The 57,671-nt window shown below is 57.2% G+C and carries 44 protein-coding genes and 9 pseudogenes; 26 read left to right on the forward strand and 27 right to left on the reverse strand.

Going from position 1 to position 57,671, the window contains the following annotated elements:
- Window positions 1-177: 177 nt before the first annotated feature.
- From IVA78_RS34485 to IVA78_RS00040, 8 genes and pseudogenes are all read right to left on the reverse strand, one after another.
- Window positions 178-312 (reverse strand): annotated as a pseudogene (locus IVA78_RS34485) (transcriptional regulator); the annotation flags it as partial.
- An 836-nt stretch (window positions 313-1,148) separates the two neighbouring features.
- Complete coding sequence (locus IVA78_RS00010) at window positions 1,149-1,889, reverse strand: hypothetical protein (protein ID WP_247463534.1); 741 nt, start codon at window positions 1,887-1,889, stop codon at window positions 1,149-1,151.
- A complete protein-coding gene (alr, locus tag IVA78_RS00015; RefSeq protein ID WP_247463537.1) occupies window positions 1,876-3,027 on the reverse strand; it encodes an alanine racemase in 1,152 nt (383 codons plus the stop codon). The genes IVA78_RS00010 and alr overlap by 14 nt, the downstream gene beginning before the upstream one ends.
- An 11-nt stretch (window positions 3,028-3,038) precedes the next feature.
- Window positions 3,039-4,127 (reverse strand): FAD-dependent oxidoreductase, encoded by a 1,089-nt coding sequence (locus IVA78_RS00020; protein ID WP_247463540.1) that lies wholly within the window; start codon window positions 4,125-4,127, stop codon window positions 3,039-3,041.
- A complete protein-coding gene (locus IVA78_RS00025; RefSeq protein ID WP_247463542.1) occupies window positions 4,124-4,465 on the reverse strand; it encodes a cupin domain-containing protein in 342 nt (113 codons plus the stop codon). Before IVA78_RS00025 ends, IVA78_RS00020 begins: the two co-directional genes overlap by 4 nt.
- An 8-nt stretch (window positions 4,466-4,473) precedes the next feature.
- A complete protein-coding gene (locus IVA78_RS00030) occupies window positions 4,474-5,832 on the reverse strand; it encodes a SidA/IucD/PvdA family monooxygenase (RefSeq protein WP_247463544.1) in 1,359 nt (452 codons plus the stop codon).
- 24 nt (window positions 5,833-5,856) lie between these two features.
- Window positions 5,857-7,074 (reverse strand): MFS transporter, encoded by a 1,218-nt coding sequence (locus tag IVA78_RS00035; RefSeq protein ID WP_247463547.1) that lies wholly within the window; start codon window positions 7,072-7,074, stop codon window positions 5,857-5,859.
- Window position 7,075: 1 nt separating this feature from the next.
- The gene (locus IVA78_RS00040; RefSeq protein WP_247463550.1) at window positions 7,076-8,731 is read right to left on the reverse strand and encodes a class I tRNA ligase family protein; all 1,656 of its coding nucleotides are present in this window, start codon (window positions 8,729-8,731) and stop codon (window positions 7,076-7,078) included.
- Between the two features lie 670 nt (window positions 8,732-9,401).
- Here IVA78_RS00040 and IVA78_RS00045 point away from each other — a divergent pair.
- Window positions 9,402-10,350: pseudogene (locus tag IVA78_RS00045) on the forward strand (IS630 family transposase).
- A 1,340-nt stretch (window positions 10,351-11,690) separates the two neighbouring features.
- On the opposite strand, the pseudogene IVA78_RS00050 reads toward IVA78_RS00045, so the two are convergent.
- Window positions 11,691-12,573 (reverse strand): annotated as a pseudogene (locus IVA78_RS00050) (IS3 family transposase); the annotation flags it as partial.
- A gap of 52 nt (window positions 12,574-12,625) precedes the next feature.
- Between IVA78_RS00050 and IVA78_RS00055 the strand changes: the two are divergent.
- Window positions 12,626-12,793 (forward strand): hypothetical protein, encoded by a 168-nt coding sequence (locus IVA78_RS00055; protein WP_247463553.1) that lies wholly within the window; start codon window positions 12,626-12,628, stop codon window positions 12,791-12,793.
- Window positions 12,794-12,862: 69 nt separating this feature from the next.
- Here the strand turns inward: IVA78_RS00055 and IVA78_RS00060 are convergent, their stop codons facing one another.
- Window positions 12,863-13,144, reverse strand: a complete 282-nt coding sequence (locus IVA78_RS00060) for a helix-turn-helix transcriptional regulator (RefSeq protein ID WP_247463556.1) — start codon at window positions 13,142-13,144, stop codon at window positions 12,863-12,865.
- A gap of 435 nt (window positions 13,145-13,579) precedes the next feature.
- On the opposite strand from IVA78_RS00060, the gene IVA78_RS00065 reads away from it, so the two are divergent.
- Together IVA78_RS00065 and IVA78_RS00070 are read left to right on the forward strand one after the other, a co-directional pair.
- The gene (locus tag IVA78_RS00065) at window positions 13,580-13,858 is read left to right on the forward strand and encodes a DUF2285 domain-containing protein (RefSeq protein WP_247463559.1); all 279 of its coding nucleotides are present in this window, start codon (window positions 13,580-13,582) and stop codon (window positions 13,856-13,858) included.
- A 414-nt stretch (window positions 13,859-14,272) separates the two neighbouring features.
- Window positions 14,273-14,812, forward strand: coding sequence for a DUF2285 domain-containing protein (locus IVA78_RS00070; protein WP_247463561.1), 540 nt, complete (start codon window positions 14,273-14,275; stop codon window positions 14,810-14,812).
- A 215-nt stretch (window positions 14,813-15,027) separates the two neighbouring features.
- On the opposite strand, the gene IVA78_RS00075 is transcribed toward IVA78_RS00070, so the two are convergent.
- From IVA78_RS00075 to IVA78_RS00085, 4 genes and pseudogenes are all read right to left on the reverse strand, one after another.
- Complete coding sequence (locus IVA78_RS00075; RefSeq protein WP_247293801.1) at window positions 15,028-15,936, reverse strand: LysR family transcriptional regulator; 909 nt, start codon at window positions 15,934-15,936, stop codon at window positions 15,028-15,030.
- Window positions 15,937-16,298: 362 nt separating this feature from the next.
- Entirely contained in the window at window positions 16,299-16,628 is a 330-nt protein-coding gene (locus tag IVA78_RS34230) for an isocitrate lyase/phosphoenolpyruvate mutase family protein (protein WP_253075272.1), read from the reverse strand.
- Entirely contained in the window at window positions 16,522-17,172 is a 651-nt protein-coding gene (locus IVA78_RS34235; RefSeq protein ID WP_253075273.1) for an isocitrate lyase/phosphoenolpyruvate mutase family protein, read from the reverse strand. Before IVA78_RS34235 ends, IVA78_RS34230 begins: the two co-directional genes overlap by 107 nt.
- 11 nt (window positions 17,173-17,183) lie before the next feature.
- Window positions 17,184-18,320, reverse strand: a pseudogene (locus tag IVA78_RS00085) (pyridoxal phosphate-dependent aminotransferase).
- A gap of 443 nt (window positions 18,321-18,763) precedes the next feature.
- Between IVA78_RS00085 and IVA78_RS00090 the strand changes: the two are divergent.
- The 5 genes from IVA78_RS00090 (at window position 18,764) to IVA78_RS00110 (ending at window position 24,205) form a co-directional block, all read left to right on the forward strand.
- A complete protein-coding gene (locus IVA78_RS00090) occupies window positions 18,764-20,344 on the forward strand; it encodes an ABC transporter substrate-binding protein (protein ID WP_247463563.1) in 1,581 nt (526 codons plus the stop codon).
- 71 nt (window positions 20,345-20,415) lie between these two features.
- On the forward strand, window positions 20,416-21,402 hold the full coding sequence (locus IVA78_RS00095; RefSeq protein WP_247463635.1) for an ABC transporter ATP-binding protein: 987 nt from the start codon (window positions 20,416-20,418) through the stop codon (window positions 21,400-21,402).
- On the forward strand, window positions 21,399-22,397 hold the full coding sequence (locus tag IVA78_RS00100) for an oligopeptide/dipeptide ABC transporter ATP-binding protein (protein WP_247463566.1): 999 nt from the start codon (window positions 21,399-21,401) through the stop codon (window positions 22,395-22,397). Before IVA78_RS00095 ends, IVA78_RS00100 begins: the two co-directional genes overlap by 4 nt.
- Window positions 22,397-23,329: an ABC transporter permease gene (locus tag IVA78_RS00105; RefSeq protein ID WP_247463568.1), complete on the forward strand. Its 933-nt coding sequence runs from the start codon at window positions 22,397-22,399 to the stop codon at window positions 23,327-23,329. The genes IVA78_RS00100 and IVA78_RS00105 overlap by 1 nt, the downstream gene beginning before the upstream one ends.
- 39 nt (window positions 23,330-23,368) lie before the next feature.
- Window positions 23,369-24,205 (forward strand): ABC transporter permease, encoded by an 837-nt coding sequence (locus IVA78_RS00110; RefSeq protein WP_247463638.1) that lies wholly within the window; start codon window positions 23,369-23,371, stop codon window positions 24,203-24,205.
- 896 nt (window positions 24,206-25,101) lie between these two features.
- Here IVA78_RS00110 and IVA78_RS00115 read toward each other — a convergent pair.
- From IVA78_RS00115 to IVA78_RS00130, 4 genes and pseudogenes are all read right to left on the reverse strand, one after another.
- Window positions 25,102-25,356 (reverse strand): hypothetical protein, encoded by a 255-nt coding sequence (locus IVA78_RS00115; protein WP_247463571.1) that lies wholly within the window; start codon window positions 25,354-25,356, stop codon window positions 25,102-25,104.
- 235 nt (window positions 25,357-25,591) lie between these two features.
- Window positions 25,592-25,908, reverse strand: a pseudogene (locus IVA78_RS00120) (DUF1778 domain-containing protein).
- Window positions 25,909-25,986: 78 nt separating this feature from the next.
- Complete coding sequence (locus IVA78_RS00125; protein ID WP_247463574.1) at window positions 25,987-26,397, reverse strand: type II toxin-antitoxin system PemK/MazF family toxin; 411 nt, start codon at window positions 26,395-26,397, stop codon at window positions 25,987-25,989.
- The gene (locus tag IVA78_RS00130) at window positions 26,348-26,593 is read right to left on the reverse strand and encodes an AbrB/MazE/SpoVT family DNA-binding domain-containing protein (protein WP_247281279.1); all 246 of its coding nucleotides are present in this window, start codon (window positions 26,591-26,593) and stop codon (window positions 26,348-26,350) included. The genes IVA78_RS00125 and IVA78_RS00130 overlap by 50 nt, the downstream gene beginning before the upstream one ends.
- A gap of 614 nt (window positions 26,594-27,207) precedes the next feature.
- Between IVA78_RS00130 and IVA78_RS34490 the strand changes: the two genes are divergently transcribed.
- From IVA78_RS34490 to IVA78_RS00165, 8 genes are all read left to right on the forward strand, one after another.
- Window positions 27,208-27,405: a helix-turn-helix transcriptional regulator gene (locus IVA78_RS34490; protein WP_346015596.1), complete on the forward strand. Its 198-nt coding sequence runs from the start codon at window positions 27,208-27,210 to the stop codon at window positions 27,403-27,405.
- Window positions 27,406-27,888: 483 nt separating this feature from the next.
- On the forward strand, window positions 27,889-28,104 hold the full coding sequence (locus tag IVA78_RS00135) for a type II toxin-antitoxin system HicA family toxin (RefSeq protein ID WP_247281281.1): 216 nt from the start codon (window positions 27,889-27,891) through the stop codon (window positions 28,102-28,104).
- Between the two features lie 374 nt (window positions 28,105-28,478).
- Window positions 28,479-28,706, forward strand: coding sequence for a hypothetical protein (locus tag IVA78_RS00140; protein WP_247463577.1), 228 nt, complete (start codon window positions 28,479-28,481; stop codon window positions 28,704-28,706).
- Between the two features lie 1,240 nt (window positions 28,707-29,946).
- Window positions 29,947-31,356: an MATE family efflux transporter gene (locus tag IVA78_RS00145; RefSeq protein ID WP_247463580.1), complete on the forward strand. Its 1,410-nt coding sequence runs from the start codon at window positions 29,947-29,949 to the stop codon at window positions 31,354-31,356.
- Between the two features lie 901 nt (window positions 31,357-32,257).
- Complete coding sequence (locus IVA78_RS00150) at window positions 32,258-33,760, forward strand: alkaline phosphatase family protein (protein WP_247463583.1); 1,503 nt, start codon at window positions 32,258-32,260, stop codon at window positions 33,758-33,760.
- Between the two features lie 528 nt (window positions 33,761-34,288).
- Entirely contained in the window at window positions 34,289-35,317 is a 1,029-nt protein-coding gene (locus IVA78_RS00155) for an endonuclease/exonuclease/phosphatase family protein (protein ID WP_247296178.1), read from the forward strand.
- A 150-nt stretch (window positions 35,318-35,467) separates the two neighbouring features.
- Window positions 35,468-35,761 carry a hypothetical protein gene (locus tag IVA78_RS00160; protein ID WP_247463586.1) on the forward strand — a complete coding sequence of 98 codons (294 nt, stop codon included), beginning with the start codon at window positions 35,468-35,470 and terminating at the stop codon, window positions 35,759-35,761.
- 972 nt (window positions 35,762-36,733) lie between these two features.
- Complete coding sequence (locus IVA78_RS00165) at window positions 36,734-38,449, forward strand: outer membrane beta-barrel protein (protein ID WP_247463589.1); 1,716 nt, start codon at window positions 36,734-36,736, stop codon at window positions 38,447-38,449.
- Between the two features lie 177 nt (window positions 38,450-38,626).
- Here IVA78_RS00165 and IVA78_RS00170 read toward each other — a convergent pair.
- The 6 genes and pseudogenes from IVA78_RS00170 to IVA78_RS00195 form a co-directional block, all read right to left on the reverse strand.
- A pseudogene (locus IVA78_RS00170) lies at window positions 38,627-38,909 on the reverse strand (IS21 family transposase); the annotation flags it as partial.
- 143 nt (window positions 38,910-39,052) lie between these two features.
- On the reverse strand, window positions 39,053-40,144 hold the full coding sequence (locus IVA78_RS00175; RefSeq protein ID WP_247281289.1) for a histidinol-phosphate transaminase: 1,092 nt from the start codon (window positions 40,142-40,144) through the stop codon (window positions 39,053-39,055).
- 250 nt (window positions 40,145-40,394) lie between these two features.
- Complete coding sequence (locus IVA78_RS00180; protein ID WP_247463592.1) at window positions 40,395-41,000, reverse strand: CDP-alcohol phosphatidyltransferase family protein; 606 nt, start codon at window positions 40,998-41,000, stop codon at window positions 40,395-40,397.
- A gap of 7 nt (window positions 41,001-41,007) precedes the next feature.
- Window positions 41,008-41,808, reverse strand: a complete 801-nt coding sequence (locus IVA78_RS00185) for a phosphocholine cytidylyltransferase family protein (protein ID WP_247463594.1) — start codon at window positions 41,806-41,808, stop codon at window positions 41,008-41,010.
- A gap of 366 nt (window positions 41,809-42,174) precedes the next feature.
- Window positions 42,175-43,047: a phosphoenolpyruvate mutase gene (gene aepX / locus IVA78_RS00190; RefSeq protein WP_247296248.1), complete on the reverse strand. Its 873-nt coding sequence runs from the start codon at window positions 43,045-43,047 to the stop codon at window positions 42,175-42,177.
- Between the two features lie 695 nt (window positions 43,048-43,742).
- Window positions 43,743-44,184: pseudogene (locus IVA78_RS00195) on the reverse strand (transposase); the annotation flags it as partial.
- 870 nt (window positions 44,185-45,054) lie between these two features.
- Between IVA78_RS00195 and IVA78_RS00200 the strand changes: the two are divergent.
- The 3 genes from IVA78_RS00200 to IVA78_RS00210 all read left to right on the forward strand — a co-directional run bounded on the left by IVA78_RS00200 (window position 45,055) and on the right by IVA78_RS00210 (window position 47,294).
- Window positions 45,055-45,918: a hypothetical protein gene (locus IVA78_RS00200; protein ID WP_247463597.1), complete on the forward strand. Its 864-nt coding sequence runs from the start codon at window positions 45,055-45,057 to the stop codon at window positions 45,916-45,918.
- A gap of 471 nt (window positions 45,919-46,389) precedes the next feature.
- Window positions 46,390-46,539: a hypothetical protein gene (locus IVA78_RS00205; RefSeq protein ID WP_247463599.1), complete on the forward strand. Its 150-nt coding sequence runs from the start codon at window positions 46,390-46,392 to the stop codon at window positions 46,537-46,539.
- 11 nt (window positions 46,540-46,550) lie between these two features.
- Window positions 46,551-47,294 (forward strand): LuxR family transcriptional regulator, encoded by a 744-nt coding sequence (locus tag IVA78_RS00210; protein ID WP_247463602.1) that lies wholly within the window; start codon window positions 46,551-46,553, stop codon window positions 47,292-47,294.
- 2,498 nt (window positions 47,295-49,792) lie between these two features.
- Here IVA78_RS00210 and IVA78_RS00215 read toward each other — a convergent pair.
- The 3 genes from IVA78_RS00215 to IVA78_RS00225 are packed head-to-tail and all read right to left on the reverse strand — an operon-like array spanning window position 49,793 to window position 53,011.
- The gene (locus IVA78_RS00215; RefSeq protein WP_247296194.1) at window positions 49,793-50,719 is read right to left on the reverse strand and encodes an NAD(P)-dependent oxidoreductase; all 927 of its coding nucleotides are present in this window, start codon (window positions 50,717-50,719) and stop codon (window positions 49,793-49,795) included.
- Between the two features lie 11 nt (window positions 50,720-50,730).
- Window positions 50,731-51,414, reverse strand: a complete 684-nt coding sequence (locus IVA78_RS00220; protein ID WP_247463607.1) for an HAD hydrolase-like protein — start codon at window positions 51,412-51,414, stop codon at window positions 50,731-50,733.
- A 4-nt stretch (window positions 51,415-51,418) separates the two neighbouring features.
- A complete protein-coding gene (locus IVA78_RS00225; protein ID WP_247463609.1) occupies window positions 51,419-53,011 on the reverse strand; it encodes a class II glutamine amidotransferase in 1,593 nt (530 codons plus the stop codon).
- 1,579 nt (window positions 53,012-54,590) lie between these two features.
- On the opposite strand from IVA78_RS00225, the gene IVA78_RS00230 reads away from it, so the two are divergent.
- The 6 genes and pseudogenes from IVA78_RS00230 to IVA78_RS00250 all read left to right on the forward strand — a co-directional run bounded on the left by IVA78_RS00230 (window position 54,591) and on the right by IVA78_RS00250 (window position 57,255).
- Window positions 54,591-54,740: a hypothetical protein gene (locus tag IVA78_RS00230; RefSeq protein ID WP_247460303.1), complete on the forward strand. Its 150-nt coding sequence runs from the start codon at window positions 54,591-54,593 to the stop codon at window positions 54,738-54,740.
- A 26-nt stretch (window positions 54,741-54,766) separates the two neighbouring features.
- Window positions 54,767-54,829, forward strand: a pseudogene (locus IVA78_RS00235) (arylamine N-acetyltransferase); the annotation flags it as partial.
- A gap of 110 nt (window positions 54,830-54,939) precedes the next feature.
- Window positions 54,940-55,125: a tripartite tricarboxylate transporter permease gene (locus IVA78_RS34240; protein ID WP_253075111.1), complete on the forward strand. Its 186-nt coding sequence runs from the start codon at window positions 54,940-54,942 to the stop codon at window positions 55,123-55,125.
- Window positions 55,126-55,138: 13 nt separating this feature from the next.
- Window positions 55,139-55,446: pseudogene (locus tag IVA78_RS34245) on the forward strand (tripartite tricarboxylate transporter permease).
- Window positions 55,443-56,318 carry an acyl-CoA dehydrogenase family protein gene (locus tag IVA78_RS00245; protein ID WP_247463612.1) on the forward strand — a complete coding sequence of 292 codons (876 nt, stop codon included), beginning with the start codon at window positions 55,443-55,445 and terminating at the stop codon, window positions 56,316-56,318. Before IVA78_RS34245 ends, IVA78_RS00245 begins: the two are co-directional and overlap by 4 nt.
- Before the next feature lie 235 nt (window positions 56,319-56,553).
- Window positions 56,554-57,255, forward strand: a complete 702-nt coding sequence (locus IVA78_RS00250) for a YggS family pyridoxal phosphate-dependent enzyme (protein ID WP_247463615.1) — start codon at window positions 56,554-56,556, stop codon at window positions 57,253-57,255.
- Window positions 57,256-57,671 lie beyond the last annotated feature (416 nt).

Raw genomic sequence — 57,671 nt, forward strand, 5'->3', positions numbered from 1 at the left:
CGGTGCGCGCCTCCTGGTTGCCCCCGATCGCGATCGCTGGAAATAGCGATCACGATCGGCTGGAAATGGTGATCACGATGCTCTGGAATGGGTGATCACAATGGCCTGGAATCGGTGATCACGATCGGCTGGAACACGCAAATTCAGGCGAGCACCACAATGAGTAGGCCGAGGCAGGTTCTCCGATTGCTGCTCGATACCACCCATATAAGAGCGGTTGATCTTGGCATCGTATGCCAACAGCTCTAGCGGAATACCGCGGTTGACGCGGATCCGACGCACATTCCAGGCGACTAGCGCACGAGCTTTCACGCGCTAAAGCAGCCATTCTGAGGGCCATCAAACCACTCGATATAGACGTGATTGTGGTGAGGTCGTCCAGAATGTGGATAAGGGGTTTCGCGCTTAAATGGGCGGCACTGCCCATATGTGGCGGATGTCGTGCCAATGAATCGGTGCCGATGGCTTATGACGAGCTGCATCCGATGACGTGCTCGACCTCTTGGTTCGTAAGCCGACGGCGCCGACTGCAAGGAAGTTGCAGAATATGTCAGCTATATTCGCAATCGAGAAAAAGAGTCTCCCATCGGGCTGGACCGCACAGTCAAAACATCGATTAGGCACAAACGCGTGTTGACCCGTCAAAACCGCACGCAATCCCTCGCTCTAGAAGGAAGCGAAGCTGCCGCACGCCGGACGGCAGTTCTGCTGATCGAGCGTAACGCACTGCGATCAGATGCAGTTTGGAGATGGTCGGAGCGGACGATTTGAAAGGAATGACGGGAGTAGCCGCTGCCAGTCGTTGGCTTGGAGAGGATTATTCCTGCAGGCGAAGAGGCTCTGAATAGGTTACCCTCGCTCAGATCGATGCGCCTCAATCCGGTCGATTTTCAGCCTGTGTCGCCCGATCCGAGATCGCAGATTTTGCGGCTAACGCGACCCAGCTCATGCCATACGACGAGCCACATGCCGTCGCCTATTTCTGCCTTGCGAGCGTGTCTTTCAGAAGCCTTCAGAGCATGACCGTCAGTGGTGTTACGTCATGCCACACCTCGTTTGATTATCGTGTCAAATCCGTACTCAGAAGCCGAATGTCGAGTGTGTTGAGGCCGGCCGGACGTACTTTTGCGCAAGCAGCGCCTCTCATCCTATATATCCTTCAGAGCTTTTGAAAAATGGAGGAAGTTGCAGACGTCATGATGCTCTACATTGCTCAGGCGGAAGCCATAAGCGGATATGCGATTTCTGAGAAAGATCGGATCGAAAGCGAACGCCTGGAAACCGTTGGAGCAGTCCAAGCGGACATAGTCATCGGTACGCGCCACACTCAGAACCTCGATGCCACAAAGACCATAGTACTTCAGACGTGCTACGGTTGCCCTCTCGCTGGTTGAAAACAGCGACAAGACGAGATCAAAAGGCGACTGGCAGACCAGTGCAAGAAATTCCAGTGGGGCATCCATCGTACCAAGAAAATTGAATGGCAGTATACAAAGTATCCTTCCCTCGTATCGCTTCATGATCTCATTGATCAGCCGCTTCCTTCTGAAGAATTTGTTTGCATCGCACCGGATAACTGCTCCGTCCCCATGTTCTGACCGTCGTGCGCGAGGTGGGTTTATGTCGATGCCAAGGTAATCAGTGACATCGCTTTTGACGCCGATGAGGCGGTAGGAACTACAACCTACCTCGATGATCAAATGGTATGGGGTCGAGCGCAGGAGATCGAGAAGAAAGAATGTTTCCAAGTCATGGAACTGGCGTACTTCAGGCGTGAAGTACTTCGGACGCATGAGGCGCATGCCTTCATCGGCCAAGTAAATTGCTCGATTGAGTTGCTGGCTTGAGGTGCGGAGGAGGTCATTGGTCGTCTTGTCAACACTGAACATAACGCCTCCGGCACCGGCGCCCGATCCCGGTGGTCAGTTCATCGCTCAGCATATTTGCCGCTGAAGCCAAGTCCTCCACAGTTTGCTCGGGGCAGATCAGATCCACCAAGGTACCCGGCGCAGTCCAACTGTCGGGCAGCTCCGTCACGTCAATAGTCATAAGATTCATCGACACGAAGCCGACGATTGGCACACGAGTACCACATATGAAGACATGCCCCCGATTGCCCAGAATACGCGGAAATCCATCTCCATAACCGATAGAAGCCGTAGCGACACGCATCCGTCTCCTCACTTTGTAGGATTGGTAGTATCCAATCGCGTCTCCAAGCCTCAATTCACGGCATTGAATGATCTGCGTTCGCAGACTGACGACTTGCGACGGCTTGAAGCAGGGGTGATCGGACGTGGAAAAGCCGAAAATCCCTCCACCGGGCCTTACCAGGTCAAAATGAAATTGACGTCCGGCGAATAGTCCCGCCGAGTTCGATAGTGAAAGCATAGCTTTCGGAAACAAATGGGTCAGTTTGCGGAAACGATATAGTTGTTGAAGGCTGACTTCGCTTTTCCACTCTGCGCAAGCAAGCTGACTCATGAATAGTGCTGTGGTCAATTCCGACAGTCCCTGTTCATTCTCGGCGAGTGTCTGCAACTCTTCCATGGAAAAACCCAGCCGAGACAGGCCAGTATCAACATGGATACCCGCCGGCAACGCTCGATTGCGACGTCGGCAATGCCGCAGCCATGCATCCAACTGTTGCCTGCTGTTCAGGATTGGCAACAAATCATGCTGCTCGGCAGCCGGCTCCATACCTGGCATCGCGCCGTGAAGCACGTAGATCTTGGCAGATGATGGTAGCACAGAGCGTATGGCAATGCCTTCCTCGACATCGGCTACGAAGAAATGCGAGCAGCCAAGGTGAGCAAGGAACGGCGCTATGCGTCCCGCGCCGAGACCGTAGGCGTCTGCCTTGACAACTGCGCCGCAACTGCTGCGGGGCGCAAGCGCCTGAAGTTTCCGATAATTGGATCGAATGGCGCTCAGATCAACAGTCATGGTCGATCTGGAGGTCTCGCCATAACCGATGTCTGCAAGATCATGACGGAGGTTTGCTTCGATATTGATCGTATCAGGCATAAGCCTTCACATCATGTCGTGGTGACGACACCGCGATACGGGGAATATAGCGATCGGATTGCCTCTTCCGCACATCCTGGCCCAAAACGAAACCCATTGCCTGCACCACCGCCAATAATTTGCAGACCAGCGACAGTATTGGCTGGGCGGGAGAACGGGACGCCATCGTCGGAGTAGCAATCGCAGAACACACGTGCTGATGCCATCGCGGGCACGTCGCACGAAAACCACTTGGCCAAGATCGCGGTTGCGCGCGTAAGATCATCCGAGCTGACATGCATCTCATCGGTGTCCGCCCTCACATCCCATTCCTGCGAGGTAAAGCTGAACAGCCAGTATCCTTCCTCGATCATGGGAATGAGGAAAGCGTAATCATCGAACAAGCCGATCATTGGACATTTGGGGGTAGGGCGTGCCGCGAGATGAAGCGCGACGACCTTCTTGACGCGCAATCGCGGTGTGTCTGTGAGATGCGCAACCAACGGTGAATCTGGTAGCCATGGACCAATTGCCAGGACGGCCCGTCTCGCCAAATGTTCTCTATTATCCAAGGTTTGAAGAAGAATATTGCTTGATCCCTGCCGTATCCTTTCAATAGATGTCCGTTCGTACAGAGAGACCCCGGCCGCCTTGAGCCTTTGGGCCAGATCCTGAACAATGCGATCTACTGGACTGTAAGAACCCCGATCCAGTTCCACGGCCGTATCGCTGGGAACAAAGAAATGCGGCAGAGAGGAAAGCCTCTGCTTCAGTGCGGAAGAGGTTGATGGGGTCGTGCCGCCCACGCTACTCAGACGCGCGAGCTCTTTGGGGTTACGTGTCAGCCAAAACACATCACAGTCGCGACCGACGGGCCAAAGCCCATGGGGATAGATCCCTTGCCAGAATTTCGAACTATGATTGATGAGCTGTCTTTCCCTCTCGTTACGACAGATGTTGATTTGGATGCCGGGCGCAAACCGACTGGCGCCTGCCCCAACGATATCTCGTTCGAAGATGACGAGTCTGTCCCGCGGGCGATTGCTCGCTGCGATGAAGGCAGCGCTGAGGCCCATGACGCCGGCGCCAATGATCGCGAGGTCGTAAATCTCCTTCGTCATCGAGTTGCCATCCAGGAGATAGACAGGGCGCTTAGAATCTCGTTGGCCAGATTTTCCAAATGATGGGTTCGATCTGGTCGCAGAAACACAAGGTCGCCTGCCTTGATTGGCAACGCGCCATCGTCAGTTATGACCTGGCCGTAGCCGCTCGTGATGCGCCAGATCTCCGTGGCAGGATGGGAATGGGGTGTCGAGGCGGCGAACGGATCCAGCCAGAATTCAATGAGTTCGACCGGACAAGTGGTCTGGGGATCACCTATTCCTTTGACAGTCTGCATCAGTACACCAGGGCTGTAGACCGTGATGTCACCTAAGGTAATCAGCTGCGCATTCTTCATAGGGACTCTCAATCGACATGGGCTGGATCGCGGCACGCTGGCTGCTTGCTCGCCGATGAATGGGAGTCCTCGAAGCCCGAGCTATACCAGTCGACGACGCCCCGTGCAGGCCCGCAATCGTAAGCTGTGCGGCCGACGATAGAATTGAGGACCGTCGAAGCGCGCCAAGGAGTCAAGCTGAGATTTGTATCAGCGATGCCATGTTGAAAGCGCGCGCCATTCTGTACGTACAAATGACAGTTTTCGGGGCCGTCGAAACGAGCTGAATAGTCCTTCTCAACCAGGATCTCTTGAGAGCCACCAGGCGCACTCACAACCGTGAGGCGGTTTGCGATCGGCTCCAGGAACGAGGGGATTTCGGTGCGATAGCCTGTGGCTAAGACGACAATATCAGCGACATGTTCTGAACAAATGCCTGTCATCTGTTGACGCAAGCCCAGGAGAAAGGGAGACACACCGCTCAACTTGTCTGCCGTGGTATCGACGCGTATTTGTACGTGAGTCGGGTAGGAACCTCGATGGAACTCGCGATCGTAAAGTGCGTTGTAGATGGCGCGAAGCGTCGAGCAGTTGACGCCATCGCTCGCCAACGACTGTTGTTCGAGAAGCTGCTTGCGAGTAGAGCCGCCTTGCTCAAAGAACCAGCCACCATATTGCGGAAAGAACCATTCATTGACGAAAGGACTATCCTCGAGCGCAAATATGTTTGCGCGGCGCGTCACCCAAGTCAGGGATCCCAGCGCGCCGCATGCGCCACTCAGGAGATGAAGAAATGTTTCGGCGCCGCTTTGGCCGCCACCTACGACCACAACACGCTTGCTCGAAAGTTCGCGGCGTTGAGCGAGAAGGGTGCTTGCGTGAAACACCTCGTTCGGCGGTGCATCCCTGCCCCAATCAGGAATAGAGGGCACTCTACCCACGCCAATGACGATCGTATGCGTTTGATACTCGCGGCGGCTGGTGATGATATTGAAAGACTTGCCACGCAATTCGACTGCAACAACCTGTTCGCCGAATTGAACGTTGCCCAGCTTTTCCGCTGCCCATCGCAAATAATCGCCAAATTCGCTCCGGCTAACATGCTCCAGCCCACGGACGACTGCTTGATAGAGTCGCCGCTTTTCATGCAAGTAGGCGAGGAAGCTGTATGCGCTCGTCGGGTCAGCCGGTGTGACCAAGTCCTTTAGCGGGCTGGTTTGCATAACGGCGCCTTCTACGAGCAGACCGGGATGCCAGCTAACCGACTCTGACTTTTCGAGGATGTGCAGAGAAATTTCCGGAATTGGAGCCGAGAGCGCTGCCAAGCTAAGATTTGCCGGCCCTGCGCCGATTGCGATGACGCTATAGCTGTCGCTGTGCTTCAGCATCGCATGATCCCTACAACGAGCCACTCAATGCTTCCGGATGGTTGAGAACATGTGAACTGCAAGAAGGACGCCATTAGCTGCGATAAGCATCATCATGCAGATCAGAAGACAATCGAAATTGCTGACTTTCACAACTTGCCCAGCGATGTATGGAAAGCCGAACAGGCCCATGAAGTAGGAGAGCGTGAATACCTGAGAGGAAATGGCAAAAGATGTCTCCTCAACGCCTGCAATGTGGACGATCATACTATTTAGCGTCGAATAGCTGAGGCCGTATCCCAGCGCGAAGGAGGCCGTCCCGAGAATGTAGATGGCCGTACTATCGACATTGAAGAAGAGAATGAATAGCCCTGCAATAGTGCATGCAAGGAGAAGTGCGGCTACGCGTTCAAGGCGAAATCTTCCGATTATCGGCGCAACCGCGAACCGGAAGAAGACGGCTGTCACCGTGAAGACGAAAAAGAATGTATCGGGAGACAGTGCTCGCGATGTGGCGTAGAGCGATTGATACGTGGAAAGGCCGGCGAAAACGCAGGCCCCAATGCCGATCATGATGATCGGATATCGCGCGTTCGACTTGAAGGCTCTTACCACGGCTTTGAACGTCAGTCGTACAGCAGGCATTTTGATCTGAGGAGCTTGCGCCAGTGCCCTCCCAGCAAAGTCCAAAAGCATCGTACCAAGGATACATGCAACGGCAAATAGAGTATAAACTGCAATGTAGGATCCAATGGCCTCCGCAGCGGTTCGGGCGAGGGGGGCAGCGAGCCCGATGCCCAGCATTTGAGATCCTGAAAGTAAGGTGAGATACTTGATACGGGCTTCAGCTTGCACGTGACACATGACCTGAAGCGGCGCCAGGATGTAGAATACAGACCATCCAATGCCGAGAAGAAGCCCGCCCAGGTAGGCGAATAGCGGCAGAATCGATGCGGATGCGAAACATATCATTGCTGCTGCAATCATCGCCGCGGCAAAGGTGATGGTTCGCATCAAGCCTAGTAAATCCGCGATGCGGCCAGCTACAAGGGAACTCAGGATTGTCGCGATCGTACCTGTTGAAATAACGGCCCCGGCGGTCGTGGTGCTTTGTCCAATGGACCGCAGAGCTTCAACGAGGAAGAAGCTCGAGCCATAGGAAGCGGCCAAGCTGGCACTGCCAAGCATGAAGGGGAGTGACACCTCCAAAGAGACTGCAGTGGGCAGTTTGTCCACGAGGGCGGTTTCCGGGGAGGGTGTCATGCTACGACCTTTCCTGGAAGGCTTTGCTCAATTCTACAGTCGCCAACCTGCGCCCCTCGATCTTTGGTACTGGTCCGCTTCGCTGGGAGGAGGGCGTCGAAGCGCATGCGGCAAGGGGATGCCCATCATGACCGAGCCAGTGCCACAAGGCTTCTGTTATTCTGGGCATCAGTGGCCAAGCCAGTATGCTGAACCCCATCAACCATGTATAAGCGGTCTGAAGGTCCGGCGTGGCATCGAGATAATCGACCCATTCGACAACCGACCTCGAAGCTCGCGATACTCGCAAGTTGTCTAGCGAAAGGGCGGCACATTGTTTGCCGTAGAGCCGATCCAACGTGGTCATTATCGTGCCATCGACGGAGCACTCCGTGAGTGCCGGCATCGCGTTTATGCACGCGGTGCAACGATCGATGGCTGCAGATATCTTGTCGAGAAGTGCATTGTAGCGGTCGACCAACTGTCCTGGGACTAAATTGGTCTCTGTGTCTTCGGGGCAAATTTCCGACAGGTACACTCTAAGAACATCGATAGAAAGATTTGGAGTTCGAGCGATTGCACCCGCCCAGATCACGTGCGCCCGACTGGTGGAGAACTTCGATCCGTTCAGCCGAAGGAAGTGGTTAAAGAAGATCCGATCAAATGGGCGAAACGAGTTCTGGCCCAATGCGCATCCGGCAACGCCGACAAGCATCGGAACCGTGTTATCGATGCCGGTAGCGCTAACGAGGAACGCATCGGAATCGCGAGAAAACGGACTTGGCTTCCCGGAGCCCGCCGTATCTTTATCGCCGCAATAGAGAGAATGCGCGTAGAGCAGAGAGGAGTAGCTAAACAATATCTGCCGAGTGTTGAAATGCCGCGAATTCCAAGCCAGCCCGTGCAATCCCGGTACAGTCACCCGGATTTGCTGCCCTTTGCGTGCGATATACCGCTTTCCTATCTCCAGAAAGGTGGATTCGACGGCTGCGTCGTGCCACGTCCGTAGAAGTCGGTCTGTTCCCGAAATCGAAAGATAGGCGGAAATGTTGTCCGTCCATTCTACGATCCGCCCTCGCCTCGATACTGGTTTCAGTGCTTCATCAGGTTCGAAATGATGGCCGCATTGTTCGCAGAAGAAGCTACCGGCAGATGCCCCGCAGACAGGACAAGTTGCACTAAGCCAGCCTCCAATGCAAAATCGCTCTTCTTTTGGTGTGGCAGCAGAACCCGCATCGTCCATTGGCAAGCGCACTGCGCGGAAGTGTAGGGAGCCAGCTGCATATAACGCATCCATCAGGGCGTTGCTGACATCCGCAAAGCGCTGGAGATTGCTGCCATGCGCTGGATCGTCGAAATGATCGAAAACGATCCCAACCGAGGCGAGATCGTCAAGAATCTTGACATGGAAGCCATGTGCCATGTCCGAAGGGTCAATGTTCTCACGAGCCGCTCGGACCAGAACATGGTTCTCGAAACCATCGGTCGTGAGCCCAGAACGGACATGATGCCCTGCCCGCTTCAGGTGCCTCTGTAAAACATCCATTCTGAGAAATGGTCCAGCGGCGTGCCCAAGATGTGCTCTGCCATTGGCTGTCAAGTTGACGGGAGAAATATACACATCAGCAGGATGCGGATTGGCTACATCTATCGGTGAGATAGGTGGGCTTCTGCTCATGTTCATTCATCCCACAGATGACTCCACGAAGACATGATGACGCGTGCCAGCGGCGTGAGAGCCGTCACGCATCATACGTCAGATGCTCGATGCAAATCGTTTCTTCGTAGCAGACGGCGTAACGGCGTAAATGGACCAGCGTTCGCTTTGAGATCAATTACCAGGGTTGGTAGTTGACCGGAGCGTATCTGGTGATGAAGGTGCAGTCGGGGCGGCTTCCTTATGGGGCGGCTTGAGAACTGAAGGCACGCCATCGTCAAGAGTCGGTCTTGCATGGTGCATCTTGCAAAGACTCTCCTCGTTCTGAGTTCGCCGAACGGGCTCGTTCTACCCGCGCAGCGGCTGCTAAGAGCGTTTTGACAGGGAGAGGATATTGCGGTCGCCGACCCGGCATTGCGATGGCTCCTTACGACTGAAGGAATTGTGACATGGAGCTGTATTTGTAGCCAACATGGCTGAGTGTTCCTTCGTCAGAGCCAGGATGGCGTTGCTGATCAGCGGTCTGAGCCAATCGTCCAGCGGCTCCGAGTCCACCTCCACGCACCTGCGGGAAGGCAGGTGTTAACAGGTACAGTCTAGAGCGTTAGCCCATCGGACTGAATCGCTGGGGGATTCACAAATCAGCGTTTTGATGATTCAAGCTTACCGCCGGGAGTGGAGGCCGGCGGGCATGGCGAAACCGCTGTCGATGGATCTTCGCGAACGTGTGCTTGCCTGTATTGGAGGCGGCGTTTCAGGCCGGCAGGCTGCCGAGCGATTTGGGGTAAGCGCGGCGAGCGTGAGCCGCTGGCGCACGCGCGAACGGGAACAGGGGGATGTCCAGCCAAGAGCTCAGGGCGGCGATCGCAAGTCTCATCGGATTGATGCCCATGAGGCGACGATCGTGGCTTTGCTCGAGGCCTCTCCCGATATCACCATCGAGGAATTGCGTGACAGCTTGAGCAAACAAGGCCTGTCTTTCGGATATGGCACGATCCGCCGCTTCTTCGAGCGCTACAAGATCACGCGTAAAAAAAGACCGCCCATGCCACAGAGCAGGATCGCCCGGATGTCTTGACGCAAGCCTGGCGTGAGAGCCAGGACAAGCTCGATCGGGACCGGCTCGTCTTCATTGACGAGACCTGGGCAACATGGCGCGAACACATGGCCGTTGCCAGCGGGGCGAACGCGTGCGGGCCAGCGTTCCTCACGGCCATTGGAAAACGACAACCTGCGTCGCCGCTCTAACCACGCGCGGCATCATCGCACCCTGGGTGCTCGATGGTCCCATCAACCGCGATGCCTTCGAGACCTATGTCGAAAAGGTCCCCGTACCAGAGCTTCCAGCCTTCGCCATCGTCGTCATGGACAACCTCTCCAGCCACAAAGGGCCGCGCGTCCGCGAGATGATCGAGGCTGCCGGCGCAACGCTCCTTTACCTTCCGCCTTACAGTCCCGACTTCAACCCGATCGAGAACGCCTTCGCAAAGCTCAAAGCAAATCTGCGAAACGCCGCCGAACGCACTGTCGGCGGTCTCTGGAATGCCGTCGGGCGCATCATCGACACTTACACGCCCGCGGAATCCTCAAACTACTTCACTGCCGCGGGATACTTGCAACCTGATCGGCTAACGCTCTAGTGCTCGCGCAATAAACAGCACGACGCATCTTTGCTGTTCCTCCTCTCAGGAACAAATGAACTCAATATGCCGCTTGGCAGCCACATGGTGTCGTCGTCCCTTAACCGGCAGGCGCGATACGCTTGGGGAAAGTGCAAATGCGCTTTAATGTATTCGACGTTGTTCGAGCGCTGAGCTGCTTTCTGCCATCGTGGTGTCTCAGTGGTTAGGCGCCTATGCTCAATATGCCGCGACGTGCCTGTTGCTGGCGGGCATCATGGGAGGTTTGATCATCAGCGGCAAGCGCGTCGCTCATTCGATTGATGACAGAATGATAGCGCTTTGGCGCAGAGCCGTCACGCCAACGCTTCGCGCACTCAATATTGCTCCCAGCTCAGCGTCCAATAGACGTGACCTCATCCTGATGGGATTGCGTTCGGAATGGCGCCATTACATTAGGCCAGCGCTTCCAGTCGTTGCCATCGCTTATCTAGGAATCACGGTGGGCAACCGCCTTGTGTTCACAGCCGTGGATCAAGCTGGCCTTTTTTGCAAGCCGACGAAGAACCTCGAATCCATCCCGGATGCAGGTGCGCTGGTCTCATTTGGGACCTCCAACATTTTGCTTTGCTACAGGCTACAAGGTCACTCGTCTTGAGCGATACTATGTCTGGACCCATCCGGACCGGCAGCCCTTGCCAGGCTGTACAAGGATTATGCGACCAGCAAGGACACCCTCGATTCTAGCGAACGGTGCCGTTGAGACGGACGCAAGAGGGTACCCGACCTTTTACCATCAGGGTGACGGCACCCAGCTCTCCTGGACAGAGACTGCTGTTTACATCCTCATATTGCCACTTGGGCGCTGCTATTCCAGTCTTGGTTCCAGCCGGTGACGCGCTATGGGCTGCTCGGCAGCGAAGTGGACTTCCTGGAGCCTGACCCCGGCGGGCGCGCGAAGAACCTGTCTGCGTACGTCAGGCCTAAGGTGACAGACGAGCTGTTCGCTTACGTGAACGATGCAGTCCTCGCCCTCCCGCGTAAGTATCAGTGGCTCTACAAGGACAATGCGGGATGCATCTCATTCTTCATCAAGCCGTCGACGTACCCTTTACGAACGGACGTGGGGACCTGCTGGACTCCGTAAATGCGGGCAGGCCGCCCGTTCGACGGTCGCCTTTAGCCGGCCCACGACGTCCGTAGGATAGGCGTGTCGTAATCTTGGCAGCTCCTGGTAGGTGCGGTTGACGGCGAGCTCATAGCGACAGATGGCGGTTACGCCAGATCTCAGAGCGTCCCAGCCGATCGCCTTTGGCACGCTGCCGATCGCCCGCCAAGCATTGACGTGCATCGCAATCCAGTCAGCCATCGGCGGCGGTTAGAGAGTCTCGGGGGTTTTGTACGCCAAGTGGCGCGCGTGGAGCAACGGACGATCGGCGGAGCTGGTCGGGGTTGCGGTGAGGTGGGCGGCATAGGCCGCGGCGGTGAGGTATTTCAGCGACGAGTGGGGCGCTGGAGATTGTAGTCGGCGACCCAGGCAGCGATCTTGGCGCGGGCGTCATTGAGATTGAAGAACAGGGTCTCGTTGAGCAGCTCATCACGCATCCGGCCCTTGAAACTCTCGATGAAGCCGTTCTGTATCGGCTTTTTCCGGCGCGATAAAGTGCCAATCGATGGCTGCGTCCTTGCACCAGGCGAGCACGGCGTTGCAGGTGAACTCGCTGCCATGGTCGGACACGATCATTCCTGGCTTGCCGCGTAGCTCGACGATTGCCGTCAGTTCGCGGGCTACACGCCGTCCCGAGATCGACGTTACCGGAATGGCGCCCAGGCATTCCTTGGTGACATCGTCGAGGATGTTGAGGATGCGGAAGCGCCGGCCGTTGGCGAACTGGTCGTGGACAAAGTCCAGCGACCAGCGCGCGTTGGGCCTGCCTAGACCAGGATCGGGGCACGGGTCCCCACCGCTTTGCGCCGAGCCCGCCGCTTGCGGACGGTGAGGCCTTCCTCGCGATAAAGCCAGTAGATCCGGTTGATCCCCGATGGCTCGCCCTCCCGCCGCAGCAGGACGAACAGCCGGCGGTAGCCGAAACGCCGCCGCTCGTTGGCGAGATCGCGCAACCGGCCCCGCAGAACTGCGTCCGCAGGGCGGCTGGAGCGATAACGGATCATATTCCGATCCGCGCCCACAATCGAGCAGGCCCGCCGTTCCGACAGGCTCATGACGGCCTGCAGCTGCGCGACCGGAGCGGGTCTCGGCGAAGTCGAGGACTAGCTGTCAGACGTTGCCTATGGAATGGACCCCGAGGACGGCCTCATCTGGATCTTCGGTTTCGGTGACAATGGCATCATGGCGTTCACCGACTACGGCAGCGAGAACCTGGTGGAGCTCATCAGGATACCCAAGGAAGGCCTGAACTCCTCAAGCGGTGAAATCGGTGGGTCCACTGTCCGCCCCCGGTAAGGTTTGCGGCAGTTGCGAATTTGATGTGAGCGGCTTCGGCACAAGTACAAAGCTCGTGGGTGAGGAGTGTTATTTCTTTCTGCTACGTGGGCGTAGGGGCTTTCGACCCTTACGCAACGGCTTGGGAGCCGTCGCCCCTTTGGGTGGCTGAAGAAAGAATTCAGACAAATGAACCCCAAGTGTTTCCGCGATACGGTCGAGAAGATCGATTGTCGGGTTCTCCGATTGCTGCTCGATGCCGCCCATATAGGAGCGGTCGATCCTGGCATCGTATGCCAATCGCTCTTGCGAAACACCGCGATCTACGCGGATCCGGCGCACATTCCAGGCGACAAGCGCACGAGCTTTCATGCGCTAAAGCAGCCATTCCGATGGCCATCAAACCACTGGCTATAACCACACTATTGCGGTACGTTCGCCCAGCATGCAGATGAGCAGAGTCCGCGCGTAATCCGAATGAAGCAGAGGTACTGGATTCAGATCGCGCGCCGAATCAGCCTGTCCTGACAAGCTACGACGAGCTGCGTCCCATTTGGGTCTCTTGATTCGAAAGGCTGGACGACAGTTCTGCTGATGGAGCGGAACGGACTGGGATCAAATGCATTCGGACGATGGTCCGAGCGAACGAATTCAAGGGGAACGACGGCAGTCACCGCTGTTAGGTATTCATTGACTTTGGCAAGAATGCTCCTGCAGGCCGCGACAATCGGCTCTCTACGAAAAGGTTCTGAATACGGCTACCGTCCCTAAAATCGAGGCTTCTCAATCTGTTAGGACTTTCAGGCCGTGCAGTCCGATCCCAAGATCGCAGATTTCGCGCCTAACGCGCCGCAGCTCACGCCTTATGACGAGCAACATGCCGTCACGTATATGCGTCTGCTGGATGCCGAGGCCGATAACGCTGATTGGCGAGAAGTTGCGCGCATTGTGCTTGGTATTGATGCCACCCTGGATCCGGATCGCGCCCGACGTACCTTTGAAAGCCATCTGGCTCGCGCCAAGTGGGCGGCACGTCATGGCTTTCGGCAGCTCCTGCAGCGCGGTTGGCCGAAGAGTGAGGAATAAGTGCGTTCGAAACGGACGTCCCTTCCGGTGATGACCGATCGCAAAATTAGATCGTCATATCGCGCAAACTGCATCAATCGCGAAGACCTGCATTGGGTCAACCAGAAATAGTCACATTCGTCGGGCTGCAATTCCCTGCATGTGTGTTATCAACATACGGGGAAAGTGGTGCGATGCCAGGTGCTGACTGGAGATCAGAGAAGGCCTATCCCGATGCCAACAAAGCAGGGGCCGCGGACATAGCTTGGGAGTGGCTACGCCGCAACGGCGAGTACCAACGAGACTATTTGGCTCTCGCCATGAGCGAACGATCCGACGCGATGCCGGACCATTTCCGGCAGCAGTGGGGACTGTCTTTTCGCAGCTGATCCGCAAAAGACCTTCGACCAACAAGCCATTTTCTGGGCGCCCGAGGTGCTCGCGACCGTGCTGCCCTTGCGCGCGGCTGTCCGCTCGGCAGCGTCGTACGATCTGGATTTCAGAAAATTGGCGGGTAGCGAGCTTCGCCATGCGCCGGATGGATGGCATGCCATCGTGGCGCTCGGAGGAGCAAAGCATCGCCTGTGGCTAACAGAACTTCCACCGAGCGGCTCATCGCTTGCCGTCGACCTGCCGTTCGACGGCAGTTTCGAGGTTCGTTTGCTGGCAGCACATCGTTTTTGGCTGGCGCTCGAACGGCGCCCCATCGGACCACCGCCTCTGACGCTGCCAATCTTGACCCGCCGTCGGCTCATCCTCGCCTTGCGTGCGGTCGATGGGTCGTTGGAGGGACACAGCTATCGCGAAATCGCGCAAGGCTTGTTCGGCAAGCATCGCATTCCCGATCGCGGCTGGAAAACGCACGATCTGCGCAGCCGGACCATTCGCCTGGTCAAGACCGGGCTGCTTCTGGTGCGAGGCGGCTATCGCGCCTTGCTCCGTCGCAGGCGTAAAGGCGAGGGCGACCGGTCCTGAGCTTTGGCTGATCGGCTAGCCCGTATCTTACAAGACCATCGCAGTCGGCCGGTTTGAACGCGTTTTGACAGGGCGCGGGTAACGTTCACTTGCAGGCTGGCCGCGGTGCTCGCAAAATGACGAGCTCGCCGGCAATCGGAACAGTCAGCATGTGGAAATGGACACGCTAAGATTCCAAAGATTGATCAAACGTCTGCCATCACGCAAATACGCGATTAGGCGGCTTCCGGAATCGCGGCCTTCTTACAGAGCCGCGCGACCCATCGGCAAAAGGCGCGAGCGACTTCGAGATTGTCACTTCGGTCCACCGCATAGGCCCGATATTGCATGCCGCTTGAAGTACGCGATCCCGGTATGACATGGAGCGCCCCTGTACGCACGAGATCGCTGACAATGATTTCCGGCGCCACCAGCAGGCATTTCCCGGTTATGACAGCCGGCAAAGCAAGATAATTATGATCGTATCGCGCCCCCGACTTGATGTCCTTCGCGGTCAGGTTCATAGCTCTGAGCCAGGTGGGCAGTATGTCGGGCCGCGATGTGATATTCAGAATCGGCATTGAGCGGGCAGTGGAGAGCGTTTTTCCCATGACGTGATTTGGAGCGCCTACGCATACGAGCATCTCATTGTAGATCGCCCAATCGTCGGCCGGTTCAGCGACACAAAGATCGCGAGTAAGCAGGATGTCGAAATTGTCCGAGGATCTCGGTGGAGACAATGAGCTGATCACGTCGACGACAACGCCGCCCATCTCGGCAGAGAACGCCTGGAGATTGGGTATCAGGAAGGAGTAGGCGAAGGTGGAAAGAGAGGTGTGGACTACGATACGATTGGCGTCCGTTCGGTTCCTGCGCCGCATTCTCTTCGCGGTGAAACACACTGTATCAAGCGGTTCGGCCACGGCGTTCGCAAAGAGCCTTCCAAATTCTGTCAATTCGCTGCGTCGACCCCGCCGTTGAACGAGATCCGTGCCAAAGTAGTCTTGCAACACAGCCAAATAGCGGCTGACCGAGCTCTGTGTCGTTCCCAATGTGCTCGCCGCACGCGTGACGCTCCCCTCGCGCGCAATGGTCACAAAGACCCGGATAGCATTGAGGGGCACTTCATTGTGTTCGGCAGCCATTTTCTGCTCCGGTAGCTTCTGGGCTCTCGCTGATTGTCACGGCGGGCCATTGCCAGAAGCTCCATCACATTATTCGATGTCTATAGCCGGATTGCCGCTTATAAGTGATATCTCGCGCACAAAATCTGCCTTCTCGATGTATCGTGCGATCTGGCTCGGCGACTTCGATTGCTGTCGACGGCTTTCTAAGAGGTGATCTCCAGGTGCCGGCAAGGGGGATGACTGCTGATATCGCGATCGACATCGAGGGCCGTCGAGATGACAGGCCCGAGACTTCTTAGGTGCGTTCAGGATTGCGTGCGAATCAGAGCTCGCTGCTGAGTGCCGTCTCAAAATCTCGCTGGCAGGTATCGGTTCAGCGTTCAGCGAAGGATGCGAGCTTCAGCCGCCTTGACATCTTCCATATTCTGGATTCTGAAGATCTCATCCACCGGAAGAATATCCTTGTGGACATTCTGGACGCCACCGTCGGCGATGATCCGGCGGAAGGTTTCCTGCATGGCGGTTGCAGCAGCACGAATGCCGTAATTGCCATAAATTATCATGCGGATGTTGCCAAGCATTTTGACCCGTTTGGCGTCGAGATCAGGGTAGGCGTTCGACACGATCACCAGCGGCACCGTTCTGGTCCAGGCGCGCGCAAAGCTTTCGATCTCGCAAGGAGTCTTGCTTTTCGAATGGATCAGGATCATGTCCGCGCCAGCTTCCATATAAGCATGTGCCCGATGCAGGGGCCTCCACTTCGCCGAGGCTGGCGATCAAGGCTTCCGTGCGGGCGATGACGAGGAAATCCGGATCTGATCTTGCCGAGATGGCAGCCTCGATCTTCCCCTGGAATTCCTCAATGCGCAACAGGTCCTGGCGGCCCTCGGCAGCAAGGCTCGTTACTTTTGGAAAAGTCTTGTCCTCGATGACAACGGCACTGGCGCCGGCCCGCTCATATTCCGTGATAGCGTGAATGACGTTAATCGCATTGCCATAACCTGTATCAATGTCCGCGACGATGGGAAGCCTCGTGCGTCCGGCGATCGCCCGCAGCATGTCGAGATGCTGTGTCATTGAGATCAGGCTCATATCCGGCAGCCCATAAAGCGCAGACAGCTCGAAGCCGGACGCCCACACTCCGTCGAATCCGGCTTCTTCAGCGAGCATCGCTGAGAATGGGCTGTGGGCGGCCATGACGTGGACAAGGCCAGTCTCGGCCATGCGGGCACGAAGGCGTTTGGCAGAGGACATCGGAAAATCCTTCAGGACAGACTGGCGCAGGCGGCGATGATCCGGTCGCAGGCGCGCGTGAGGTCCTCGAGCGAGGAAGCATAGGAGATGCGGATATAGGGCGAAGCCATGAAGCCGCTGCCAGGCACGACAGCCACGTCAAAAGCGTCGGACAGATACATGGCAAAATCACTGTCGGTCTCGATCATCTTGCCGTCGGGCGTGCGCTTGCCAATGACCCCCGCGCAGGAGGGGAAAACATAAAAGGCACCGTCCGGCACACGGCAAGCAAGCCCCTTGGCCCCTTCAGCTTGGCGATGACAAGATCGCGTCGCTGCATAAACGCGCGCGCGAACTCTGTGACATGATCCCGTCTGCCTGACAGCGCCTCCAGCGCGGTCGAGAAACCGAGCTGGTGTGCGAAGAGGTCTGGCCCTGGATGAGGTTCATGGCCTTGATCAGCGCGAGAGGCCCGGCACCGTAGCCGACGCGCCAGCCGGTCATCGCGTCTGCCTTGGACCCGTTGACCGTTAAGGTACGCTCGCACAGGTCCGGCGCGACTGCGGCCATCGTTGCAAAGTCGGGGTCATAGGTGAGCTTTTGATAGATGTCGTCGGATAGCACATGCACATGGCCATGCCGGCGCAATACCGCGGCGAGCGCGAGCAAATCATTTCGACTGTAGACCGCACCGGTCGGATTGCATGGCGAATTCAACATCAACCATTTCGTGCGCGGCGTGATCACCTGGTCTAGTGCCTCGGGGCGCAGCTTGAAGCCATCGCGTTCACTGCAGGCGACGAGCACCGGCTTGCCGCCGGCCAGGGCCCCCATGTCGGGGTAGGAGACGCAGCATGGCGTCGGGATCACAACCTCGTCGCCAGCGTCGAGGCTGGCAAATAGTGCGTTGAACACAACCTGCATGGCGCCGCAGCCCACCGTGATCTGGTCGATACCGTAGTTGAGGCCATGATCGCGACGGAGGCTCTCGCCAATTGCTGCCCGCAATTGCTTGATTCCGGCGACCGCCGTGTACTTCGTCTGCCCGGCACGAATGGCCCGGATGCCAGCTTCACAGATGACGGACGGCGTATCGAATCCGGCTCGCCTTGGCTAAGCGTGATCACATCGGTTCCCTGATCTCGCAGCTCGGCGGCGCGAGCCGTCATGACCTTGGTTTGAGAGGGACTGACGATCTTGAGCTGTTCTGAAACGAGAGACAAGACACAATACCCTACGCGTTCGAATGAGCGATTGGGGATCTATCCGAACTCGAACGGCCAGACGAGCCAGGTGATCGCGGCTTTGGATATAATCATCGAAGATTACGATAATTGTATCGCTTCTTCGTGCGGCTCTGTTAGCGCTCGCATGAGTCGTTTGCGTCTCAGCTCCTCCTCATCATCGGCCTGCCGATCATCGGATAATTGCAAGCACACATCGACTTATTCGATGTGTGTCATTCTGGCGTAGCAGTTCAGGCTTTTAAGCTCGCGCACAATCGCGAAATTGGAGCAACGCAAGCGCTCGATTTCGGGAATCGAGAGTCTGTGCCGGTCGAACAAATCGCGGGCTGGCATTCGCATCAATGAACGTGGAAGCGGAGGCGGTGATGACCCGTATCGATCTGACGCGACGGCAAGCCATCGCAGGTAGCCTTGCCGCAAGCGTGCTAGCCAGCACAGGCGCCGTCGCTGTGGAGAGTGAGCCTAAGACATTGGCGCGTCGCCGCCTCAAAGTCGGCATGTCCGGATTTCCGCGATCGTTCGACCCGGTTATCGCGACAGATACTGCCATTCGTCGGGTCGTGCCGCAGCTTTTTGATACGCTGATCAGAGTAGACCATGCTCACGACATGACGCTACGGCCGGGGTTGGCCGAGCGTTGGGAGCGGATCAACGCGCAGTCGTTGCGGCTGTTCTTGCGCAAGGAAGTCGTTTTCCACGATGGGGCGCCTTTGACGGCTGAAGATGTTGCCTTTAGCCTTGGTCCTGACCATCTGCTGGGACCTGGACGCAGCGGCATGTCCGAGGCGCTTCAGTCGCTTGATCGGCTCGAGAAGGTCGAAATCCTCGATCCTTACACCGTCATTGTGCATGCAAAGGGTAGCGACGCCCTCCTCGAGCAGCGTCTGGCTGCTTGGGGATCTGAGATCGTGAGCCAGCGCGCCTTTTTGGCGGCGGGCTCGTGGGAGCGCTGGACCACTGCCCCTGTCGGAAGCGGTCCCTATAAGCTCGTCGATCACAAGCTTGATATTCGTGTCTCATTGAGCGCCCACGATGCGTATTGGGGCGGGCGGCCGCCATTCGATGGCATCGAATACCGTATCATTCCCGAGCTTTCCGCGCGCGTGAACGGCCTGCTCGCCAGCGAGCTCGACATTGCCACTGACATTCCGCCCGACCAGTTCGCGGGCATCCAGAAGCGTGCTGATCTCGAGATCGTGGGTGGTGCCGTGCAGAATATCCGCTCGCTCGCCCTCGATCAGACTGATCCCATTCTGAAGGACGCGCGTGTTCGCCGTGCGATGAGCCTTGCGCTCGATCGCAAGCTGATCGTGCAAAGCTTGTGGGAGAACCGGGTCCCGATTCCGAACGGCTACCAGCTGCCGAGCTACGGGGAAGGCTACATCCACGAATTCCCCTCGCTTGCCTACGATCCCGGCAAGGCCAAGGAGTTGCTGGCTGATGCGGGTTACAAGGGAGAGCAGATCACCTATCGTCTGCTCAACAATTACTACCCCAATCAGGTCTCTGGCGCGCAAACGATGATCGAGATGTGGCGGGCGGTTGGCCTGAACGTCAAAATTCAGATGATGGAAAACTTCGCGCAAGTTCAGCGCCAGCCGGTGCGTGCCATCTTCGATACGTCGAATACGGCGCTGTTCCTTGATCATCTCGGCCATCCCTGGCGTGAATTCGGACCCAGCGGCACTCTGCCAAGGTCGATCGGAGTCTGGAGGAACGAGGAATATTTTGCGCTCGGCGCCAAGCTCCTGGACACCGTGCAGAGCGAACAGCGCCGGCCGATCATCCGTCGCATGCTCGAGATCATCAACGAGGTCGATCCCCCTTGCGTGATCCTGCACGTCTCAGGCCAGTTCTATGGCAAGCGCCGCGATGTCCCATGGCTGCCGGGACTGACGCTCGACCTCAATTTCGGCCCATTCAACAGAGCTCTGATCCGGACCTGATCGCGATGACGCATACCTTGAATCGGCTTAAAGCGGATGCGGCCTATATGATGGACGAGCAGGGGCCTCGCATGGAGGCGCTTCTTCATATCGCAGGTTTACGTGTCGCGTTCGACGGTGTGCCGACGCTGCGCGGAATCAATCTCACGCTCGCGCGCGGCGAGTCGCTGGGCATGGTCGGTGAAAGCGGTTGCGGCAAATCGGTGACATGGCTTGCTGCGCTCGGACTGTTGACGCAGCGCGCCAAAGTAACGGGCAGCGTACGCCTGGCCGGAGAGGAGTTGCTCCATGCACCAGCCTCTCGCCTGGACAAGATGCGGGGTAGGCAGATCGCCATGATTTTCCAGGAACCGGCGAGCGCGCTTAATCCTGTGCACAGGGTGGGCGATCAGATCATAGAAGCCTTGCGGCTCCATCGTGGTATGGATCACCGCACGGCCCAGGCCGAAGCGCGACGTCTGCTCGACCAGGTCGGCATACCCGATGCAGCGCGCCGGCTTGGCGCCTATCCGCACGAATTCTCCGGCGGGCAGAACCAGCGCGTCATGATCGCCATGGCGCTTGCAGGACAGCCCGACATCTTGATCGCTGATGAGCCTACCACCGCCCTGGATGTCACTATTCAAGCGCAAATCCTTGAGCTTCTGCGGCAAATCCAGCGCGAGACGGGCATGGCGCTGGTCTTGATCTCGCACGATCTTGGTGTCGTCAGCGAGATCTGTGAACGTGTCATGGTGCTTTACGGGGGGCACATCGTCGAAGAATTGCCCGCCGACCGTCTCTTGAACCAACCTGCTCACCCATATACGAAAGGTCTTCTTGCGGCTCTTCCAAGCCTGGATGGGCCGCGGCAACGCCTCTTCGCCATTCCCGGTGTCGTGCCAAACGCAGCCGCGTTTCCGCCAGGCTGTCCTTTCGCCCCTCGATGCGATCGGCGGATCGGACGCGGTCGTGAATGGGCGATTGAGCTCGCCTCGCTGGATGGCGACATCAGACACAGGGCTGCCTGCTTGCATGTCACGAGCGAACGGCCCGCGGGCGAGGTCGTGGCTGCATGACCGGGGCTGCTCCGCCGATCCTCCAAGCAGACGGGCTTGTCCGAGCTTATCGATTGCCACGGGGCCTTTTCCAACGTCCAGCGATGGTCCAGGCGGTCAATGGGCTCTCCCTGCAGCTGGCTCCCGGCGAAACCCTCGGACTGGTTGGCGAATCCGGCTGCGGCAAGTCGACTGCGGCCCGGCTCCTGATCGGCCTGGACCGGCCGAATGCCGGCAAGGTGACCTTCGACGGAGAAGCTTTGCCTGCTATCGGCGATAGTCGATGGCGCCGGCTCAGGATGCGAATCCAAATGGTGTTTCAGGATCCGCTGGCTGCACTCGATCCCCGCCTGACGATCGGCGCGCAAATAGCCGAGCCGCTCGAAATTCATCGGCTTGGCAGCAAGTCTGAACGAGAGGGGCGGGTCAATGCGTTTCTTACCGATGTGGGGCTCAGGACCGACCACCTCGGGCGCTTTCCGCACGAGCTTTCAGGCGGCCAGCGCCAGCGTGCCGTCCTAGCTCGTGCGCTGGCCACCGATCCGGATCTCCTTGTCTGCGACGAGCCAGTATCGGCACTCGACGTCTCGATCCAGGCGCAAGTGATGAATCTTCTGCGGGACCTGCAGGAGCGGCGGCGCATGGCGATGATCTTCATCAGCCATGATTTGCGAGTGGTCCGGCTGATCAGCAATCGGATAGCTGTGATGTATCTCGGCAGCATCGTCGAGGAAGGATCGTCTGAGGCGGTTCTTCTGGATCCTTTGCATCCTTATTCGCGGGCGCTCGTTTCCGCGGTGCCGAGGCCAGGACGACATCGCTCTCGCACCATCCTTCAAGGAGATCCGCCCAATCCGGCTGCGCGATCGGGCGGCTGTGCATTTCATCCTCGCTGCCCGGTCGCTCTTCCGCTTTGCGCGCGGCTCGCTCCAGAGCTCAGATACGCTCCTGACAGGCGGCGCGTCGCCTGCCATCTGATCGGCGATCATGGTGCCGAACTCGACAAGGAGACATGATGGCTCGTTTTGTTCTGGTCCGCTTGGCGCGCGCGTTCCTGACCATCGCAATTGTGGTTACATTCGCATTCGTGGTGCTGCGCGCCTCTGGCGATCCCGCCCTGGCGTTGTTGTCGCCGGAAACGCCGGCAGAAGCGGTCGAGGCCTTCCGAAAGGCCTGGGGGCTCGATGCACCACTCTGGGTTCAATACGTCAGATACCTCTTTGCCATCGTGCATGGAGATCTTGGCCAATCGATGCGTGACGGACGTGCCGCGATCACCATCGTTGCCGAGCGCATTCCCATCACGCTGATGCTGACCGCGCCGGCGCTGATCCTCAACCTGATGATCGGCATTCCGGCCGGCGTCTACGCGGCCCTCAAGCGGGATAGTCTGGCGGATCGCTTGGTGATGATGGTCGCCGTCATCGGCTTCACCGTGCCATCTTTCGTGCTTGGCCTCCTGTTCATACTCGCTTTCGCAGTCGAGCTCCCCTGGTTCCCCTCGGGCGGCGCCGGCACTTGGCACCATGTGGTGCTGCCGGTCATCACGCTCGGTCTGAGCGGCGCGGCCGTTCTCGCCCGCTTCAGCCGCAGCGCCATGCTCGAGGTGCTTGGACAGCCCTATATTCGTGCGGCCAGCGCCAAGGGCGTGCCTTGGGCCAGGGTCGTGACCGGTCACGCTCTGCCCAACGCCGCGATAGCGGTGCTGACCATCGTCGGCTTCATGGTCGGCAATCTCATCGCGGGAACGGTGCTGGTTGAAAGCGTGTATTCGTGGCCAGGCATTGGCAGTCTGCTGGTCGTGTCAGTCGCCAGTCGCGATTTGGCTGTCGTCCAGTGCATCCTGCTCGTCGTGGCCGCCGCCATGATCACCACCAATCTTACGATCGATCTGCTCTATGGCGTGCTCGATCCACGTTTGCGCCAGTTGCACTCTGGGAGGCGATAATTGAGCATTTTCGCAGACCAGGTTCTGCCGTCTTCAAAGATGCGAAAGGTGTGGTGGTGGCGCGACCGCGCGATCGGAATAGCAGTCGCCTGGCTGGTTTTCATGCTTCTTGTCGCGATATTTGCAGATCACCTCGCTCCTTATGACTATGCAGCCCTCGACCTTCATCATCGCCTCGCTGCACCTCTTGGCCTTGGCGGAACCATCGCGCATCCCTTCGGCTCAGATGAGCTCGGTCGGGACGTACTGGCACGCCTGGTCATATCCATTCGCATCAGCCTCCTTATTGCTTTCGGGGCGACGTTGATCGGCGCCATCCTTGGCATCACGCTCGGCTTTTTGGCCGCTCACTTCCGCGGCTGGGTAGAGCAGATCATCCTCGGCTGTGTCGATTTTCAGGCAAGCATGCCGTTTCTCGTTTTGGCGCTCGCGGTGCTTGCTTTCTTCGGCAACTCTCTGCTCCTGTTCGTTGGGCTCATCGGTCTCCACGGATGGGAACGCTACGCCCGCGTCACCCGCGCGCTTGCGATGAGTGCCAACGAGCAAGCCTATGTGATCGCCGTACGGCAGCTTGGCGCAAGTCCATGGCGTCTCTACCTGCGCCACATCATGCCGAACATCGCTTCGACGTTGATCGTCACCATGACACTTGCCTTTCCAGACATCATTCTGCTCGAGAGCGGCCTTAGCTTTCTTGGACTCGGAGTGCAGCCGCCGCTGACTTCCCTTGGCAATATGGTCAGCTACGGTCGTGACTATCTGACCCGTGCTCCCTGGATCCTTGTTCTGCCTTCGCTGGTCATCTCGCTTACGACCTTGTCGATTTCGCTGGTCGGCGACTGGCTGCGCGACCGGATCGACAAAACATTGTCGTGAGACTTTGAAAAGCGAGATCGAAGATATCTCATTGCTCGCAGGGGAGACGATCGTACTCTTTCGGCACCATAGCAGACAAGTTCATGCCTTCGTCGGACCTTTCACGTCTCAAGGTGATCTGTTCTTGCAATGGCAAGGCAAGAGAAGCGCCGGGCGCCGGGTTCGGCTTGGAGTTTCCTGGCTGGAAAACCTCAAGACGCGTGTCTCACCAGCGGGGCTTGTTGGACAATGGACAATGATCGTCAACAACAATACCGCAGGCGGGTTGGACGTGCAGCAATGCGAGTTTGCTTTGTGCCGACCTCGATCTCGATTTACATGCTGTTGTAGCCTGGTACGGGTCGCACGCCGCGGCCTCGAGCGCGCAGTGTGGCTCAAGCTGATGTTGGATGCTGTAAAGCGGCTTGCTGTGCGCGGGTGCCCGCACGAGCCGTCCAGGTACTTCGCGGGATACTTATTCCAGTCGAGCCTCTCCCACTGCATGCCGCAGGGAAGCGTAGCAAGGCGATGTTGAAGGTTATTCAGAATTCGTAAGACGTCGCAAACCTCCGAAAGGAGCGGTGGTTCCTATGCGCAGGACATGCTTTTTGGCAACCTTCACAAGGTGCGTCGGTCCTGTTCTTTCAACAAGCTTTTCGCATTATGAGTGGGGCACGACGCGAAAGAACCAGTAAAGGCTTGCGCAAATTGCCGGTCGAGACCTGCACAATACCAGCCTTCTTAAGGCTTGGCGCGTACCACGCGAGTCGTGGCGCTCATCGCGCTCACTCGGTATTCTGGCCGGGCGCGCCTTTGCGTTGCTTTTCATGAGGCCCTCCTCAATGGCTGAATGGGAGGTAATGGGTCAGTTTTAATATGACGCAGCCCTTACGAGGGGATGGCGTCAATTGCTGTTTCTATCGGGAGAAAAACGTTCTTGATCCCATCGGACTCTCGATAAATTCGGCATCCGTCCAAAAGGCGGCGGCCTTTTCATCGATGGCATGCACCAGAATAGCGCGGATGCCGATCGTTTCTGATGCGTGTACGATTTGATGTAGCGCGTGCTGAAGCAGGTCTTGGCCAAGACCTTTACCCTTATAGGTAAGGTCGCGAGCCAACCGTCCTATGATGGCGACTGGCACTGGATTTGGCAGGCCATGTCTTTTCATCGGAGGCTTTGGGATCGCTGCCCGTTGAACGCTGCCAGATGCTATGCAGTATAGCCAATGATTACATTGTCCTCACACACCACGTATGTGCGAGCAGTTTTGCCCTCGCTTTCGAGAGAGCGGTTTTTAAGCCAATCGTTCAGCGCTTCATTGCCACAGCCAAAACGGCTGAAGTCGTGCGTAGGCTTGAGAAGCGTGGGGGCTGTCATGCCCGCACGCTTCCCCGGACGTTGGATTACTTCTGCCAAAGCGGCTTACGCTTCATCAGTGCCTTCAGCTTGGTTCCGGCCGGAGGCGGATTATCAAGCGCATTCAAGAAGGCGGCGTGCTTCTCTGGATCGAGAATAAACAATCTTTGAGCCAAAAGCACATCAATGGCATGTTCCGCGCGCTATCCAGCATAAATTCGCTAAGCGTCTTACCCACTGCAACGGCGGCAGTATCGATCAGATGCTTCACGTGTGCGGTAGCGCGAATATGGATATTGGTTTCGCTCCGGACGCGGCGCGACCTTACCCGCGCCCTAGGGCGCTCCAGTACTGCTGCTTCCATTGCGGTTACTCCTCACTGTCTCTCTGGACCTCTTATATTGCCGCCGCAGGACAAACAAAATGCACGTCTAAACGGGCGTTAATCTCCGAGGGGGAGCAATGTCCTGCACTTTGCGATGGCATCTTCCAGAACGCCATCGGGGACCCGGCACGCGTAGTCCGACTTTCTTTCAAGCCAAGACATACTTTTGAGCTGATCGGCCACAACGCAGCCGCCGCGCTCCGTGCCGCCAGGAATTTCAAATTCCTCCGGGAAAAGCGACTCGAACGGATAGCCCTTTACCTTGCTAGTGATCGGGAAAAGAAGGCAAAGGCGGGAGAATTGATTATATTTGCGGGGCGACACCACTAACGCGGAGTGTCGTCCCGCCATTTCACGACCAGCCTGCGGATCGAAGTTGAGCCAGATAATATCACCGACGTCTGGGCAATACGGCTCTTTAGGAGCCGAACTCTTCGCCGACTGCAGCAGTCGTGTTATATTCCTCATGCAAGTTCTCGGGAGTCATGCCAGCTAGAAGCCCGTCTAACGTGTAAACGGGAGTCTTGCGCGGTTCTACGACTAATCTGCCGTTTTGAACCGTGATTTCGGCTTCCCGACCCGCGAACGCATGGATTTCCTTTGCGTAGGCGCTCGGAATGCGGAGAGCCAAGCTATTGCCCCACATTGCAAACTGAACGACCATCGCTACCTCCAAACGAGATACCCGGCAGGTATCAACAACGAAGATACACTAATAAAGTTGCTGCGCAACTAGATAGTGTAGATACATTGTATCGACAGGAGGGTCAAGATTCGATGTAAATAAGACTATAACGAATAATTCAACTATGGAACCGACTGAAGGCCCAAAAGGCGAGAAGCGCCACGCCGACACCGTACATCGGCAGGATTGCGACCGGTGAGGTCGCGGACACGCCCAGCAAGGCGCCGGGACGGGCTGCCGGCGGCCGCGGGAGGTCCTAAGCGCGGCTTAGTTGGCTGGAAGGCTCCGGCCGCCAAAATGAGTGCTGCCGACCCGAAAACCCTCTGCGCTTAAGCTATTCGAGCGCGCTGGCCGGGCCAGGGGAGATAGGTTCGAGCCAGTCCTCGGCTTTGGGGCGTCCGACATCGCCTCCTTGTCCTCTTTCCAGTTCCGGCCCGATACCATTCCTTGAGCCCTGCAGACCATGCTTGGCCAGATTTGCCTGGGCGGCGAAGCCAGCCGGCGTATGTCCCGTAGCCGGCGCATAGCGCTTCTGGGCAGCGCAGATATATCGGGAATTCCAAACCTCTATTGCCTCAAATCGGGCTTACAGGGTGATCTGTTTTAGCAGATCAAATGCCAGTCGCGATCTGTTTTTACACCTCCGAACGGCCCGGGAGGCCATCGGCTTGAGTCAACGCGATCTGAGTGCCCGGATCACAGTACCGCAGAGCCACATTTCCAAAATCGAGAGCGGCGGCGCCGATCTGAGGCTCTCCAGCCTCGTCGAGCTCGCGCGCGCTCGACCATGAAGTGGTTCTGGTGCCGCGCAAGCTTTTGCGGGCGGTCGAGGCTATCGTCCGGAACGCTTCGTCTGCACTTTCCGATGACGCGCGCTTGCGCTCCAGCGTGCTGAGCCGCGCGCAGGCAGCCGTAACCAGGCTAAATCGACTGCATCAAAATGCGACGGGCCTAGAAGGCCTGAACCAAGCCTTACGCGAGCTCGCAAATTTGCAACTCGGAAGCTCAGAACTTGAAGCGATCCGGCGCATCACCGACCGGTTGATGAAGTTGCCGACGGGTCCGAACGCGCTACCTATGGTCCAGAGCGCCTCAAAACAACTGAGATAGTTGCGCAACCGCATCGCCCACGCGTTGCCGGAAGCGCCGCGCCCGGCTTACGCACTCGACGAGGAGGAGGACGATGCCTGATGTTTCCGTCCTCGACGTTCTGCTGTATGGAGAGCAAATCGGAACCCTGACACTCGTCCAAGGCACTCAAACGCTATGCACCAATGAAGTCGATGGACATCATTGCAGCCCTAAAAGCCGACGGTTGGACGCAGGTAGCCCAGAAAGGCAGCCAGGTTCAGCTCAAGCATCCGACCAAACCGCGCGTGACGGTCCCTCGTAATTTTTTCCTGCTTATCGCGGCGGCAGAACTCGGTACCTCAGCTTCGTTTGGCTCGGGGCAAATGATCATCGCTCTCGCTTGCATAAGCTTGAGCTGATGCCATCGGGACAAAGCCGATTTGGAGGCCGAAGGCCTTACCAATTTTGGCAAGAGTCTCCGCAGTTGCTTGGCTGTCCTTTTCCTCAAAGCCCTTCCACTTTGGCGCTTGATCAACACCTTTAGCGCGGCGTCGACAATTGCGAAGTAAAGTGTCGCCGCTTCAGCAGGACCGTTGCCTTTCACGAAGTTCATCGGCAGGTACGCCATGGACGCTTCCTCCAAGCGATCGGTCGTTGCGGCGCAGCCGGCAACGGCAGTCTCTCATCGCCCAGCTGTCCCCTCGGCCTGTCCCTGGGGCTGTCCTTTCGTCACAGATTCATTGAGCTTCTCAGCGGCGTCAAGGACCTCAAGCCTCTCGAGGATCTTTCGTCCATGCGCAGTGATGATCCAATATCCTTCCTCCCGCTCGATCAGCCTTTGTCCAAAGATATCGAGGTTCGGCTCGCGGCTCGCGATGCGCTTCATGCGCGCTGGCCACTCGGGCCCACTGGTGTAAAAGATCGCCAAGTGCTGTTTGACGAGTTCAAGACTGGCTCAGCCGCCCGGTTGCCCGGCAAGTATCTTCAGGATGGACAGCTGAAAGCTCATGTGGGCACGTAATGATTCAACGAAAGCGAGACAATGCCGGCGTTACCAGAGGCACGTAGCGCACATCATCGGTTTTCAAACGGAAACCTTGCCGGCTAGGCCAGAGTACCGCATTTCATGTGCAGCTTTCGAGCGTTCATGTTCCCTTGCAGCTCGGAATCGTGCTGCTTGTCGGAGCCGAGCTGCGCGTCGCCTCAAGAGACTGCCGATCGGAGACCTGACTCCTAGTTCATAATATGTTCGCATGGCCTCGGCGGTCGATCCACAAGCTGGCGCATGGCATCGCCGACGGGCGCGAGATCGTCGTGGCGCGATGGAGCATGCCGCCATTGCACCAATCGCTACTGGACGCCACTCAGAAATAGAAGATCGCGAACGGCAAGACAGTCGATCTCGAGCAACTGCTTCGCATAGGCCCGGACAGTGGCACTACCACTTTAGCGTCAACAGCGCGCATTGGAGGCGCTGACTTGGTCAGGAGCACCGATGGCTCATGCCGTTCGCGAGCTTCAAGCCAATACGATGCGATTGACGACAGGAAGGTGCCGGTCTGATTGGCCCCAGACAAGACCCGTGCCGTGCTCGCCTTCGCCGGGCCGTCATCGAGGCCGCGCAGCTCATCGATATGACTGCATATCGATATCTGTGATCCAGTCGAGCAAGCGCGAACATTCAGAGCTCGTGATGATCATCCCGGCAGGTCTTCATAACCGGTGAAAATCGCCACTCACTGTGGTCGCATTGGCGCCCACTCGGGCTGAACGTGCGATGCCGATCGTCTTATTCGCGACATGCTGTCGATCCCCCGACAGGTCGGTTTGGGATGAATGCAAGCATCCAGCTGTCGCAGTTGGCACGAGCTTTGAAGGATTGGGATCTCATCGATCGCTCAGGAATGCAGGAATGGCTTACGGGATGATGAGCCTTCAGTTCATCGGGTTGATCTGGTCCAAGTTCGGTCCTCCAACCTTTGGCATCAACTCAGGAGCTCGCGCATGAATTCGCCTCCCTGATCGAGCTCGCTCGACTCCGATGCGCGCCGTCACCATTGCGCGAGTGGTAATCGGCCAATCAGTTTGAGACGGCATCTGCAAGCTCTCCTCTACTTATCGCATGCGACAATCGCTGGCCGCGCTGGTCGAAGCCCAGCGCGAACGTATCGTCGACTGACCCACGAGTTCACGTCAGTAGGTGGATGCTTTCGAGAAAGAGGCAGTGCTTCGCTCGCTGAGCCAAGCGGCGCCATGATGACATGGACAAAATAGCCGAGACAAAGCCGACATCAAATTTGCGCCCGGAAGTGACGAGACGGGCGGCCATGCATTGTCTCGCTGTCGAGCTCGGCGAAATCGCGAAACTCGCGTGGCCAATGGTGCTGACGCAGGTTGGGCAGATCGCGATGATGTCGACTGATCTTGCCTTGATCGGTCGGATCAGCGCCGAGGCGCTTGCTGCGGCCGCGCTGGCAGGCCGGTTCTATCTCATTAGCTTCGCCTTCGGCGCGGGGCTACTAAGTGCCATCGCGCCCATGGCGGCGCGGGCGTTTGGGGCAAATAATCTAGCCGCAGTACGGGGTGCGCTGCGCATGGGGTTATGGGCCGCCATGATCCTGTCTTTCCCAATTATTGCTGTGGCGCTGCGAGCAGAGCAAATACTGCTTGCGTTGGGCCAAGCCCCAGATGTTGCGCGGCTCGCCCAGCAATACCTCTTTGGATTAGGATTCGGCGCCGCGCCGGCACTTTCGTTCTTGGCCATCCGCAGTTTCATGGGCGCGGTCAATCGGCCACAGCCGGTCTTGTGGATTACGCTATCAGCGACTCCCCTGAATGCTTTGCTGGTCTATATGCTGGCCTACGGAAAGCTTGGACTGCCTCGGCTGGAGCTGCTGGGGGCAGGTCTTGCGACCACGCTGGTGAACTGCAGCATGTTTTTAGCCGGCTTGTGGTTCGCTGCACTGCGTCGTCCGTTCCGTCACTACCATGTACTTGCACATCTCTGGCGTTTCGATTGGCGCACAATGCGACAGCTCATCGCAATCGGAGTGCCGATATCAATGGCTTCATGGATCGAGTCGGGACTATTTTGGGCCACATCGATTCTGGCGGGCTTGATCAGCACCAATGCACTGGCCGCTCATCAGATCGCTGTACAGCTCGCCGCGATCCTGTTCATGATTTATGTGGGCGTTGGCACGGCCGCAGCCGTGCGCGTTGGCTATGCGGCCGGCCGCAACGACATTGCAAGGGCCAAGCAGGCATATCTGGCAGCGATGCTGATCGGTATTGTCATAGCTGCATCGTTAACGCTCGCACTGATCGCTGCGCGCTTTGAGATCGTCGAGCTGTTTCTGGGCAGATCGGCCGGTTCGGCGGCAACGATTAGCCTTGCTGCAGAGCTCCTCGTGGTCGGCGCAACGCTGTTTATCACTGACGCTGTCCAGTGCATTGCGGCGGGCGGCCTGCGCGGACTAAAGGACTCGCGAATGCCGCTTCTGTTTGCGATCATTGGTTGGTGGCTGATCGGCTTTTCCCTCAGCTATTGGCTCGGCTTGAAGGTCTGTCTTGGCGCCACTGGTATATGGATCGGCTTGTCGACCGGAACGACAATCTATGCGGCGCTTCTCGTCCTGCGATTCCGCAACTTGACAAGCCGCGCTCACTGATGCGGGCGTATCGCTGATGCCAAGCGGCGACGATATGCCAGGATACTTGCACTGGCCGATACGAGCGGGCCGAAACTCGAGATTGGCTGAAAATTGGACGTTGCTCCTGATGGCGCGACTGCAGGCGTAAAGAGACGCCTAGCGCATCGCGTTATTCGATCATTCCGTTCCAAAAAGCGATACGCAAAGTGGTTAGCTCGTTCGGGAGCTAGTAGGACTCCTCAAGGCGTCCTTCGCAATTCGCGAGCTTTCCAACTTGTTACCCCGACAGAATGGCTCAACGGGTTTTCCCTTCGAAAGCGTTGCTGTGACAGGTAGCCACATGCAAAACGCGCTGACGCGATGACTCTCAATCAGGGCATATCGACTTTCCAGACGCCGGCCGTTGACTGCGAGCTCCGCAGCCGCGGAATTCCTGCCAAGCACCCGCGATATATCGCAATCGCCGGAATCAAGCTGCCACACAATCCGCGGCAGCAGCAGTCACAACGCCGGGCTCAACCGCAATGTCGACCAGATCAGGATCGGCTACTGCGCCGAGCGAGCTTGATTCGACGAAGCATTTGTTATTTTTGTTTGCGAGGCAAGGCTGCCCTTGGCTTGTTGGATGTCTCACCTGACGTCCTCGCTCAGAAGCCGCTAGCGATGCAGTCGCTGTCCAATCTCACCCGGTGCAGTCTAAGACTGAGGAGAGCTGCTGGCGCTCGCACGCCACTGATCCCGGCACGGTGCCGGTCGGCACGCCGGCCAGGCGTTGGTCGGCATGACTGGGAGCTCCATACCGGCATCACCCTCGCGCAAGCGATCAGCGTCCATCCCGAAGACAATGGCGCTAGGCTGCGTCAGGTCAGCCAAGCCCCGGCCGATCCGCTACGTCCCAGCTAGACGAAAGCTTACGATCATGTTCAACCGACCGGACCGGTATCGGGTTCTCATCGTGCTATTTGATGGGCTTCGGCCGGATCTCATCAAACCATCGCTGACGCCGAATCTGGTCAGGCTTCAGCGCCGCGGTGCGGTGCTGGCCCGGCAGCGCACCGTTTATCCCAGCGAAACACGGATAGCGCTCACGAGCCTCATCACGGGCGCAACGCCGGATCGCCACGGCATTGTTGGCAATCAGTATCTCGACCGGCACTTTCCGGCACCGCGCTTGGTTGACACAAGTAATGCGCGTCTGATCGAGGACCTCGATGCCGCGAGCGACGGCCATCTACTCGGTGTGGCGTCACTTGGCGAGATCCTCGCGGCGAACGGCAGGACATTGTCAGTCCTGGCATCCAACTCGGCGGGGGCAACCCGTCTGCTGAACCATAAGGCCCGAAAGTTCGGCCAGGTGACGCTCTCGGGCCACTTCCCTTCTATCGCGACCTCGGCCGAGATGCTCAGACAGGTGGAGAGCCTGCTTGGGCCGACGCCTGCGACGCCACCCCCCGGCACCCCGGATCTTGCCTCTCAAGCCTTTCTGACTTCAGCGTTCCTCGACGTCATCTGGCCTCAGATTCGGCCCGACGTCGCAATCCTCTCGTTCGGCGAACCCGATAGTTCCTCCCACGATTGTGGAACCGGCGCGCCAAGAACTCTGGAAGCGATCAGCTTTGTCGATCGGCAGTTTGGCCGGGTGCTCGATTGGTGGGAAGCTGAAGGCGTGTGCCAGGGCGTGCACCTGATCGCAGCCTCCGATCACGGGCACGTGACGGTGCATGCGCGGGCCGATCTCTTGCAGACGCTTGAGGCTGCGGGGCTGCGCTGCGGCCCGGCACCGGCGGCTGGGATCGACGCCATCGTCATACCTGGGCAGGTCGGAGCAATTTACCTCGCCGAGCCCTCGCAGACCGTTATCCGCCGCGCCGTCGGGGCAATGATCGAAAGGCCCTGGTGCGGTCCGGTGTTCACCGCTGGCGGCGCGGTCGATGGCATTGCGCCCGGCAGCTTCGCCCGTCATCTCGTGTTCGCCGACCATGCCCGATCGGCAGATATCCTGTTCTCGTTTCGATCCGATCGCGGCCTTGATCGTTTTGGTCTTATCGGTCGCAGTTGGAGTGCGGATGGGCCAGTCGGCTTAGGAGTGCACGGCGGGTTGCATGCCAAGGAGATGTCGTCTGTCGGCATTTTGGCAGGACCGCTCGTCAAAGGCGGCTTCGTCTCAAAAGTCCCCTCAAGTATTTGCGATTTTGCGCCCACAGTGCTCAGTCTTCTGGGCATCTCGCGGCCAGCAACGATGACCGGCCGCGGCCTCACTGAGGTCTTCATCGACGAGGGAGGGGACGTGCCTCGGACGATCGAAAAGGTCTACGAGACCAGCAGCAGCGCATACCACCAGCACCTCCGTCATGTGCAGGTCGGTGAGGCAGTCTATCTTGATTCTGCTGACGTGGTGGGTCGTCCCAACAATCTCACATAAACTGAGCGTCGATCCGTAGGCCTCATCAGGGCGATAACACGCAGAAATCTTTCTTTTTGCTGCGTAGCGCATCGGTCGAACGTGATCGGCAGCCATGCGCAAGCGTGGCGCGCAGGTGTCGCCATGTCACAGACGCGCAAGAAAGTGGCGTCGGGGAAGGCCACGACGGATCATGCGCTGACAGTGCACGCAAGAAGACGGGCAGGAGTGCCAGTCGCGGCCGCCGTCTAGCGTAGAAAAGCTGTATGCAGCAGCCTGGCTGCCTCGATCAAGCCGCCGGTGAAGTCATCGCTGCCTTGGGACGCGGCGGAACGACGCCGGGCCGGTGATCGCCAACGGTACGCCCGGCGCTCAGGGCGCCAAGCCAGCGCTATCCAGCAATCTTCCGCGAGCGATCCAATTTGTGTCAGAGCGCCGCAGGGTATTTGCCCGCCCCGTCGGTCTTCCTCTATTTCAAATCGATAAAATCAGTGGTTGTATACGGTGATTTCAGCGACTGCGGTCGCTCTATTGTTTTTGGAGTTATCGATGAATTACACAGGCCTGAGGTGGATCAAGGACGACAAGCAGCGCCAGAGGATTGTTGCGGGGCTCAGCAAACTGCGCACCGGGCTTAAGAAGAAGGTGCCTGCCAAGAGTGACGGTACGCTGCTGCTGGCAACCTGGAATATCCGCGAGTTCGGCGGGACCAAGTATGGCGGCCGAACGACCGACGCAATGTACTACATCGCGGAGTGCATAAGCCGCTTCGACTTGATCGCGGTGCAGGAGGTACGGGCCGACCTCAAGGCGCTCAAGGAAATTCTACGCCTGCTTGGCCGGCAGTGGGACGTCATCTTCACAGACGTCAGTTTCGCCGACGGCGGCAATTTCGAGCGGCTCGCTTTTGTCTACAACACGGCCAAGGTCAGCTTCACCGGACTTGCCGGCGAACTGGTTCTGCCGAGCAAGACCGCCACCGAGCGAATGAGCCAGGTCGCCCGTACCCCCTTCGTCTGCGGTTTCCAGGTGGGCTGGGCCAAGTTCAACCTATGTACGGTCCACATCTACTACGGTACCGCCAAAGCGGAGGATCCGCGGCGTGTCGACGAGATCAACGCGCTTGCCAAGCTGCTTGCCACCAAGGCCAAGGATTACATCAACACAAGCGCCCCGGCCGACTACTCGCCCGAACACCTCGTACTGCTCGGCGACTTCAATATCTTTTCCCGCACGGATAAGACTTACGAGGCGATCACCAGAAACAGGTTCGAGGTCCCGGCCGAGCTGCAAAAGCTGCCAGGGAGTAACGTGGACCAGAACAAGTTCTACGACCAAATCGCATTTTTCAAGCAGAAGGTAGGTGTGAAAAGCACTAACGCAGGCGTTTTCAATTTCTTCGACTATGTCTTCGACGATCCGAAGGAATTCAGAGGCGGTAAAGGCGCGCCGACCGCTAACATGTTCAGGCAGTGGCGCACCTTCCAGATGTCGGACCACCTGATCATGTGGTGCGAGTTCAGCGTTGACCAAACAGATGCCTACCTGAAGGCGTTGGCCGCTTGGAACGGCAAGTAGGACGGCCGATCGCAGCTGGGTCTCTCGTTACGTTCGGCAGAAGAGGGCGTTGCGTGTCCCGCTGAAAAGACGATCGCGAAAATAGCGTCTTACCTCGGACGCTGCTGATGGACGACGGTATTTCTAGTTTCAGATCTGCCGAGTCTGCTGTTGGAGGCTGTGAAGAGGTACCGTCCGGTTCCGTGCGCGATAGGCGTTGCAGGCGTCGGTGCCGCCGCAGCTATTGTCTATACTGCGTTAAAAGAGGACAGCAGAAGCGCCGCCAACAGCGCGGCTATCATGCTGGGCTTCATGGTCGTGCTGCTTGTGTTCGCGAGCCTGATGCGAACAAGGAGCACCACATACGTTCTGCGGGCTTTCCTCATGATGTGGGTGATGGTGGCATGCTTCTGCACCATCTTTGTGCAACTGAGTTCATTCATTTTTTCGGTGGCCAACGGTTAAATTTGGCACCGGCGAGTCTTTGGACTGCGAGGAAAGCAGAAGAAAAAGCTGCGGACATCGGCTTGTCGGACAGTTCAACAGACCAATGCGTTCTCACGTATAGGAGTTCCTCTTTCCTCAAAAGCGGCTTGCCTAATGACTGGCAAAGGCTGACCGAAAGGCGAGGACCTACGCAAGATCGGTTAGCCAGCTCCCAATCAGATGGCCAGCGAGCCGAACCTGTATGCAGCGCTGGCGGGCGCGCGTTTCACGCACTTCAATCAACTGCTGGATCGGAAGAGTGGGCTGGCCGTCGATCCACTATTGTGGAATGCGGTACCGCCGCTTGAACTCCGACGCTTAGAGAGATAGCGGATGAGCTGAGGAATTTGACGAGACCCTCGCTCGTATCCTCGCGGCGGTAAGAGCGAGGAGGCGCTCGAGTCGACGATCCTTCGCTCAGACATGCCGATTGAGTACGAGTCGTGTGAGAAGAAGCCGCCGAGGAACACGGAGAGCCGCTCACCGCTCACCGCACATCTGACAACTCCTAAAAGGCTTGCGGGTCGAGGCCCGAACCAGCAAGGTACTCTGCGGTCTTCCTGAGCGCCCTTGCGTCGCCGTCTCCGAGCTCGTCGCCTGCGATGTGGACCTCCTCATCGGATTCCCCGGCGTCCGGGACGGCCGAGCCGTGCGACAGCCGAGGAGTGTGGAGCAAGAGAAAGGGCTCTTCGCGGGAGCATTCACCACCTATCCGATCGGCCGGAGCCGGCGTGCAGCATGCGTTTCGTGTCCGACCTCAGACGCTCGGCCCGTTTCAAAATCCACCGATCTTGTTGCGAAGACAACATCGAGGTCGAAAACCGCAGCGAATGCGCATTGCGTCCGCTGGCCTAGATCCTGCAAACCGCAACCGCTGTGGAAGCGGCGCTAACAACGTCGGCCATTTGGCTGTCGTTGCAAGGTGGCGCGCGTCTGTGTTCGTGAGGTGAAATGCGGTCCCAACTTCTTTTTTACGCTGTCGCAACAGCTGCGCTCATTGCAGGCGGCGCTGTCAATTCGGCCGATCTCAAGCCGGCAGTAAAGGTCCCACTCGCCGTCTGGAGCTGGACCGGAGGATATATCGGCGGGCACGTCGGCGGGGGCTACGGGCGAACATCATTCAGCGACCCCTATGGCCAGTCACTCTATGGTGACGTTGTCGACACCCCTGTGTTCCTGGCCGGAGGTCAGATCGGCTACAACTGGCAGAGGGAACGCTGGGTTTTTGGCGTTGAACTGGACGCCAGTCGCGCTGTCTCAGACGGCAGAAACACCTGTCTTGCCGCCTCCAGCTCTGTCATCAGCGCAAACTGCAGCGCTGGTCCAAGCGTCTTTGCGACCGGGGCGGGTCGCCTTGGGTATGCGTTCGGCCCGCATGGCCAAACACTTGTTTATCTCAAGGGGGGCGTGGCCTGGCAGCACAATAGCGGCGTTGTCGCCAACAATAACGAATTCCGTAGCAGAAGTCACCCATTTGGCTTGGCGCCACAGAATGCCACCGATTTCGATTATGGTCGAGTCGGTGGCACGATCGGCCTGGGCGTCGAGCAAGCACTCGCGAACGCATGGTCCGTGACGTTTGAGTACGATTATCTGGGATTCACCGGTCCAAGTGTCGCGACCCCTCCGACCCTACAGAGGCCGCCCTTGGCAACCATCCCCGCCAACACCACCAGCCTGTCCAGCAGCTATCACATCGGTAAGCTCGGTCTGAACTACCATTTTGACGCACACCCACGGACGCCAGGATGGTCAGATACGCCGCTATACGCAACGAAGCCGACCGTCAGCGCCTCGCCGATTGGCTTCGCTGATGGGTGGTCGCTGGAAAGCGGCACACGGCTGTGGTTAAGCCGCGGAAGCTTTCAATGGGACCACGGGAGTACTGATCTAGTATCAAAGCTCACCTACCATGGGCAGGATGGGATTTCCGGTGAGTTGTTCGAACGGCTGGACAGCCCCTGGGGAATCTTCCTGAAGGGCAATATCGGGTTTGGGCGCTTCAGCAATGGAAAGATGAACGATGAAGATTGGGGCGTGGACCCGCTCGCTTATCAAAACACACTATCGGGCCAGGGCAACGGTAGGTTCACGTACTTCACCGCGGATGCCGGTTACGATTTCCTGCATGGCAGCACCTACAAGGTTGGTGGGTTCATGGGCTGGAGCTACTACGGCCAGAAGTCTGACACGATCGGATGTGTGCAGACCGCCTCCCCCAACGTTGCACCTTGCCTTGTGCCGGGCGATAGAAGGATTGTCGGCAGCCAAGACACTGATTGGAATGCGCTGCGCATCGGCCTTAGCGCTGAGACCATGTTGTTCGATCGCTGGCGCGTAAGTGCCGACGTTGCTTACTTGCCGTGGACGGACTTCCGAGGGCGCGACAACCATCTGATGCGCCAATTCACGACCTTCCTTGATCAACGCGGGAGTGGTGGCGGTGGTGTGCAGGTTGAGGCAGCCCTATCCTACTTTATCACTAAGAACGTCAGCGTTGGCTTCGGTGGCCGCTATTCGGCTATGTGGACGCCAAACCAACGTAAGACGCTCGCTACCGGAGCCAACCAGGAGAACCGCCCTCCTGCTACCTCTGGGCCCCTTCCGGGGGACTATCGCATGGAACGATGGGGCACGTTCTTACAGGTCTCCTACAAGTTTGACTGAACTGCTTGCTCCTTGCTCTAAGCGTCGAACGGCATTATGGCGCGGATACTGGTTACGCCTCCGTATTCTTCGCGGATGCGGAGGGCGTGATCAGCACGAAGCCGATCTGGAATCCGAACGCGGGTCCGATTTTGTGAAGCGTCTCTGAGGTCGGATTGGCCACACGCGTTCGATCTCGGCTCGGATCCGACGCTCCAGTGTGCGACGGGTGCCGGCTCGGAGTTCGGCATGGCGCCGAAACACCTCCTCGAAGATCCCGACGGGCCGCAGCCCGGGAGCGGCCTTCAGCATCGGCACCATCTCTGTCTCAAACACGCTGGCCAACGGGCTCAGCCGGCGGCGGCCGCGGAGCCTTCTCTGCGATGGAAGCCGGGGATCCTTCTCGATCCGGTAAGCGGTCGAGGTGCTCAACGACGCCTTGCCGCGGCCGCTGGCGGGCTATCGGTCTACGGTACTTCATGTAGAGCCTCAGCGCTGTCTCGCTGTTTTGAGGGGCGAGCGCCGGATGGCCACTAGCTTCGCTCCCTCGGAGCGGAGGCCGTGCCTTTCAATGCCGAAGGATGTCTCAAGTCTCGAATGCTCGGTGACTGAAGACAAGTTGCGCTAATCAGCAACTTCTTTCAATGCTTCCACCAAGAGTTTATTGTCTTCTTCAGTGCGGCATGCGATGCGCAAGAACCGCTTGCCATTTTGAAGCGTCTTTCCGCCACTGTGCCTGATCAATATGCGTCTATCTTTTAAAAGCGTTGAGGCGATCACGTCCCCATCCGGCCAGTGGGGCGGCAGTTCGCAGAACACGAAATTCGCGTCGGGCTTTAGAACTCTCATTCCGTCGATGCTGCGCAGGTCTGCGTATAGTTTGTCTCTGTCGCTGCCTACCCTCATCCAACTCTGCTGTGCCGCGTGCGCGAGGTGAGGGAGCCTGCTCAGAAAAAACTCGCCAACCGTATTGACATTCCACGTGGGGAGCGCCGCTCTAATTTCCTTCATCATCTGTTCATTTGCGGATGCCGCATACCCCATCCGCAAACCGCATGTCCCGTAAATCTTTCCGAGGCTTTTGAGAACGATCACATTGGGAAATTCGAGCAAGTGATTTTCCAGGCTAGCACTTCGTCCGAGCTCACTAAATTCTATAAATGACTCATCGATCAGTAGCAGTTGCTGCTGAGCTCGAAGCGCGGAAGCGAGATATAGTAAATCCGCATAGGGAACCATCCGCGAAGTGGGATTATTCGGCGATATCACGACTGCGCCGTTGACACCATTTGTACGCGCAAATGCTGCGTAGCGGTGCACATCGAGTTCAAAATCTGGTGGTGACAAAAAAAAGCGTGACAACCGCCCGGGCAAGGCGGTGGTTTCATAAGGATTGAAGGTTGGGACCGGGACAGCAATCCTCATTCCCAGTCGACCAAGGAAGATGGGAATGAGTTCAGCCACGCCATTGCAAATGACAAGTTTATTCGCTGGCGTCTTCACCGCATCCGCAAGAAGCTGGACCATCTGCGCATTAGGAGAGGGATAGCAGGTGATAAGCCGCGGTAGCGCGTTCTTAAGTTCGTCAAGGAACGCCTGCGGCGGAAAATAAGGGTTTACCAGAAGGACGAAGTCCTTGATGTCATATTTCCAATAGCCGCCGGGAAATCGGTTGATCAGGTCAGAGACCTCGTCCGACCTAAGGGGTGGGTCCATTTGTGCTGCCCTCTTCATGCGTGCGACTAGCTCAACATTTCAGGACAAACGAAAATTGCAAGATGGTCGCCATCTCTCGACAAGCTCACGGCGAACAAGCATCGAGCAGTGCCGATTGGTGCGGAAATGCTCTCGGCAACAAGTCTGGTGCACGCCGCGGTTGGCGAGACTACACGTCATCATGTGACCTGCATGGAGGGAAGCCTGCAACACGAAGAAGGCAGTCGCTGGATCATACTTCCATCCGCAATCAAAAGGAGCGACTGGCTAAAACCACCGACGACGCGACGGCGAAGATGCTTATTGCCGTATACATTGTTGCGCCCAGTGGTGGCACGCGAACAGGCGCGACATGCGCTGTAGCGAGCAGCAAGAAGCCAATGTTTACGACGTCAGGAAATGCTTCAGCAGGAATAAGAGGTTTAAAAAGAAATAGGAGCGCCAGGAGCGGCACGTCGTATGACAAGGGGACGCCCAAGAAGCGTCCATCGCGCGATCTGCCGAAGTTCGCAAAGTAGCTAAGCCTTATTGCTCCGGTCACCAGTAGAGCGGTTGCGGTCGCAAGCGCGAATTGTGAAGCTTGGCTGACTTGTACCACAACTACCGCAGGCACGACGGCTCCATAGACGATATCTGCAAACCCATCGAGGCTCGCTCCCATTTTTGCGACATCTGGATCGCGACCTTTCGTGCGACCTGCCACAACCCCGTCGAGGTGGTCCGATAGAACGGCCCAAAGCGCTGCTGCCACGGATAGCTCAAGGCGGTCAGAGAGAGCTAAAAACAGGCTGGCGGAGGAAAAGAGAAGACCTGTGATCGTTATGGCGTTCGCTGGATCCCAAAGGTATTTTAGCATTGCACTCTCACCTCGTTTGCAAATCACGTCTCGCCGTGTAGGCCTTCGTTCGGTCCTTGAAAATGCGCTCGGCAATCTCCAAATCGTCAGCGTTATCAATTTCGTACCAGCTGAGGCCATCGCATCGCGCCGCGGCGAGCTGGAGGCCTCGCCTCTCTATCAGATAACCCAAAAGTTCTTCGGTGTAGGTCTGCCGAGCTCCAGCGGCGACAACATCGTCCAGTGTCGGAACGATCGTTGCCTTGAGTGTCGGCGCCGAAAGCCGTAGAAGGTTCATCGTCTTGAAAAGCTGTGGGCCATCCGCAACAAGATTTGCCGCGGTTTGCTTCAATCGAAAACCTGAGATGAAGCCGTTCTGCGACAACAGAACGGCCGACCCTTCCATTGAATCATCGAAGGGAACGACTGCAGCTACGTCTGTCCCCCGGCAGACCATCAACTGTCGCAGCGCATCCTCTTCGAAAAAGACGTCGCCCTCGAGAAGAAAGCAGTCTCCGGAGAGAAGAGCGTCGCGCGCCAGCCACAAAGAATAGGCGCTTCCGGTCCGGTCGAAGACGGTCGACTCGACATATTTGATTTTGAGTTCGCCAAAGTGGCTACCGCAGGCATATTGAATGGCATCTTTGCGGTAACCCACCACGATCGTCACCTCTTCCACGCCAACAGATTCCAGATTGCGCAGAGCGTTGTGAAGAATCGAAGTGCCGTTGACCTCGACCAGCGACTTCGGCCGCAGATCTGTCAGAGGACGCAGGCGAGAGCCGCAGCCAGCGGCGAGAATGACGGCGTTCTTGGGAGCATCGGTCACCGTTTAGTTCCTTTTTCGTCGCGCCTCTAGGGTGAAACACCGACAGCTTCTTCGTCGCCAGCGTAGGCATGCTGAAGCGACATCAGGTCTGCGGGAGCCATCTGAAAATGGAGCCCAAGCGTGAAGACAAGCAAATGGTCCTGGTCGGTCCTTTCTCCAGAGAGAAGGAAGGCGCTGGATCCGGTGCCTCGAGCTGCCGAGATGGCAAAGTGCGCATTTCGGCTGAGTGAGGCGTGCTACGCCATCTAAGGACATCTCAGTGCAATGGTTAGGGATTTGAGATTGCAGTCGAACCTGGCCAGCTAGGAGGAAGTCCAGGACAGGAGGTCTTCGACCATGACTATGCGCTCCTGTGTCGACGAAACCCTATTTGCGCAGTTCAGCGTCGGGCCGCAAATATCGCGTTTCCGCACGGGCTAGTTCGTCGTACTTGAACAGTTCGAAGACTTCCTCGAGAGTAGCAATATGCGGCTCAATGCTCGCGGTGCTTTCCTCAGCGATGATGCGACCGCAGACTTGACGCATTGCCGCTGTTGCCGCTCGCATGGAGTGGTTGGCCCAGATCACCGTAGAGATGTTGGCTTTGCGGTATGCAGAGATCGGTGTTCGATAGTATTTCGTCGGAACGATCACGACCGGCAATCTGTTCTGCCAAGCGCGCGCGAACGAAAGGATTTCGTCCGCGGTTCTCTTTCGCGAATGAATAAGGATCGCATCGGCTCCCGCGTCGGCGTAGGCGTGAGCGCGCGAAAGTGCTTCGTCCATCTCATGCCCAGCGATCAATGCCTCGATCCTTGCCACCAAGATCAAGTCGTCCGCGACTGTATCCTTCACTGCCCGGAGGCGGCCAGAGAATTCGTCGATGTCGGCGAGGGGGTGCCGATCCCCAACAAACGAGTTCATCTTCGGAAAACAGCTGTCCTCGAGCGCGACGCCGGCTGCTCCACGCTGACGGAGCCTGCGTGTCACGAGGCGTGCATTGTTGAAATTCCCGAAGCCGCCATCTCCGTCAACGAGCACAGGCAGTTCGCTCGATTCCACGATCCGCTCGACTACGTCTACGAGTTGGCTCCACGACGCTTCGTTGGCATCGCGGTAGCCCAGGGAGCAGGCAATAGACAGGCCAGACGCCCAGAGGCCTTTGAACCCTGCGCGCTCAGCGATCGCGGCGGAGAGACCATCATGCGCTTCCATGAGGAACGATAGCTCTCTGCGGGAGCAGATTTCGGCGCGCAGGATTTCAGCACGTGAGGAACCGGCGGATTGATCAGGGCCGTTGGCGAGAACAGATGGTAATCGGTGTTGCATGCCAATTCCTTGTGATGACCGGCGTAACGTGGAGACCGGCCGATTTCATCAATCGATAGGTGACATGCTTCCGTCATCTAGATCAATTACGAGGGTTGGTAGTTGATCGGGCCCGCAAACCTGTTCCGTCTCGCAGTGCTCGAGGATCACTGCTAAGCTCCGCCGATCATTTGAGTGATGGCACAAATTGAAAGCACAGTTGTGCCCTGGTCGAGGCGCCGACCAACGGCATCATCGATCTTGCATTTGTCCACGCGGTTTTGAGACTGCACGATCTGCGCGAAGGCTTCTGAAGTCGATAGCATTCTAGAGAGTGCGGGCTCAAGCAAGTCAGGGCGCGAATTCATTGTGGACGCGCGCGCCTTTAAGGTTTGGGGAGGGCGCAGTGCGCCAAATTCTGATCCCCGCAGCGGCGGCATACCATGGCGACCGTCGCTTTCTAGGGGCGGGAGACGCCTCGGTGGCATACTGAGAAAATTGGTGGCTCAGTGCCCCGAACTTGAAGAGAGCTCTTCAGGCAGCTTTAATTCGAGGATCGGGATGATGTTCGCGCTGAGGGTATTATGGACTCGCTTCCTTCGGGGCATGGAAGCACGGCGCGGTTTACTTCAGCCGGAGATTCGGCGGTCGATGGGGCGGGCGAGGAAGGCCTTCACCTTGTCGTCGATCTCGCCACACAGCCGGCTGACCTGGCTTTGGAGATGCCAGTCATGCCCATCGCCTGCACCAGATCGCCCGCCGAACGGGTCGAGACGCCCTGCACATAAGCTTCCTGCACCACGGCGGTGAGCGCCTTCTCGGCCATGCGGCGCGGCTCCAGGAAAACCCGGGAACTAGGAGCCTTTGCGCAACTTTGGAGTGCGCAGTTCGACCGCACCGGCGCGGGTCTCCCAGATGCGCTCCCGGTAACCGTTGCGCCGGGCCAGGCGCTCGGGGCTCTTCTCGCCGTAGCTCGCCCCGGTCTGGCCCTCGACTTCCAACTCCATAGACGCTGGGCGGCAAAGCCGATCATCTCGCGCAGCAGATCGGCACCAGGATCTTCTCTCCGAGTGCGCGCAGGTTCATCATGTCGTCGGTCCTCGGTGGTTACTCGGTTGCGTTGGCGTGTCGCAACCCGATCTTACCGGAGAACTGCCGGTGACCAGCGCACGACCGCCCGCCCGCGGCGCTATTGGGGGCGCGTCCGGGCGGCTTTGCTCTACCGAGCTACACCACCATCGGGAACACGACCCGGTGTTGCCCTGCTGAAGGAATTAATGTCAATACCGTGGCCGTCGTCGAACCGCAATTCGGAAGTGCCTTTAACTGGTCTCACATTGTCCAAGATTGCCGAGTTCGAGAAGGCGCATGCGGGCGGCGATTGAGCAATGGCATTCGCATCTTTCAGCGCCCGGAGGCAATTCCTGAAGGTGTCTGTCTGGCAGACTCGAGCATGCGTCCTAATACACAGGGCAGCCGGGAAGTTGGCGGCTACAACACACAACCGAGAGGAGGGTCCTTCCATATTCCCAAATTTCTGAATCACCTTGGCGTTCCCCAACTCGACGCTCGATGGATCGGTCGTCCTGGAGAAGGCGAGGGTGCAGGCAGACCTAGCTTGCGCGACAGAGCTGCGGCGTGCCTGACAGTCGCTTGGCGCTGAAACATTCCGTCGCCTTCCGGGCGCGTTGCCTTCGTCAGAGGGGGCGAAGGACAAAGCAAGTAGTAAGTCACTTCAGAGATCAGTCGTATCCGCGAGCTAAGCGCGCCTCTTTCAGGGTACTCACTCGATAGTCCCTCGACATGGAGTCCAGCCGATCTGATAGGATGTGTATTGAGCCAAATCGTAGATCCCCCGGTTCATCCCGCCGCGCACTTTGCAAAGAAAGCGATGGGATACCGCAGCCTACACTGCACGCGAACTCCAAAACCGTTGACGGCCCCTATGAGCTTCTGTTGATGATCGCGAGTTTCAAACCGTTTGATGAGTTGCGTCTCGAAATTGCCCACCAAAACAAGGGGGCGACAGCATACTTGGTGTGGGGCAAGTATGCTTTGCGAGCGTCCTCTGCTAGGCCGCTTGCAGAGAAGGACAGTCGGATGATTGCGCCGATTCGACGTAACTGGAATCCAAAAGACTTTTTCGATGAGTTGACGCCGGCGATGTTCACGGCCGGACCATCGACTGTGCGCGCACGTCGGGACAAGTTGTGGCCTGAGTTGTATACTGAATACGACGCGAGGCACTTAAAACAAGAATTGTTCAACCGAAATCTGATCGCCACCAACGAAGCTGAGGCGTTCTTTAGTGCCTGGGCCGCGGATGAAGAGCGCCACACCGATGCTTTCATCCGGATCATGGAGCTTGTCGCTGGTGAATCCGAAAAAGATCTTCGAGACAGATTGGAAGCTCGATCGCATAGTTTTTCTGCAATCAATGCATACTTGAAGGACGAATTCTCTCTGATCGTTATGATCGCATTTGATGAGATGTGTACTTGCCGCGCCTATGCTGCGGATAGAGAGTTCTATGCCGGACTTGGCAGCAGCTTCCTTCGTTGCCTGAGAGAGGTGATTGCCGACGAGGCAGTTCACTCGATGAACGCTGTTAATGTTCTCCGTGCCCGTTACTGCGAGCGCATTCCCGAAATCGGCGAGATTCTCGACAGCATAATCTGCAGCGTGGGCGATGATCCGGATTATACCGGCACCTTCGTGCTGGATTACTTCGGCGGGAATTACACGAAGCAGATGTTTGTCAACTGCCGCGCCGCTGTCCTGAGAAACGTTGCTAAGCCGCTAAAAGCCGCAGTGACCGATTGAAGCGTCGGCGCGGAAGTGGACCAACGAGCGTCTGCGCCTCATCTCCTGTCGGTGCCTCAGAATTGCATGTATTGGTCGGTCAGAGCGGATTCGGCTCATAGATGAGTCAGATAGCCTGCCTGCGCTGCCCTTGAACTTTTCCGCTTGTTTCAAGTTTCTTGGCAAGCCACAGGCAATAATGAGCGATCCAGCGGTGCCTCGCACAAGGGGTACCGATCAGACGTCAAGAGAAAATTCAGTCAGGCAATCATCACGAACAACCAAGCCAAATGGCGCTGTCGGCTTTCCTCCTGATGTCGCGAATACTTCAACGCACGCGCCCGCGGAATCTATCCCAATCCTCAAGTCCTTGTCGTTAAATACGATTTTTTGGGCGGTGCAACTGGTACGACACTTGCTGTTCTCATCGCCAGGTTCTCGCCCTTCCGGAGATGCGTATGCAAAGTGCCCTCTGCACCAAGCAGAATTTTCATGCTCGCCGGCAAGCCGAACATCGGCGGTGACACCGGGCTCCTTGAGCTCGGGATCACGGAGCGGCTCGGCGACGGATTGGAACTTGCCTCCGCTCAAAACCAGCTCAATGGAGCGGCGCAATACCGACCTTTCGGGCCAGCCTGCTGAGGCGCCACAAAATGGATCTTTTCAGCTTCACCGAATGCGCGACGCGAACACAATGCCTCAGACCGCTTTTCGAGCTTCTCGTTAGCTGTGCCAGCGACGAAGGCTTCAGCGAAGTCTCTTACGGAGCCCTCAATTTCGCGGAGCCACTTCGTCTACCGGAGTATCCGCCACCGGCGGTGGCCGTAAAGTGGCCGCCCGAATGGTGTGAACGATATTTTAAGCGAAAGTACCACAAAATCGATCCAGTAGTCCGGCGGACACCGACGCTTTCGCGGCCCTTTCTGTGGGATCAACTCGCCGAGCAATATCAACTACAGCCCGACGAACGGCGCGTACTTGATGAGGCCAGAGAGGCCGGTCTCAAGCACGGCATGAGTGTACCGTTGTTTGGGCCATTGGGTCGGTTATCCGTCGTATCGTTTGCATCTCGGTTCGACGATGCCGATCCTCAACATTCCAAAGGCCATCTCAACGCACTAGCCTGGCACTTTCACACCGCTTGTGTGGAGATCACACGTCCGGCCGAAGATAACTGCAATATGAGAGTTGCGCTATCGCAGCGGGAACTAGATTGCCTACGGTGGGTGGCAGAGGGCAAATCGTCATGGGAAATCGGGAGGATATTACAAATCAGCGAGAATACGGTGAACTTTCATCTTAAGAACGCGATGCGAAAGCTGGGCACGACCAGCCGGATCCAAGCCGCCATTGTGGCGATCCGCCTCAACCTTATCTTTGACGTCCATGTTGCGTGAGCATCTTTGATGGGACGATGATTGTATCGAAGCCAGTTTGCGTATGAAAACTGCTGTGAAGACAAAAAGCGATCCTATGGGCAATCGTTCGCCAAGGCATTGAGCAAGCTCGACCTGCTATGTGAGGAAGCCACTTGCTGCTAGCGCGCACGTTGTATACGGCAACTACGAGCTTAGTCTCGAGCATTCTTTGGAGCGGCAAGTTAGAATGGGTCTGGCTAGGGAGTCCAGCATTTGCAGGTGTTCGTAGGACGTGAGGGTTTCAGTCGATCGTAGCTAGGCGCCAATGAAGATCGGTAGTTTGATTCAAGCTGATCGGTTTGCTTCAGTTGATTTTTGTCATGAGTTTAAAACTGCTACTTCCTTGACTATCTTACAAGTATGAATCGATCAAAAGACCAGCTTCTAGACCTAGTCGACAAGCTCCTTCTGGAGGGCATTGCGCGCATCCGGTTTTTAGCCAAGCGCCGGGCAGCCGGCATCGGTGACGGCGGTACGAAATGAAGCAAGCAGCGTGCCGGTTGAATACTGAAGGTTCTCTAGTCGCCTCATGTTGCGCGGGCGCGTCAGATTGGAAACATCGATATCTCGAACCTGACAATCGCGTCATTAGCCTTGACCGTACACACCACGCCGTCAAAGGTCGAAGGCTGGGATCTGGCGCGTACACCCAGTGTGCCGCTGCCGACGGGGCGCATGTCGCCGGCGCCAGTGCAGAAGATCATGTCCCTTGCGTAACTTGGAAAGGCGGCGCTTCGGCAAAAGCGGCCAGTTAGCGCTGCGCGAAAGAGCACTCCGAAGAAAAAGCCCCGACCGAAGGTCGGGGCTCCTCGATCCGCCGCAAACGTGTTGAGATCGCCATTTTCCAACCACCGGAAACAGCTTGTAGTAAAGCCGAAGGGTCATCATATCGACATCCTGGTGAATGCGATCCGTCCCGACAGCGGGAAAGGTCACGTTGCTCTCCGGCATGAACAGGTGGTCATACTCGACGCCAACTGACTAGCTGGGCGCGAAGTTAACCGTCCAGGCCAGCCCCTACGGCGCGCCCCCAACGGACATTATCGCTTTTAGCAAGCTCCGCCCCAGTGACCATCGGAGTTGATCTGGTCTGTTTTGCTGGTCATCACAGGACCGCTGGCCTAAAGCAGCACGGTTTGAATGCGTAGCCGAGCTAGCCGGTGAGCAAGCCGAACGCATCCGTCTTGGTTCGATTGATGTTCGACGGGAAAGCGGTGCTGATATTTGGAGCCGCTGAAGTGTACCCAGTTGCCCTGGCCTTCAACGCCGTAGACCACATTGAAGATCTGCCAGCGATAGCCAATCTGGCCACCGATAGTGCCGGCCGTCGTACCATGGCAGCCTTCGGGAGTAACGCCTGCGAAATCCTAGCAGTTATGGCTCGAACCCAGCCGCCGTTATGCCCATATATAGTAACCGGTCTAGTCACAGATCGCGGGAGCGACCGACAGCTGCGGCGCGTTGGTTTGGACAGGCTGTGGAGCGAGATCCGCGCCAAGTGCGGTACCGCCGCGTTGGTTGCGACGATGCTTGCAGTCAGAAGCAGAAAATTCTTCATCGGAGTGCTATTCCACACTTGAGCCCGGCTCTGCGCGTCTTGGCAACATCATCGTGAATTGCTGTAACTTCAGCACAACATTCCTCAGAAACGAAATCGCCCTAATCTCACGTTGGATTAGGTACTCGAGCTAGAATCCCGCCATTTCCAGAATTTTAGCGTTGATGCGCGTATTGGTTCAGGCACGTGGGAGTTAGCTGCCCAACTTGGGATGGCGGCTCGCATCAAAGAGCGCAGTTATTGCAGATCTCGGCAAAGCGCCCGAGAACGAAATGCGCGTCCACGGTCCGTGAGCAGCGGGTTCCGATCTTGGGCATCGTAGACTAACTTCGGAAAGCGCATGCATCAGACCCTTCCGAAGGTTGCCTGTCGGAGCTGCGCAATCATGGTGTTGACGCATCGATGATGGGCCATCAGTGATTATCGAATGCTGCCGCGCACAATGTCCGACGTCAAACAACCCTCAACTCCTTAAAGCTTTGCGGTATGTTGAGGAGATGTCTGATGCTCAGCTCCTTGAGCATCCGGCTAAACATGCCCATCGACATATTCCAAACGCCCGCTCAACAACCTCATCACCCAGGACACGTTCGCGGTGCAATTCCGCAAAGTCTACCCGGCGTCGTCAGAAAGTTATGCAACCCCTTTGTGGCCGGTGACGTCCTCGAGCTCTTTCACTTCCGTATGTGGTGTTGCGCCAAATCGCGGTCTCCTCTCTCGTGATCGCCTGGTATTCTTCAAAGAGCTTGGAGAAAGCGGGAACGATGGCCGGGCCTGCGTGCTCAAAACAGCAGCCCGGGATCGAGCATCGCTTTGAAGTACAAAAAGCATCTAGCCGATGCTTTCGCCATCCGTGTGAAGGCGACGCTGGAGAACAGGAAGACATGGATTGTAGAGATTTGTTTTGGGTGCGTCGCTGCTAATTCTGCTGTGATTCGTCATCCCTTAACGAAAGCGCAAGATGAGGCAAGGTCAATTCACCTTTGCCTTCGGCGAGACAGGTTTGGAACTTTTGCGCGGCGGCAGTCAGAACTGGCACCTTCAACGCGGTTTCGTTCGCTAATCGCACGCTGCAGTCAATATCCTTTTTGGCGTTTCTGATCGATATTGCCAAAGCATCCGGCTTTTCGTCCAACAAAAAGGCTGCAAAGTTTTGGAATATCCCGCTGTTGGTCGCGCCGCGACTGACCAAGGAGCGTAAGATTGCAAGGTCGACGTCAATGGCATCGGCAAGCTGGCAAGCTTCCGCTACCACCGCCGCCATGCCCATCGTCATGCTATTATAGACAAGTTTGAGCTTATGGCCCTGTCCAATATCACCCACATGGACGATGTTCTCGCAAAATGCGGTAAGAACACGAGCCGCCATAGGAAACGTGTTCTGATCAGATCCAACGATGGCGTTGAGACGCCCTTGCTCTGCTTGTTCAGGGCTTCGTGTTACGGGCGCATCTATGAAGTGCAATGCATGCTTTTTGGCCTGTTCGGCTAGAGTGAGGGTTGAAGCAGGATAGGACGTGGTGCAGTCAAGTATCAAACTCTGTCGGGGCAAATGTGCAAATAGCCCATGTTGCCCAAGGCAGACTTCCTCGACCTCGCAACTTGAGGGCAGGGATAAAACGACGGCACTTACATGCCGGGCCAATTCGGAAATTGCGGTGTGCTCATGAGCACCCATGCCGGTCAAGCGTTCCGCGCCAACACGGGTTCTGTTGACTTTGATATGCAGTTCAGTGCCATGACGCAAAAGACTGATTCCTATGCCTGTTCCCATGCGCCCTGCGCCGATTAGGCCGATTCGTTGTCCGACTTTCCCAGGCGTTTCAGTTGACGGAGTTTCAGTCATGCTCTGCGTCGTTATGAGTTCTGAAAAAGGCCACGCTCCTGCAGAATGGGCAGCAGCTTATGATGGTCCTCGATGAGATAATCCGGCTGCGCCGCTCGCAGACGCGTCTCGGAAACAAATCCGCCCGTAATGGCTACGCTGATCAAGCCAAGTTCGCGTGCAATATCCGTTTCGACCGGCATGTCCCCGACGATGAAAGTTGAGCTGGGGTCAAGATTGTATGCTCGCATATACAGACGAAGCCGCTCTCCTTTGCTTATGCCTTTATATTGAGTAGCGCGGCTTTCAAACGCCAGAACCTCCGCGACACAATCTTCGATTCCATGTCTTCGCAATTGGGTAATAAGGGGGTCGACTATATGGTTACTGACAATAATGCTGGAAACGTGTTGTTGACGTGCCGTTTCCAAAATGCAACGCGCGCCGTGGCGCAGATCGGCTTTGCTCGCCAGTGGTTCGTAGGTGTCGTGAAAAAAAGCACTGTCATGGCTATCCACCGTTTCTATTTCACTCTGCGACATTCCTAGATTGCGGAAAAAAACCGAAAGTGGAACATCGAAATGATCCCGAAAGGTTTGCATATCAATGGCAGCCCGGCCTAAGCGACCCAAAATGGTGTTCGTCGTTTGTAGCAAGGCGTCGGCGTCGTCAAGGAGAGTGCCGTTCCAGTCGAATACAAGAGCAGGTTTCATCATGGCCTCATGCTGCAGACGTTTTCGTTGAGGTGAGCTCGGCGATCAATCTATTCAAATTCTCGTCTGCGCGTTTTTGCCCGCCAAGGGTCGGCATCTCGAACGTAAACGCAGAAAGATCGATTCCCTCATGTCCCCGCGGCAGCAAGGAAAGCAGATCTTCAAAGGGCAAATACGTAATGGTAGCAGCGTTGATCGATAGAGCAATTTTGCGTTCGATCACCCGAAGCGTTTGCGGCGCGATCCTATGAAAGCGCAGGCTATCCTGCCGCGTTTCGGGTGCCAGGCTTTTCCATATTTTCCAGAACGCTAGCTCATCTATGGTCTCGATACCCATGCCGTAGTAATTTGGTGCAACGATAGGCGGCGAACCGATTGCCCAATGCACAGCCTTTGCCCCAGCGGCAAGGAGCATCTCCGTCACTGCGCGGCTTGTATCGCCACGAATAAGAGCTTCATCGGCTACGACGATGATTCTATCCGTAACGTCGTTCGTTGCGACGCGGTACTTTTGCCAGATGAGCGAGTTGCGCTCGCCAAGAGACCCGATAAGTGTGCGCTGAGAGCGGTTTACTGCGATCACCTCGTGCCGTTGGACGAGCGCACTTTGCTGCTTGGCCAGCGATGCAAATAGACCGTCGGCATACGGTGTCCCGGTGCGCGGCATGGAAGAAACGATTATGGGAGCGGAGCTTGTTTCGACCGCTAATCGCGGCCAGACAATTCGGCCCAAGGTCATGCCTATATCATGACGAGTTGATAGATGAGATTGCCCTTGCACCAACGTTCTTGCATTTCCCAGATAAAGCGTTTCGTAGGCGCAAAGCTTGGGACTGTGCCGAGCCTGGCCCACAAAGTGATCAAGGCAGTCTCCCGTTCTGCCGTTCACATGCTTGATGTGACTTGGCCGAATTTCGTCGCCTCGGCCTTGTAGACCAGAGAAAGCACTGTTTTCTGAGGCAAAAAGTAGAAAACCATCTTCGGTTTGCATGAATTCCAAAGGCCGCAAACCCGTGCGATTGCGGAAGGCGGTCAGATTTCCTAGGCCATCCAACAAGAGTGCACTGACGGCTCCGTCAACACCCTTGTCAATGTCTTGGAAGACCTTCTCGTAGTTGACCGGCAGACCGTGCTGCCAATAATCTCTTTGACAAATGCTCTCGATAAGCTTGAGCAAGAGCTCCGCATCGGTGTTGCCGCTGATGGAATGACCTTCGGCGTGCAGTTCTTTCCTAAGTTCATCAGCGTTGACCAGAGCCCCGTTCAAACAAACCGTCAAACGGCGGCAGGAGGTTTTATGATTGTCAAAGGGCTGGAAGTCGGCGTCACTCTTCTCTCTGTGAGAGGGAGTGCGAACGTGTGCTATAGCTACATGCGGTCTGAAATGCGCGTCCTGCTCAGTGAAATCAACACCTGCTAGTTTGCCTGCTGGCCGGCATGACTTTGTATGTTGAAACCGTTCTTCATGCATAAACGCGGCAACGCCGAACCCCTCCTGTCCACGGTTTTCAAGCCTCGGCACCATGTGCTTGAGCTGATCGTAAACCGTCCTTTGTGAGCGGCTTGAAGGCAGCAGAAATGCGCCTGCAACACCGGACATGCTATGTCTCCTTGATCGACGATTATTGATATCGCCCATTGCGCGTTGTTGTTTTCCACCCTGTCCGGTTGCAGACATCCAATGTCTGGAACCGACACCGAGCGGAGGTAATCCGTCGGCTCGCGCGAAGCACATGGTTTCGCGCCTCAGCAAGCAAGGCTCGTACCAAGCCCTCTTTCGCGCGCATGAGGCTTCGCCGAGATTGGCAAACGAAGTGTGTGATTCGAAAAAGCCGCCCTGATCCGGCTGCCGGACTTCCGAGATGGCGGCCACCAAAAGTCAGCTTTGGTGGGCACGGTGCCTGATGGGGGCTATCCCGCGATGCTCCGCCTAGAAGCCGCAGCAAAGAGGGTTACGCGACTGTCGCCGCGGCGGGAATGTCTTTGTCCAATCCTCAAGCGGCCAGTCCCAACCGTACGCTGAAGGACGAAGACGTTCAGTGAACTGGACGCCCCACCGAGGGACCATCGGGCCCTGTTTGCTGTTTGAATTAGTGCGCGCTCCGATCTCCTTGATGTCACGGAGCGAACAGCGCTGTCCGCCGTTGTTGCCGCTTTGAAGGGGTAGACGCTCCGTGACGGCATCGATGCGCAAAGTGAAGGCTATTGAAGCGTCACATAAATGAAGAGGCGTTTGTGAACGAAGCTCGCACGATTGGGCTAGACTTCACAGAATGTAGTTTCAGGCACATGGCGCAGACGCGAGCGAGGTCGGCAAGGGGACCGTATCATGTTTTGACTCCCCTATGTTTGTTTTCAGCCGTGTCGTCTTGAAGACGTTCATGTCCGGCCCCTGACATCAGGGCGTAAAATGTTTCCGCGCGCGCTCGCAACGCACATGGTGTTGTTGTCTTGCAGCAAGACTAGCATAACGGTTTTCGGCATGTTGATTGCAGCGACGGTGAAGGACGCATTTCAAGAACAGCGGTCTCTCGCCGTCACGACTCAAGAGTTCAGATGAAAGCTATCTATTCTATCGAGCAACTCCGTCATTCTTCGAACGTTGGCGGCGCTACGCAGCACAATGGATGGCATCGCGCGACCGGCCATATTGCCGACACGGTGGAAATCTCGAAATCATCCAGGATCTCAAGGCCAGCGCGGCAGGTAATCGCAGATCAGGTGGCGACAAGCGGCCGTTCCGACGGCCAGGGGCATCATGTGGATTGCCGAAATGCAGAAGCGCCCGCAGATCAACTTGTTCGCGCAAGAGCGAAGCAAAGCGCCCGGCTAGGATATTTGATGAGCTCAACGCAAGCAATTCGTAAACGCCACGCCTGTATCGGGCAACCAGGCGCCCTGTGGATCTGGAAACGCGGAGCGTTCGCGGCGAGGCGAGACGACATGATTCGCAAGGCTGGAAGATCGCCGTTGCAAACCGCCGCGGATCGGAAGTCCTACGGGCTGTTCCGGCCGTGCACAAATGGCCCGTTGGCTCGATACCGGCACTGAGGCTGTCGTCGGAGTGCTCAGGCTGTTTCATTTCTATAGGAGAGATGGCCACCTTCTACACGTTGCCCTGCGAAGTCATCGCGCGTCCGGCCCCTTAATCAAACGAATCCAGATATCAAGGACGTGCCATGGCATTTAAAATTGCGTCCTATCTCGATCGGATCGGCCTTGCTCAAGTCCCGACAACGCTTGATGGCCTTCTTGCGCTACAGCAGGCTCAAATGCGTGCGATCCCCTATGAGAACTTTGATGTTTTGCTAGGCGATAACCCGATCTGACTGAAAAGTCGATCTGGGCCAAACTGATCGATGCCCGGCGAGGCGGCTATTGCTTCGAATTGAACAAGTTGTTTGGCTTGGCGCTCGAAGCACTCGATTTCACGGTCCGGCCCTTCTTTGCAGGGTGCGCATTGGGGGCTCCGTCGGCCTGCGCGATCTGCGCCCATCGCGCGATGAGCTCCGCCGCTCGATCCCCGCGATGTTGCGCGGCACCATCATCGGGAGCCTTTGCTCGCTCATTCCCGGAACGGGACCAACGATCGCGTCCTTTATCTCCTACGCGGCTGAGAAAAAGGTTTCGAAAACGCCAGAGAAGTTCGGCACCGGCATGATTGAAGGCGTCGCCTGCCCGGAGGCATCGAACGCATTCGTCCGTGCAGGGTGACTTCATCCCGACTATGAGCCTTGGCATTCCCGGGGACGCAGTCATGGCTCTGATTCTGGGTGCGCTGATGATCCAGGGCATCGTGCCCGGTCCCCAACTGATCAAAGAGCACCCCACATCTTCTGGGGCCTGATCGCGAGCTTCTGGATCGGCAACACCATGCTGGTCCTGCTGAATGTCCCGCTGATCGGGCTCTGGGTGAAGCTCCTGATGATTCCCTACAAATATCTCTATCCAAGTGCGGTGTTCTTCGTCGCGATCGGCGTTTACTCGACCGACAAAGACATGTTCCAGTCGGCAAGACCGTCGTCGTCGGGTTGACCGGCTATCTGCTGCTGTTGCTCGATTTCCACCCGGCCTCCATCCTGCTCGGCTACGTCCTGGGGCCACGCCTCGAAGAGAACTTCCGCCGTTCGCTGCTGGTCTCGCGCGGTGACGCCATGATTTTCGTCGAGCGGCCGATCAGCGCATTCTTTCTGTTCCTTTGCTTGACGCTTTTGGCGGCACAGGTCTACGTGCGCTTGCGCAAGCCGAAGGCCAGTTGCGGCGCTCGACGTCGCGGAGGAACGGCGTCGCGACCGCCCGACCCGCGGAGTGAGCTTTTAGTCGTTCAAGGGCCGGTCGCTTCGCGGCCCAGTAAAGACGAGAGACGGTCCAGGCAACAAGAGCTCCAAGCCAAGAAGTATTTCGACGAACGCGCCACCCGCGAGATGGCGCAGAATCGGCACGCCAGCAAACGCACGGTGCAGGGTAGCCTCGCCCACCCTGGGCGGATACTGGCCATGCGTGCGCGTTCGGCTGGCTTTCTGGCGGAGCGACGATCTGCGGGCTTGTCGGTGACGCCGCCGTACGATCTAGTCGGGTGTCACGCCATGGGGCTCGCTGGGATCGAATTGTCGGATTGCCCCGTAGACGACGCCGCAGTGCTCTTTCCTCCGGGCGACGGCTTCAAACGTGCCATGGCCGGTGTCGACGTCGCCCGAACGCTCGTCGCAGCCCTGTGCTGTGGAATGATGGAGGCCTTGCTCGATCGCGCGCTGGCGGCCACGAACGACCGACGACATGGGTCACCGCGTTTGGTTCGAAAACCATCGATTTTCAGGGCTGCAATGGCTGCTGGCGGACGTCGCGACGGATCTTCACGCCGCGCGACTGTTGTTCTCTGCTGTGGCATCCAAGCTCGATCGCGGTGAACGCGCTAGCGTTGACGCCGCCCACGCAAAAAGTTCGCCACGAGAGCCGCAATGAACGGCATCATACAGTGTATGCAATCGATTGGCGCGAGAGCACTTTTGACCCAGATGCCGATAGCGCGTCATGTGACCGCGGCAAAGACGGCCCAATATCTGGACGGAACGATCGAAATTCAGTATGTCGTGATCTCTCGCTCACTGAAGAGTCGAGTGAGGGACCAGCAGGGAGCGGACGATGTCAGAAATAGAGAACGAGAGGTTCACGAATGATCCGCGCTCGCTTTTTCGCTCCAATCTCGATGAACTTGAACAACGGATAAAGACGGCTTGCGTGCGGGCAGGCCGTCGCCGCTCGGAAGTTCGTCTGTTGCCCGTTAGCAAGACGGTGCCAACCGCCGTCATCCGTATCGCGTCCGAACTCGGCCTCTCTAACTTCGGGGAAAACAAAGTTCAGGAAGCCGAGGGCAAGGCTCGAGATCTCGCCGATCTGTCGCTGAACTGGAGTATCATCGGCCACCTCCAGACAAACAAAGTGAATTCGATGATCAAATTCGCCAGCGAGTTTCACGCGCTGGACAGCATACGATTGGCCGATGCGCTCCAGGCCCGGCTCGGCGCCGAAGGTAGACGTCTCGACGTATTCGTCCAGGTCAACACCTCCGGTGAGGTGAGCAAATACGGTCTCTCGCCAAACGAAGTGGGCGACTTTGTGCGTCGGCTTCCCGACTATCCGGCCCTGATTGCTCGCGGCTTTATGACTCTCGCAATCTTCAGTCGTGACGCCGACAAGGTTCGCGGGTGTTTCAAGTTGCTGCGGCAGTTGCGAGACGCGCTACGCGACAGGATATCGCCGCGACTTAACCTGCTCTCTATGGGTATGACAAGCGACTTCGAGATGGCAATCGAAGAGGGGGCTGACGTCATTAGAGTTGGCTAGGCCATTTTTGGGCCGCGACCGACGAAAGACCGACACTACTGGCCCGGGCTCCTTAGAGGGAACGAAGGATCGTCTTAATGCATAGTGCTTCGCACGGCGCTAAAACGCGAGCGCGGCCTCCCTTGAAGCGGTCCGCCGCTCCATGAGCAGAATCCGAGCCACAATGGGTGCGGCGACTATCAATCCGGAGATGGCAGCCCGGTAAGGGGAAGCCCGCTTGCGGGGCTTCAGCGCAGCCGTAAGCTGGGTCCCACAGGGCGACGCCAATTCTCGCTCTTTGAGCGGCTGGAAAATAGCCCGGAAATCTCCTGAAATTCGGTGAACGCGCCGCATTCGTTTGCTCGCTGGCATGAAATTTTGAATCGTTCGTCCTGAGTTTATTTGGACGGCCGTTTCGGTGGCATGCGATTCTGGCA

The organism is Bradyrhizobium sp. 137 (assembly GCF_023074095.1).
GTDB lineage: Bacteria > Pseudomonadota > Alphaproteobacteria > Rhizobiales > Xanthobacteraceae > Bradyrhizobium.

Excerpts from the sequence above, each read along its gene's own strand:
- IVA78_RS00010 (WP_247463534.1), bottom strand. The coding sequence starts at position 1,889 with ATGTTCAGTGTTGACAAGACGACCAATGACCTCCTCCGCACCTCAAGC.
- alr (WP_247463537.1), bottom strand. The coding sequence starts at position 3,027 with ATGCCTGATACGATCAATATCGAAGCAAACCTCCGTCATGATCTTGCA.
- IVA78_RS00020 (WP_247463540.1), bottom strand. The coding sequence starts at position 4,127 with ATGACGAAGGAGATTTACGACCTCGCGATCATTGGCGCCGGCGTCATG.
- IVA78_RS00025 (WP_247463542.1), bottom strand. The coding sequence starts at position 4,465 with ATGAAGAATGCGCAGCTGATTACCTTAGGTGACATCACGGTCTACAGC.
- IVA78_RS00030 (WP_247463544.1), bottom strand. The coding sequence starts at position 5,832 with ATGCTGAAGCACAGCGACAGCTATAGCGTCATCGCAATCGGCGCAGGG.
- IVA78_RS00035 (WP_247463547.1), bottom strand. The coding sequence starts at position 7,074 with ATGACACCCTCCCCGGAAACCGCCCTCGTGGACAAACTGCCCACTGCA.
- IVA78_RS00040 (WP_247463550.1), bottom strand. The coding sequence starts at position 8,731 with ATGAGCAGAAGCCCACCTATCTCACCGATAGATGTAGCCAATCCGCAT.
- IVA78_RS00055 (WP_247463553.1), top strand. The coding sequence starts at position 12,626 with ATGGACCCCGAGGACGGCCTCATCTGGATCTTCGGTTTCGGTGACAAT.
- IVA78_RS00060 (WP_247463556.1), bottom strand. The coding sequence starts at position 13,144 with ATGAAAGCTCGTGCGCTTGTCGCCTGGAATGTGCGCCGGATCCGCGTA.
- IVA78_RS00075 (WP_247293801.1), bottom strand. The coding sequence starts at position 15,936 with ATGGCTGCCGAACACAATGAAGTGCCCCTCAATGCTATCCGGGTCTTT.
- IVA78_RS34230 (WP_253075272.1), bottom strand. The coding sequence starts at position 16,628 with ATGATCCTGATCCATTCGAAAAGCAAGACTCCTTGCGAGATCGAAAGC.
- IVA78_RS34235 (WP_253075273.1), bottom strand. The coding sequence starts at position 17,172 with ATGTCCTCTGCCAAACGCCTTCGTGCCCGCATGGCCGAGACTGGCCTT.
- IVA78_RS00090 (WP_247463563.1), top strand. The coding sequence starts at position 18,764 with ATGACCCGTATCGATCTGACGCGACGGCAAGCCATCGCAGGTAGCCTT.
- IVA78_RS00095 (WP_247463635.1), top strand. The coding sequence starts at position 20,416 with ATGGAGGCGCTTCTTCATATCGCAGGTTTACGTGTCGCGTTCGACGGT.
- IVA78_RS00100 (WP_247463566.1), top strand. The coding sequence starts at position 21,399 with ATGACCGGGGCTGCTCCGCCGATCCTCCAAGCAGACGGGCTTGTCCGA.
- IVA78_RS00105 (WP_247463568.1), top strand. The coding sequence starts at position 22,397 with ATGGCTCGTTTTGTTCTGGTCCGCTTGGCGCGCGCGTTCCTGACCATC.
- IVA78_RS00110 (WP_247463638.1), top strand. The coding sequence starts at position 23,369 with ATGCGAAAGGTGTGGTGGTGGCGCGACCGCGCGATCGGAATAGCAGTC.
- IVA78_RS00115 (WP_247463571.1), bottom strand. The coding sequence starts at position 25,356 with ATGAAAAGACATGGCCTGCCAAATCCAGTGCCAGTCGCCATCATAGGA.
- IVA78_RS00125 (WP_247463574.1), bottom strand. The coding sequence starts at position 26,397 with ATGAGGAATATAACACGACTGCTGCAGTCGGCGAAGAGTTCGGCTCCT.
- IVA78_RS00130 (WP_247281279.1), bottom strand. The coding sequence starts at position 26,593 with ATGGTCGTTCAGTTTGCAATGTGGGGCAATAGCTTGGCTCTCCGCATT.
- IVA78_RS00135 (WP_247281281.1), top strand. The coding sequence starts at position 27,889 with ATGAAGTCGATGGACATCATTGCAGCCCTAAAAGCCGACGGTTGGACG.
- IVA78_RS00140 (WP_247463577.1), top strand. The coding sequence starts at position 28,479 with ATGCGCAGTGATGATCCAATATCCTTCCTCCCGCTCGATCAGCCTTTG.
- IVA78_RS00145 (WP_247463580.1), top strand. The coding sequence starts at position 29,947 with ATGGACAAAATAGCCGAGACAAAGCCGACATCAAATTTGCGCCCGGAA.
- IVA78_RS00150 (WP_247463583.1), top strand. The coding sequence starts at position 32,258 with ATGTTCAACCGACCGGACCGGTATCGGGTTCTCATCGTGCTATTTGAT.
- IVA78_RS00155 (WP_247296178.1), top strand. The coding sequence starts at position 34,289 with ATGAATTACACAGGCCTGAGGTGGATCAAGGACGACAAGCAGCGCCAG.
- IVA78_RS00165 (WP_247463589.1), top strand. The coding sequence starts at position 36,734 with ATGCGGTCCCAACTTCTTTTTTACGCTGTCGCAACAGCTGCGCTCATT.
- IVA78_RS00175 (WP_247281289.1), bottom strand. The coding sequence starts at position 40,144 with ATGGACCCACCCCTTAGGTCGGACGAGGTCTCTGACCTGATCAACCGA.
- IVA78_RS00180 (WP_247463592.1), bottom strand. The coding sequence starts at position 41,000 with ATGCTAAAATACCTTTGGGATCCAGCGAACGCCATAACGATCACAGGT.
- IVA78_RS00200 (WP_247463597.1), top strand. The coding sequence starts at position 45,055 with ATGATCGCGAGTTTCAAACCGTTTGATGAGTTGCGTCTCGAAATTGCC.
- IVA78_RS00205 (WP_247463599.1), top strand. The coding sequence starts at position 46,390 with ATGCTCGCCGGCAAGCCGAACATCGGCGGTGACACCGGGCTCCTTGAG.
- IVA78_RS00210 (WP_247463602.1), top strand. The coding sequence starts at position 46,551 with ATGGATCTTTTCAGCTTCACCGAATGCGCGACGCGAACACAATGCCTC.
- IVA78_RS00215 (WP_247296194.1), bottom strand. The coding sequence starts at position 50,719 with ATGACTGAAACTCCGTCAACTGAAACGCCTGGGAAAGTCGGACAACGA.
- IVA78_RS00220 (WP_247463607.1), bottom strand. The coding sequence starts at position 51,414 with ATGATGAAACCTGCTCTTGTATTCGACTGGAACGGCACTCTCCTTGAC.
- IVA78_RS00225 (WP_247463609.1), bottom strand. The coding sequence starts at position 53,011 with ATGTCCGGTGTTGCAGGCGCATTTCTGCTGCCTTCAAGCCGCTCACAA.
- IVA78_RS00230 (WP_247460303.1), top strand. The coding sequence starts at position 54,591 with ATGGCATTTAAAATTGCGTCCTATCTCGATCGGATCGGCCTTGCTCAA.
- IVA78_RS34240 (WP_253075111.1), top strand. The coding sequence starts at position 54,940 with ATGTTGCGCGGCACCATCATCGGGAGCCTTTGCTCGCTCATTCCCGGA.
- IVA78_RS00250 (WP_247463615.1), top strand. The coding sequence starts at position 56,554 with ATGTCAGAAATAGAGAACGAGAGGTTCACGAATGATCCGCGCTCGCTT.